The sequence below is a fragment of the Paenibacillus sp. EB106-04-04-XG159 genome, from assembly GCF_058791835.1.
This window is the reverse complement of record NZ_JBYTDY010000002.1, coordinates 208797-266467: the sequence shown is the minus strand read 5'-3', so window position 1 is coordinate 266467 and position 57671 is coordinate 208797. Positions and strand designations below refer to the sequence as shown.

The window sequence follows — 57671 nt, the reverse complement described above, 5'->3', positions numbered from 1 at the left end:
ACAACCATGCATTCTTTCTCAAGCTTGGCGTACTCACGCAGATGATTCGGAATGTTTATTCTACCTTGCTTATCCCACTCGCATTCTGATGCCCCAGAGAAGAAAAACCGGGTGAATGCGCGGGCATCTGCTTTCATCAGCGGCAAAGCCTGCAGCTTCTGTTCAAGCTTCTCCCATTGATCCATAGGATAAACGAACAAACACTGATCTAGTCCTCTTGTAATGACGAAAGTGGTGCCAAGACTGTCGCGAAGCTTAGCGGGAATGATTAAGCGACCTTTGTCATCGATGCTATGTTGATATTCGCCCATGAACATTCTCCACCACTCCCCTCTATTATTCCACCACAAGTCCCCACTTTCCACCACAATGCATAACATATTCGCCACTACAACAAAAAATCCTGCTATGCAAGCAGGATTTTTCGAAAATGCATATTTATTTATTGTTCCGTGCCTTTATGCTCATCGTCACGATCCGTTCGTTGCTCTGTTACAGTTTGTTGGGACTCCTGTTCATTTCGCTTCAAAGCTTCTAAGTTAAAGGCTTGATGTCGGTTGGTCTTAGCGCCTTGCCGGTTATGTCTATTCCTGCGAATGATGAGCCAGACTGGGATGGCTAGCAGCAGGATGACGATTAGGAAAGGTGCAAGTGCCACAATGATAAGGATTACCCCTTGGACGACCGCCAATAGCCCGTCAAGACTGTCTTTCAACGTACTGCTGATCTTCTCGCCGAACGTTGCTGTCAATATATCTTGCTTCGCTGCTTTAACGGTCTCGTACATCCTTAATTCGATCGTTGACATCTCGACGTTGTTATCCAGATACCTCATACGGCCGACAATCTGCTCAATAACCTCCTGCTCTGCAGCTAATTGATTGGACAACTCTAGAAGATCCTCCGTAGTAGTCGCTTTCTCCATGTACGAGAGCAATCGAGATTCATTCACACGACGCGCTTTCAGACGCGATTCCAGATCTACATATTCTTCGGTCACATCATTAGCCGAATAGCTTCGCTCGAAGCGCAGATGCTCCAGCTTGTTGATCTGATCCAGCACCGATTGAAAGCCTGAGGAAGGTACTTTGAATACAAATGTGCCTCCTCGTTCGTATTCCGATACTTGATCATTATATTGCAGCGTGTAGCCGCCGGCCAGATGCACGATGTCGTTAATTCGCTGCTTCGCTTCTTCATAGGCTTTAACTTCCATAACCAGATTCGCCTTATAGATGAGCTTGCGATTCATCTGCGTCGGAGCTTCTGCTATGCCGCCGCCAGCAGTCTGCCCGATCGCATTTCCATTCTGATCGCTCATTTCCATCTCGCTTTGCATTTCAGCTTTTGCTTCTTCCGAACGAGGCGGCATCGCCGCTGTGTTCTGAGCACCTGAGTCGCTGTTAGCTGCCTTCTCACTGCTGCTCCCAGCGCCGCAGCCGCTCAATAGCACCGTGATAAGAATTAGCGGACATACGATCTTAAACCATACATGATGTCTGCCTGCTCTTGGATGATTGATCTTGCTTCGCTCTTCTCTCTCTGTCAAATGCATCGCAACAACCCCCTAATCTAGTTCAGAATCAGACTGCATCGGATTCCATATTTTCTCAACGCAAAAAGGCATCGATATGTTGCTGCATACCGATGCCTTACACCAATTATTTATTAGATTAATGCTCCTGCCAGCTCGATAGATAGCGTTGCTGCTCTTCACTTAAAGCATCGATCGAAACACCAATCGACTCCAGCTTAAAGCGCGCTACCTGCTCATCCAGCTCATAAGGAACATTGATTACTTCCTTGCCAAGCTGTTCATAACGTTCATTTACATATTTCAACGCCATCGCCTGCAGAGCAAAGGTCATATCCATAATTTCCGCTGGATGACCATCTCCTGCCGCTAAGTTAACTAGTCGTCCTTCTGCCAGTAAATATAGGCTCCTGCCGTCTGTCAAGCGATACTCTTCAATGTTTCGTCTTACCGTACGAATGCTCGTTGAACGTGCTGCAAGCTCCGGCTTGTTAACTTCTACGTCAAAATGACCCGCATTAGCCAATATGGCGCCGTTCTTCATCACATCGTAGTGTTCGCCGCGAATCACGTCTTTATTGCCTGTTACCGTCACGAAGATGTCGCCTACCTTAGCCGCTTCGCTCATCGCAAGCACCGTGAAGCCATCCATATAGGCTTCCACTGCTCTGATCGCATCGATCTCGGTTACGACAACATGAGCGCCGAGTCCTTTTGCACGCATAGCTACACCTTTGCCGCACCAGCCGTAGCCGACAACAACGACGGTCTTGCCTGCCACAACGAGATTAGTCGTTCGGTTGATCCCATCCCATACAGACTGGCCAGTGCCATAGCGGTTATCGAACAAATATTTGCAATATGCATCGTTAACAGCCACCATCGGAAACTCTAGCTTGCCTTCCTTCTCCATCGCTTTCAAGCGCAGAATGCCAGTTGTCGTTTCCTCCGCTCCGCCGCGAATCCGTTCACGAAGATCCGGACGCTCGGAATGCAGGATGGAGATCAGATCTCCGCCATCGTCGATGATGAGATCCGGTTTCGTTTCCAGCGCTTTGATCAGCAGCTCCTTGTATTCCGCCGGCTCCGGATTATACTTGGCATATACGGTGATACCGTCCTCTACCAGTGCCGCGCACACATCATCCTGAGTGGAGAGCGGATTGCTGCCTGTGATCGTAACTTCTGCTCCACCGGCTTGCACAACCTTGGCAAGGTACGCAGTCTTCGCTTCCAGGTGGAGCGAGATCGTTACCTTCAAGCCTTTAAACGGCTGTTCCGCTTCGAACTGCTCACGGATACGATTTAATACCGGCATGTGAGCTTGAACCCAATCAATCTTTAAGTGACCCTCTGAAGCTAAACTCAAGTCACGAATAATGCTTTTGTTAATCGAAGTTGCTGTAGACGACATCTAACGATCCCTCCAAGTAGCTTATTCATAGACATAAGATCCAAGTTCTTCGAGCATGCGGCATATGCAATTTTAATTCGTATTTACAAAGAGACGATGCGATGCTCGCCCTTCCAAACAACAGGCGTCTCCAACAGCGGCGCAAACCACTCCTTGCCATATCGGCATTCATACATCAGCGGATTCAGCACGCGCTCTTGCGGGCGGTCCTGCGGCCATAGCGTCAGCTTCAGCCGTTCCCATTGACGCACTCCTGCTTCATGCTGCTTCGTGTGAGCATCCTTCGCGCGCTGGTGCAAATAATCGATCTGCTCCAGCACCTTCATATGATTCGTGTCACCCAGCTTAGCAACAGCAGGGAGAGCTTCTGTCAGCACGGCAAGCAGGTCGCGATATTGCTCATCAACACCTTTTCGCAGTGACTCAAACCGAGAATCAAGCTGTATCTCATCCTGCTCGGACAACCAGGCTTCACGCTTCTCATCATAACGGAAGCAGATATCTTCTTCCGTCACTTCATACTTATGAAGCAGCTTCTGCAAAGTACCCTCAACACAAGTAAAGCTCATGCGCGGCCACAGCATCGGCATCCGCATATCGAGCGCGCGGAACGATTGCTTCGTCTGCGCCCAGTACGCGATCTCGCCAGGTCCAAGCACTGTGCCGAGAACTGGAAATAGAAACTCCTGCATCAGCGGACGAGTCAACACATTATTGCTGAAGCGTTCAGGATGCTGCTCCAGCATGTCGAGGAGCTCCGCTTGCGTGAAGCTCACCCTGCCATGGCGGTCAGCGTATCTGTCGCCGTCGCGCAGCAGCAGCAAACGCTCTCCGTCCTCGACGAAGAACAGGTTCGCGCTGTTCTCCGCATGCTCGGCTTGAAGCGGATAGCCCGCAGCTAATACATTCGCTTCGCTCGTCTTAACTGCGAGCGCAAGCTCATCCTGCTGCTTGATCAGCAGCTCAAACATTGGGCGCTCGATGGCTCGCAGTTCAGGCATTGCTGAATCCAACAGAATGAGGCCGTGCTTGCCGAACAATTGTCCGAGCAGCTTAGCGCATGCATCCGTTAGTGTTGCGGCATCCTGGGATGCTGCGCGCAAACGTTCTATCATCTCAGGCTTGAACTCGGAATTAGGCAGAGCCTTATCCAGTTCCTCTATCACGCGCTCCCACTCCTCTTGCGGAATCGGCAGCATACTGATAGGCGAACGCTTATCACTGACAGCACCTAAGCGAATTCGATTCAATGCAGGCTCGTTTGTCAACACATAAGTATGATTAACCTCATCGAAATCATGATCTTCACCAGCAATCCAGAACACGGGAACTACTGGTCGGTTAGTCTTATTCTCGGCCTCACGCGCCATATTGATGATGGAGATCGCTTTGTAGATCATAAGCAGCGGTCCCATAAATAGGCCGCCTTGCTGACCCCCAACTACGACAAGCGCGTCAGGATCTAACAGGCGTCCAACCGCGGCAGTAGCGGCGGGATCGGGATTAACACGTTCCTGATATGCAGTTAGAATACGCACAAGCTCTGTGCGGTCAACACGAATAGACTTCGACTCTTGCAGCCAACGAAGTCGTTCATCCCAGTCCGAGATGGGGTCATACTCATATAGATTGCTAATAATCTGATTAGTGCCATCTATGTAATCCTTATAACATAAATTGGCTGTAGGAATCGTTAAAGTGGGCCATGATAACATAATAAAGCCGCCTCCTTCTAATGTCTTGATTGTACACAATGCGGCTCTTGCTAGTCAAAGCCATTTCCTATACTTGAGCGGTATAAACGATTACACCCATGATCACTAAAAATACGTAGGATACACTCAATAAAAAGAACGAGATACGCCAACTGGCGCGAAACAGCCTCGCGCGATTGACCTTTCCATGCTTGCGATACATCGCACGTCCAGCAAATCCAGCGAAGATCAGCATCATCAGAATAATTCCATACATACCTAAAGAAGAATGAAACAACAATTTAATCAAACTTGCTACGGATGCAATCAAGAACAATGTTGTCACATCCATGGCCAGCTTGAAACTAGTCTTCTTATTGCCCGTTAGATATGACGACAACAGCCATACTGCTGCGAACGGCACAAACGGCAGCAATGCTAATATACCGAATGAATGCGTTATCCAGCTCCACATCCCCTTATAGTCCGCTCCCTTCCTAAAAAGAGTGTTCAATCGGGTTTAAAGCTCTTATAAGCAAATAGAGTGAACGCTGTACAGGTACATCTACTCCATACAGGTCGGCTAGTTTCAACAGCTCGCCTGTTATTGCTTCGATCTCCGTCGGTCGCTGCTGCAGCACATCCGCCAGCATCGAAGAAGTATTATCAGCGGTCTTCTCGCACACTTGTATAATCGACTGCCAATGCTGTTCCTGCAATTGAATGCCAATTGCCGCATAGATGCATTCGACTTCCTCGTAGACCGCGCGCATAATCTGTACTCGTTCATCACCTGCTAACAGCTCTCCATTGCGAATACGAAGAATAGCTGTCAGCGGGTTAATAACCGCGTTGATAAGCAATTTCTGATAGACCATCTCTTCGATGTTGTTCGACACAAACGTTAGAATTCCTGCCTCGTTCAGCAGATTATTCCATTCTGCAATAGACTGGATTCCATCCTCCGTAAGCTCTTTTCCGCTTCCAATCCAGGTCGTCCCATTTCCTGTATGAGAGATTCGATTAGGCGCGACTCGTTTGGCCGCTTCTGTTGTCACAGCCGTCAGCACTTGCTTGTGCGGTATAACTGCGCTTAATCTTTCGACATGCCCAATTCCGTTCTGAAAGCATACTGCGGTTCGCTGAGCTGTCGCAGGCATCTGCTTGAGCAGCTCGAGCATCTCTCCCGTCCAATGCGTTTGCTTGACAAACAGCCCCAACTTGTCCACTTTGAAGTCGGACTTCCGTATGCGTTCTGGCGCTTCAATCAGTGGGTAGGCATGAACCTTATCATGGTGCAGCACACTGCCATCGAGCAGCTCAATAAACAACCCTTCTTCCCGAAGCATCCGCGCCTGCTGCTCTGTTCGCGTCCAGATTCGTACCGACTCTGATACACCTAAGATCTTCGATGCAAACAGCAGTCCCATCGCCCCAGCTCCTACAATATCCATCATCTCACCATTCACCTCTCGAACGTTGTCATTTAACTTATTGTATATCAGCTATTAGGTATTGCGTAACATAATCCGCAATATAGAACATATTCTTGATCCAAATTCATCCGACACCAAGCCAATTCCATACAAAAAAAGCGCCTTACAGAAAGATAGTCCTTCCGTAATACGCTTCTTCTCGAACTGGCTATTCAATTCTCTCCAAATTGCCGTTCGCGTCCATGCGAAACCGCGTTTTATTCTCATCCTCGTCATCCGTCAAGATCGCTAAGCGCCGAGCCCGGTCCATAATCTGAATGAGAGCCTTATAATCATCGTTTACTGTTCGATAATCCGTCTGCACCTCATTGACTTGCTTCGAAAGAATATCATTCTCCGCTTGTAAACGAGATAGCTGTTCATCCTTCTGATCGAGTTCCTTCTCCAACAGCTTGATCTGACGAGCCAAGTCTTGAAAGTTGTTCTTCCATGACCGCAGGAAGCGTAACACCATATCCATAGAAATGGATTCTTCTGATACATCCATCTTGATAGTGTCTTCCTGTTCAGTTAGAGCTATAGATGCAACTTGCGCTCCAACGGGCTGCTTCTTCATATAATTCCGCTTCTGCCGCTGCGCTTTCGCCAATTGGATCGCGGCTTCATATTTCTTACGAACGCAGCTGTTCCAACGGAACCCGCATGCAGCTGAGGTCCGTCCTATCTTCTCTCCTACTTCTTCGAATGCAGCTAATTGTGTTCCACCTTCACGGATATGCCGGAGTGTTACCTCCGCCAGAATCAAATCATCATCTGCAGTCCAAGCATCTTGTCTAATCGCTGTCATACGCGCCCTCCTAACGACATCCATATCATTATGACTCTCGGTAATAAACCGCTTACTCCATCCCTATGCTCATGGTAGAGTTCATAGAATCTATCGGATACTAAAATGTATATCCACTTTTTCTACGAAACATACGTACCTCTTGCAATACAATATCCATGACCTATGTCACAACTGATAACGTATACATAAATTGTTCTTAGATTCGACACATTTACAGTTTACACCAATTCGTATAGAGCTTATAATGTCATTAGCAAAATATGGATGGCCGTATCGAGAGGGGGATGAATCATGGCACGTATGTTTCGCGTACTCGGCTTCTGGACGCTGGTATTTGGTTTAATGGCCTTTGCCGGGGACTTAACTGAGATGGCATTACTGTTCTTCATGCAAACGGCGGTATTCGTATTGCTGGGCTATCTTAAACTGTCTGAACGTACATACATCTTAAGCTTTTGGGCGTATATGGTTATCTGCTTCGTCGGTTTCTCGTATTGGACCGTATTCGAGATGACTAACCCATATTAATCTGCCGCATATATGGATAAGGGGCTGCCGTCACAATGACGACAGCCCCTTGTCTATTTATTTGCTAAGTCGCAGCACCTTGAATCTCTCACTCATGTGATCCGACAACAGCAACTGTCGAATGGCACGATTACGCTTCGCGGCTTCACTAAAGGGATCGCGCGCATCGTGATTGCGGAGCTCATTCAGAAGCCCATTGTCCAGCAGATACTGCTGCTGGCTAATGAGCGGTTGAACCGTGCAGCCCGCCTCTATGAATGCGGCTTTATACACATCAAAGTCCACAAAGGATGTGATATCCTGTGTTCCAACGTTTATATAGGGATTATCATGCGCCTTATGGCGACAATAGCACATCAACGTGCCATTCATTCGATAGGGAGCCGTCAATTCCTCGCTTATATCTCCATAATCGATGTATACTCCCTCTACCTCTTGTAGTGCTGACCACATTTTCATAACCCAAGCTGCGCCTTCTATGTGAGCATCATATATTTGACCGTCATGCAGTTCAATTCGATGCTTCTCGATCCAGTTAATGACCTCCGCCTCCGCGGGCTTCCACACCTCAACAGGCGAATTCGAAGCTTCATTCCACCCGACATAAGCCATCTCGAGCATATCCCCTTGAAGGCGCACGCGTTCGACCGGCAAGGCATCCAGCAACTCGTTGGCGATGATAAATATCGGCTTCCCGCTATTAACCGCTGTGTCGAGAACGTCTTGTTCCTCCCAAGCCGCGACCGCGCCGCCATCAACCTCAATGCCCATTGAGTGAAGCAGATCTCGCGCCTGCTCCCGATGATAGGGACTCGTCTCTACCATTGCATAGCAGGAGGGACCCTCCTCCTGTGTACGCCATAGACTAATCAGCTGTGAAGCCAGCCTTCCTGTGCCAGCCCCCCACTCAACGACAGTTATTTCAGACAGCCGCCAGCCTCTTGCTCGACAGCGTTCATGAATGTCGTTCGCAATCATCTCGGACATGATAGAACCGATCTGCACACTCGTATAAAAATCCCCCTCACGACCAACCTTCAGACGATCCGCACGATAATATCCTAACTCTGGCTCATATAAGCAATTTGACATATAATTAGAAAATGGCATGAGATTGTCAGGGAAATGCGACAGTTGTTGCTTGATTCGATTCATAAGCTCGATTGAACTCATAGATTTCATCCTTTCACTCGAGATATGCGGCAATATCTGCAAAGTATCCTCATCGCTGCAGATAACCATTTTGACAGCTTGGTCATGTCTTAACTCCATCAGACATACGATGATATTGTGTTACGAAGGAACAGGGGGGGTTCTCGATGAACAAGAGTAAACGCACCTCAGCCGCCTTTATTCTTATTTGTGTCATTCTCTTTCTAGCAGCTTTGATTCCAACCGATTCATATGCTGAGCCCTTACAGCCGATTCCGTGGGACAGCAGCTTACAATCGGAAGAGCTTCAGAACTTACTGCAGCAGAGCTTGTCCATTCAAGAGCTGGATGCTGAAATATCTCGAATCTCGGCTAGGGCTGATGCGGCAGCCAAGAAACGAACCCAGCTTGATGCTGAGCTTGCTGTTCAGCAGGAACAGCTGGAAGAGAAGCAGGAGATGACCGGAAGGGCGCTGCGCAGCTACTATATGGGTGAGAAAGATCTAATTCTGAGAGCAGCGTTATCAGCTGACAGCTTGTCGGATATGTTTCGATTAATGGACTACTATATCTTTCTATTAGATAACGACAAGCGGACACTGGACGCATACAGCGACAATGTACGCAGCATCTCGAAGCTGCGAAAGGAGCAGCAACAGCTGGAACAAGAACTGACTCAGGTAAAAGAGCAGCTGTTAGATCAACGTGAGCGCCTGGTCAAACTTGAACAGGATCTCGATCATAGTGTCACGAACAGCAGCGATCCTGAGGCAATGCGCCAGTTGATTCAGGAGTTCAACGCATATTGGCAATCCGTCGGTTTGTTTGAAGTCAAGCATTATTTCAGTGCAATCGCGCAGGCGATGCAGAAGCTGCCAGAATTTATCACGAAGAACGGCAACCTCGTATCCAATGGTTTAAACTATACATTAACCATTAAGGATGAAGAACTCAATCAATTTTTGCAGTCACAGGATCCGATGTTTAAGGACTTCGCGTTCGTCTTTAAGCAAGACAGCATTGCGGCTGTCGGTAAAAGGGACGGCATTCAGGTATATGTGGAAGGACGGTATACGCTCGAATTCGAGCCTGAGCACGCGATTCGTTTCCACATCGACAAGCTGCAGTTCAACGGTTTGACGCTTTCTGAAGCGACGCGCAATCAGATGGCTGAGCAATTCGATCTCAGCTTCTATCCTCAGCAGCTCGTTAAATTTATCGAAGCGACTGAAGTAAAGCTAGAACCGGGCTTGCTCACTGTAGAGCTCCAAGTAAAGTTGTAATCACATAGAAGCTTCCATCTTCCCCTGAATAGGTGAAGGCGGAAGCTTCTATTTACGATACAGGTTCAAGCCACAGCTGATTCCACTCGTCAATAACCTGCTCTTCTGCGGCATATTCTTTAACCCACTGAAGCACACGACCTGACCATACTTTCAGCTCATTAGAACGAAGCAGCAATTCCCGCAGTCCCTCATGCCCTTTTACAAATATAGACGGCACCCGAGACGACATGAGCGGCCAAGCCTGCTCATACACCTCCCGATTAGCTGGCAGAAGTGCTACTGCATCCATCAAGTCCAATTGGATAGAGCTTTGCAGCATGTAGGAGATCCAACGTATCGCTTCACTCTCAAGCTCCGTATTAGCGGCTATGACATAGCTGCTGCTTCGCACCCACTGACTGTAAGGAGGTGTTATGGATTGCGGCTCCTCGATCACGAGTGAACTTTTCAGGTTCAACATCGCCTCAGAGTAAGGTACGACCGCAAATATAATGTCACCCTGCTCCAATCCATCCCACAGCTTGCTGCGTTCCACTTCCGCAAGCGGCTTAAATGCGGAACGGTAAGGCGACCATGCCGTAAACATCTGCTGCCACGGTATTACCTTCCTTTCCGCGTTCGGCTTCGTTACATTGGAGAACGTCTGAGGAGCTTCTATGTATTGCTCTTGCGGCAGGATGATGCCTAGACGCCACAACAGGGACAACAGCGCAAAAGGATCGTCCTCATACCAGGCGAACCATGTTTCTGGAGTCCATTGAGCCTTCTCTTCAGGTAACTCGCCTTCTTGTCCAAGCACAACTTCTTCTTTAGGCGCCGTTACTATTCCTTCTTCGTTATTCGCGCTCTTAACGTCAGAAGCACCGCCACCCAGCAGTTCCTGCCACTGAATCCAAGTTTGAGGCAAGCTGGCACGATCGCTATGCTCCTTCCATACCTTCTCGTTCCATACGAGGACATAGGGATCGATGTAAGCGGGTACTGCCCACGTAAAGCCGTTCCAGCGCGTATAGTCTGTCATCCAATCCGGTCCCGCTTCTAAGCCATTCATCGCCTGTTCATTAGGCAGAAGCCAGCCTCGAACCGCTAATGGCTTTACATCTTCACTATTCACTAACAGCACATCCGCATTTTGCTGCAGCTTAAATTGCTCTGCCAAGCTAGACTGCGTCCGTTGATTGTTGAGATTCCTCAATTCCACTTTGATTCCATAATCTTCTGTAAACATCTGAGATAGCCGTCGCATCTTCGTATATACGAGCGGAGATACGTTAACATCGACTCGAAGAGTCTTATTGTCATAGGCATGCTCCAGCTCCGGCATACGAGTCGGACCTTCAGTCTCATTAAGCACAGGTGTATTCGTAAACAATGTCGTACTCCTGAACTGTGAGATTAAGAGCAATGAGATGAGAATCATGATGACCGCAATGAGTGTATTTTTCGTACTTGGCATCAGATGCTCCTTCCGTACCGCGTATGAAGTGATAATCCTATATTACCATTGTATACCAATCTTGTCCTTCTCTTAACACAGATCTCTTCTAATCGACTTCACTGCGCTAAGATATAGACAGACGGGATTCAGTGACCTGACACATCACACTCGATACTCGATCACTTAGCACCTCATTATATGATAGCGATTACAATCGCGGTTGTACAGGTAGTTTCTTGCTCTGTAACTGGCTATTTCCCCGTTATCTCACCTTCCAAGCCGCACCGACTCTCAGTCTTGCTACTGTAAGACGGTTTTTACCTGTTATCTCGTCTCACGACCTGGATTCTCGCTCTGTAACTGGCTAATTCCCCGTTATCTTATTTACCGTAGGCACACTCATATAAATGAAAAACCTAACGAGGCTGAGTCAATATATCGAGTTTGGTGAAAATGTGAGATAAGCCATTATCCATTACCTCGTTGATTCCTGAATGTTCAAGACAGCCAACTAGAAGCCGATTCCACCCGTGCAGCAACCTCTATCAGGCGGCCACAACCAAACGAACACAGATAACGATTTCGACCTTAACAACGAACAAAAAAAGGGCCTTAACCAAGGCACCTTTGAGAAATGGAGTCCATATGATACACATATTCTCTATAGCTTCGCGACATTAATTCATTTGAAATATACTGCCCTCCAGCTACACGTTAATGAATGCTACAGCAAATCCGCCGCAAGTTGGGCCAGCTTCGAGCGTTCGCCCTTCTCTAATGTTACATGACCGCTTATAGTCTCCGACTTAAAGCGTTCAATCAAATAAGTGAGACCATTGCTCGCAGAATCCAAATACGGATGATCGATTTGCTCTGGGTCCCCCATCAGTACAATCTTGCTGCCTTCTCCAACACGAGACACGATCGTTTTGACCTCATGCTTCGATAAGTTTTGCGCCTCGTCAATGATGATAAACTGCCCCGGAATCGAACGTCCGCGAATATAAGTAAGAGCTTCCACCTGAATGCTGCCCATTCCAAGCAGAATCTTGTCAATGTCGCCCGCTTTCTTCGTATCAAACAAATACTCCAGATTGTCATAGATCGGTTGCATCCAAGGACGAAGCTTCTCTTCCTTCTCACCAGGCAAATATCCGATATCCTTCCCCATCGGCACAACCGGCCTTGCGATAAGCAGCTTTTTATACTTTCGCTCATCCTCTACCTTCATCAAGCCGGCAGCAAGAGCGAGCAGCGTCTTGCCCGTACCTGCTTTACCCGCTAAAGTAACTAATGGAATATCATCATTCAGCAGCAATTCTAGCGCCATACGCTGCTGTGCATTGCGCGCTGTAATCCCCCACACTGGATCATTGCTCAGAAATAATGGCTCAAGCTTAGCCATCTCTGCGTTTACCTTCAGCAGGGCTGATTTGCTCGTTCCCATCTCATCGCGCAGAATGACGAACTCATTGGGGTGGAACTTCATTTTCACAGCTAGATTCTTTATCTGCAAATAACGAAAAGTGTAGAACTCATCGATCACTGCGGGGTGCACATACGTAGTCACATGACCACTGTACAGCTCATCGCCAGAGCGAACCGTCAGATCGGATAAATAATCCTCCGTCAACAGTCCAAGCACATCCGCTTTCACACGTACGAGCACATCTTTGCTCACCAGTACCACTGACTTTGGATTCTCTTGCTCAGCCTGTTCAAGCATATAATTAAGTGCAACCGCTAAGATGCGGTTATCATTCGACATTTCACCAAACATTTCTTGAACCTTGACGAAGCTGCGATGATTCAACTCCACCATTAAAGTTCCACCGTCTGGTAAGGGGACGCCGCTATGCAAATGCCCTAACTCACGCAAGCCGTCTAATAACCTTGAGACTGTTCTTGAGTTGCGACCGATCTCATCCGCATTCCGCTTCTTCGAATCGATTTCCTCAAGCACAACTGCAGGAATTACGACCTCATGGTTACCAAAGGCAAACAGCGCGTTCGGATCGTGCAGAAGCACATTTGTATCCAATACAAATATTTTATTCATAGCTTCCCCTCCGCTTGAGCAGCACAGCTCATGGCACTCGATCTGCGACATATCTTGGGTGAACTAATCGCTTAACGCTAATCGTATTGAACGTCGCTCACATGTACTGTAGTGGCTATGCCGCATACTTGTTCTGTAGCTTGAAGTGATACAATTCATCATACATAAAGCCGAGAACCTTCTTATCCCTATTCATGATGAAAGGCAATTACGATCCCTTGATGAAGAGCGTGGAACGATCTGGTGAGCAACGTGCCTTATTTGAGCTGTCAGCAGAACAGAGACAAGCCTCAATAAGTACGAAAAGCCTAGCGGATCACCCGCTAGGCTTTCTTCAATGCAGCAAACACCTGTCTGTCCAGCTTGTCGGCTGCACGCTTATCATAAGTTTTCTCATATTCCGGATGCCCAGTCAGCCGCGCACCATAAAACATTGCATCGCGTACATGGTCAATGTGAATATCGAAGCAAGCAAGCTTTAACGGCACATCGCTAATCGGTTCCATCACGAGCTCACTGCGACCGTAGATCGCCGTCACCGTATTCAAGCCGAATACAGTAATAGACGTCTTCGGTTCCGCCTTCAGGTTCGCAACAAGGCGTGAGCGCATGTCAAGTGCAAATCGGATCGTATTCGAATCCTTCGCATAGACCCATGAAATGGCGCTCGTTGTAGGACCTCCCGCTTCCGCGTCAATAGTGTGCAGAAGTACAAATGTTTCTGTCTGCAGTTGAGTGAATAAAGCCTCGTTCAGAGCAGCATTGTAGTCGGACATCTTCTTACCTCCTATGACGGTTCAGCGATTCAACAGTTCAAGGACTTAATGTTATTGTATTATACCATGAGGAAAATATTGCATCCACTTGAACTAGCCTACAGTCATCAGTTTCCACTCTCGGAATTTTCGTCGGAATTCGTCGCTGTATTATCCTGCGCCGGCGATTTCAACGACTCGCCGTTCATAACCTTCTTCAGCGCCTGCTTCGCTTCTTCCAGCTTAGCCTCATCGACGTAAATATACGGACTTCTCCATTCTCCGTCAACGGAGATATAGTGAATGTCGTTCGGATTAATATCCATATACGTCATGATGGAACTGGTCATCTGATCTGGCGTCATATCGAGCTTAAAGTTGTCAGCCACTGCATCAATCATCTTCGTCACCTTTGGAACCGTACCCAGTGACTGCAAATTGCTTACCATCTCATGAAGCACAGCGTTCTGTCGAACATTGCGGTCAGCGTCTGTCGTTCCCTTCGTCATCGGACTGCAATTCGATTTGCGATAGCGAACGAAGTCCAGCGCCTGCTGGCCGTCCAGCTCCTGAAAGCCCGCTTTCAGATTGATGTTCGTACCGTCCGCAGTATCGCGGTAGCACATGTCCTGGTCAACATTTACCTCTACACCGCCGAGCGCATCAACAATATCGACGAATCCTTGGAAGTTAAGGACAGCAACATGGTCAAACTCCATGTCCAGGTATTCGCCTAACATCACTTTCATCTCATCTTCAGGCGAAGCGCTGTCCAATTTACCATGCTCCTGCAATTCAAAGAACTTAGGATAGAAATGATTCAGCTTATCTCCTTGATACCCAGGGAGCTCAAAGTATGTGTCACGCGGCAGTGAAACCAACACGGCTTCCTTCGTATCGGGATGTATGGCTCCAGCCATGATCACGTCAGTGCGTTTACCTGGCAATTCGGGTCGATAATCGATTCCTAGCAAAATGAAGGAGAAAGGTTCCTTGTTCGGTTGGAGCGCAGGAGTTACATCCTTCGTTTGATCGCCTGTAGACTGGACCGTTGATATATCATCTAATTTGTCATAGCCGTATTTCAGTATATAACCTGCATATGCGATGATTGCCAATAATACGATCAGCAGAACAGACAAGAGAACCTTCAACCATTTCGCCATCTTGCGTTTTGGTTGAAAGGTTCGCTTGCGCTGCCCATGCCGAGGTGGTAATGGTGTTTTAGAATTCATATCGGACCTCGCTTACTAGTTATATTTCGGATTCGATTCAATATCCTGCCATAATTGCTCAGCGTTAGTTCGGTCGAATCGGACTTCGGACAGTTCACCATCGGACAGATACGTTATTGTATATGTATCTTCATCGGTAAGAACGGCCTCAACGTTGGTAAGCGAATGATCTTCCTTCAAGATAGCTGCAAAAAAATCCAAAGTTTCCTTGGCGGCTCCATCTTCGGGTCGATGGCGAGCAACTACATCCATCTGCAACCAATTAAACAGCGCATCGCGAAGTTTCATCGTGTCTCCTCCCTGATCCTATACTTAGTCCTGCGCGCTATTCGCTCTTTTCTTCTTTCGCCGACCTTCGATAAAGTAGCGAATTCGAACCATGAACATAAGAGCGATAGCGACGCCAAGACTCTGTACGATCGGCAGCTTGTCGATCTGAAAAACGAGCAGCATGAAGGAGCCCAGTGCGATCATCAAGTAAATGATGATATCCTTCAAGATCGGAAGCTTTTGCGTACGAAACACTTTGTTAAAGACGAAGCTCACCATAGCAAAGATCAGCACATAACTGATCAAAGGGTGATCGGCTAACCACTGTTGCATATACATGCACTCCTTATGCAATGATGAATACACATGTGAAGAATTAGGCTAATGACTAGCCCAATTACCGCCGATTCACTCCGTTTATATGCCTGATGCCATTCTTACCGACAGTGTTGAAACGAATTCTTATTAGCAAACTGTAACAGGATGCTGAAGCGATTTACGATTCAGCAGATTTGCGTTGCTTCTCCGCACGTTCGCGTTCGCTCTTGTTCAGAACCTTCTTACGAAGACGAATCGACTCCGGCGTAATCTCACAGTATTCGTCATCGTTCAAATATTCCAGAGCTTGTTCCATCGACATCAAGCGCGGCGTCTTCATGCGCACCGTCTCATCCTTCGTCGCGGAACGAACGTTGGTAAGAGCTTTTTCCTTACATATGTTGACGACAATATCATTGTCGCGTGTATGCTCTCCCACGATCATACCTTCGTAGATCTCTGCACCCGGCTGAAGGAACAGAATACCGCGGTCTTCAACAGACATCATACCGTACAGAGTAGTCTTGCCTGTCTCTGTAGACACAAGAACGCCTTGGTGACGTCCGCCGACTTGACTGCCAGCATAAGGTCCATAATGATCGAACGCATGATTCAAGATACCGTAGCCGCGAGTCAATGTCAGGAACTGAGTGCGGTATCCGATCAAGCCGCGCGCAGGAATGATGAATTCCAGGCGAACTTGTCCGTTACCATGGTTAATCATGTTCTTCATTTCCGCTTTGCGAGCACCTAAGCTCTCCATAACAGAACCCATGCAATCCTCTGGAATATCAATGAGCAGGTTTTCCATCGGCTCCATGCGTTGACCGTCAATGACCTTAATGATAACTTCCGGCTTGGATACCTGTAGCTCGAAGCCTTCACGTCGCATATTCTCGATCAGAATCGTCAAGTGAAGCTCACCACGTCCGGATACGATGAATGCATCCGGGCTGTCTGTCTCGTCAACGCGCAAGGAAACGTCGGTTTCCAGCTCTTTGAATAGACGTTCACGAAGCTTGCGGGATGTAACCCATTTACCTTCACGGCCTGCAAATGGACTGTTGTTGACTAGGAAAGTCATCTGCAGCGTTGGCTCATCAATATGAAGAACTGGCAGTGCCTCCGGATTAGCCGGATCAGCAATTGTTTCACCGATGTTAATATCCTTAATACCGGCAATCGCAATAATGTCGCCTGCGCCAGCTTGTTCTTGCTCAATTCGCTTCAAGCCCTTGAAGCCGAACAGCTTCTCGATGCGCGCTTGCTTCTTCTTGCCTTCACGGTCGATAACCGTTACGACCTGACCTTGATTGATCGTTCCGCGGTTAATACGGCCGATCGCAATTCGCCCAAGATACTCATTATAGTCCAGTAACGTAACGAGGAATTGCAGCGCCGCTTCCGGATCTTCAGTTGGAGCGGGAATCTTCTCAATTATCGTTTCATACAGCGCCTGCATGTTGTCACCTAGATGCTCCGGATCGAGACCTGAGATTCCGTTGAGGCCAGATGCATATACTACAGGGAATTCCAACTGCTCATCATTCGCGTCAAGCTCAATGAACAGGTCGAGCACTTCATCAATAACTTCCGAAGGACGGGCATTTGGACGGTCAATCTTATTCACGACGACAATAGGTGTAAGGTTGCTTTCCAGCGCTTTGCGAAGAACGAATTTCGTTTGGGGCATACAGCCTTCGAATGCGTCAACTACGAGAAGAACGCCGTCAACCATCTTCATGATTCGTTCCACTTCTCCGCCGAAGTCAGCATGTCCAGGTGTATCTACAATGTTAATGAAATGATCTTTATACGCAATTGCCGTATTTTTTGCCAGGATTGTAATACCGCGCTCACGCTCCAGGTCGTTGGAGTCCATCGCACGCTCCTGAACAGCTTCGTTCTCACGGAATGTACCAGATTGTTGGAGCAGCTTGTCTACCAGGGTTGTTTTCCCATGGTCGACGTGGGCAATAATTGCGATATTACGAATTTTATCTCGTTGATGCATACTAGTGATCTTCCCTTTCTACTTCTAAGACTAAAAAATGGTTGGGATTAAATAATCCCCTATCTCCGCCAAAGTCCAAACCGACCTCCGAACACTAATGCCAAGCCCATCAAGATAAGCACAATTGCGATGACATATACACCGATGCCGATAAAGACCATCAACATCAGCATAATGACTCCCAAAGCGCCTAACCCCATAGCTAATAGCCAAGCGCCGCGAGGCGCGTAAGGATCAAGTTGACAGTATCCAAACAAACCGAACGATAAACCGATCAGCAGAAACGGCCACAAATAGCCAAACAAATCCCAACTGATCCAATGGCTGATCATAAACAGCACACCGTACACTAATAACGCGCCAGCAGGAACGAACGCGATAGGCGGCAGTATCCGAGCTCTAACCAGGAAGAACAGCAGGATACCGCCTAAGAATACAAACAGAGGCCACATCGTTCCGCCTAGGAATGCGAAAAACCCCCATTTTCCTAACAAAATGAACAAACCTGCTGCCAAAATAACGAGACCGATGATCGGTTCTTTTTTGGACATGACACAATCACCTCTTACATCCGTATAGCGGGCGGAATAGATGAAGGACATAGTACGACGATTATCGCGCCCATTTTATCTTTACTAGTTTATATGAAATTACATAAAAATACTACCTTCAACACAAAAAACTTCCTTGCAAGCCCGGATATCCGAACATTGGCAGGAAGCAGCCCGATTATATACAGGATCAGGACTTACGGATTCGGTTCAGGTTCATTCGGGTTGCGCTTGAGCCAGAAACCGAGCACGAGTACAACAACTGCCATCAACCATGGAAGCAAATGATCAATGGAGCTCCACAGTCGCGGCAGCCATAGAATCAGCCTGCTGTCACCGGCAATCATTTCACCTGATGTGTATCCGAGAATTGCAGCTCCGCCGTAAATAAGCAGGGGATATTTCTGCAGCCATCCGCTAATAATCGTGCTGCCCCATAAAATAATAGGTATGCTTAATGCGATGCCGATCACCAAATAAGGAAAATGTCCCTTTGAAATAGCGGCAATCGCCAATACGTTGTCCAAACTCATGACCACATCTGCAATTAGAATCGTCTTGATCGCATTGAGAAGCGATGAGTTCGTCTCTTGCCGTCCAAGGTGCGCGCCGCTGTTTCCCAGCAATTGTACAGCGATGACGAACAGCATGATGCCGCCTGCTGCCTGGAGCAAGGGAATAGCCATCAGCCACATGGCTGCTACTGTAAGTACAATACGCAATATGATTGCCCCTCCAGCGCCAATCCATACAGCTTGCTTGCGCGCCTTACCCGATAAATGCTGCGTTGACATAGCAATGACAACAGCGTTGTCTCCGCTCAAGACAACATTAATAACGAGAATTTCAAACAGTAACCATAACGATTCCACAGCTCGTCCCCCCTTATGTAACAGATTTATGTTCCATAAGGGCGAGGTATGACGAACCATTTTGTGCTAAGCGAGCAAATTATTTAGAACCAATCGTTATCATCTGTATCCGAGCTCGCCGCGGTCGGTTCGGACGAACTGGTTGAAGCTGAAGCTGCAGCTGCAGCAAAGTCCGCTCTCGCCGCATTTCGCTCTGACTCCGTATTATGCTTCGTATCAGTTGATTTCTCCGCAGCGAGAGCTGCTCGCCCGCCAGCGTACAGCGTAATCGTATCAGAGCCTGCCACCGCTGCCTCAATCATTTCATCCAATTCAAGTATAGATGCTTCGATTCGCTCGAGTACATGAATATTCGGATTCGTCGATGGTGATTTCGGCACAAATAAAGTGCAGCAATCTTCATATGGCAATATCGAAGTCTCGAACGTTCCAATGTCCTGAGCAATACGGATAATTTCTTCCTTATCCATCGTGACAAGCGGACGAAGCAGCGGAATGTCGGTTACTCGCCCGATCGCATTCATACTGCCAAGCGTCTGACTCGCCACTTGACCTAGGCTGTCCCCGGTTACAAGCGCAAGCGCCTTCTGCTTCTCCGCCAGCTTGGTAGAGATTCTTAGCATCGCTCGTCGCATCAGGGTGATGAGCACATTCTCATGTCCCGCTTGATGGAGCCGTGTCTGAATCTCGGTAAACGACACCATATGCACGCGCATACGCCCGCTGTAATTCGCCAGGATCTGAGCCAGATCCATAACCTTCTGCTGTGCTCGCTCGCTTGTGAACGGATAGCTGTGGAAGTGGATCGCCTCAACATCCAATCCTTTGCGCAGCGCTTGGTAGCCTGCTACCGGGCTGTCAATTCCGCCGGATAAGAGCAGCATCCCTTTACCATTCGATGCAAGCGGGAATCCGCCAGCAGCAGGAATAACCTCATGGTAAAGATAAGTGCTCTCTTCTCGAATCTCAACGCGAAGATTCAGCTGCGGATGCTTCACCTTGACAGTTAGTTGACTGAATTGGCGAAGAATTGGAGCGCCTACCAGATGATTCATCTCCTGCGAGGAGTGCGGGAACTTCTTCCACGCCCGACGCGCTGTAACCTTGAATGTCGTTCCCGGCTGCGGATCGTATTCCTGCACTAGCTGCATCGCCGTTTCCAGAATGGCTTCCATTTCAGACGGCGCCTGTTTAACTGGACTTACGGATACGATGCCAAACACATGCCGCAGCAGATTGATCATCTCCTGATATGGTTCCCCATTCAGCTTGACGTACAATCTGCCGTATTCGCGAATGATCTCCGCCTTCGCATAAGGCTTTAATACCGCCTGTACATGCTGGTATGCCGCTTTTTCAAAGCGGTTCCGATTCCGGCCTTTGATCGTAATCTCGCCAAAGCGAAGCAATATCATATCGTACTCGATCATAATACGGTTAACCCTGCCTTTCTACAAGCCATAACATTCCTTGTCGCCATATAATTGCCGCCTATTTCGCGGTCGCACAAACTTATAACTATTCAATAGCTGCAGTTGCTACTTAGCGAGCGGCTGCAGCTGCTGAATCACCTGCTTAAGCGATTGGCCCATTCGATCCATATCCTCTTCAGCCATCGTATGGGATAGGCTGATGCGAAGCCCGCTCGATGATCTTCGATCATCTCCCGTCATAGCCAGCAGCACTCGGCTTGGCTTATTCAGCTTGGAAGAACAAGCGGATTGAGTTGAAATAACAACTCCCAGCTTCTCCAATGCATGTACCACGACTTCCGGCTTCATTCCTGGAAACGATAGGTTGATGATATGCGGAGCGCACATTTCACCTGTCGGACTATTCACGACTAGACAAGGAATCGCCTGAATATGCTCAAGCAATCGAGACTGCATGCCAGCCAGCTTATTGGCATTAGCCACTTGGCCTTCGACTGCGAGACGTATCGATTTCGCCAGAGCAACGATGCCCGGCACATTTAGTGTACCAGGGCGCAGCCCCTGCTCTTGCGACCCGCCGTACATCAATGGCAGCATCGGTGCTTTGCCGCGTCGTACGAGCACGCCTGTACCTTTTGGGCCGCCAATCTTATGACCGGACAAGGAATATAAGTGTACGTTCCAACGCTGAAGGTCAACAGGAAGCTTGCCCAGCCCCTGCACTCCGTCCACATGAAATGTCAGTCGCGGGTGCTGCTTCACAATCTCGCCCAATTGTTCAATCGGCTGCACCGATCCAGTTTCGTTATTGACGTGCATAACACTTACCAGCACTGTCTCTGGGCGAATCGCTTGAGCTACTGCCTCAGGCTGCACTCTGCCGTCCGCATCAACCGGCATGAAGGTCACTTGAGCACCTTCACGTTCCAGCTGCTCATAACAGGCATTGACTGATGCGTGTTCCACCTGGGATACGATAGCATGAACTTTCTTCCCGGATTGCATGGCAGCTCTAACCGTGCCTAGTATCGCAAGATTGTTGCTCTCTGTCGCTCCAGATGTAAACAATATATCGTTCGGCTCGGTTTCCAGAGCCCGTCCAACCACTTCTCGCGCCCGCTTGACAAGCTGTTCCGCTTGTCCACCCATCTCATGGATTGAAGAGGGATTCGCATAGATCTGCTCCATTACCTCAGTCATCGTTCGAATGACGTCTGGATGAAGCGGAGTCGAAGCGCAGTGATCCGCATAAATAGTTGAATGATTCATAAGAGGTCCATTATCCTCCTTCCCTTACTGCCGCTCATAACAAACTGCCGTGAACGACCTTTAACTGAAAAAAAGATCAAAACAGCGGAAGCTGTTTGCCTCCATTGTTGATCCTGTTCGCCAACGTCATAACCCTTTTATTCTACACGTTTTCTTAGCAAATCGCTATCGTTTATTTCTTTATTTCAAACAAAGAAGGGGAACCGTCATGTCATACGGTACTCCCCCACTTGTTCCTTAAGTATAACCAATTATAAAACAACTGATTGATCCTATACGCTCATATGACAACGGATAGCAATCGGATCGTAAACGCCGCAACTCCTATCACAATAGCTGCTAAGCCTGCCGCCCGATCTCCTTGGACATAAACCATAGCGCCAAGTACAGCGCTGGTTGGGCCCATGATAATCGGAGCGAGAAACAGCGATCCGATGGCAAATACTACAGCAAGTATTGCTAAACCAGAAACAGGCTTTACTTGCTCTTCCTTCTCCACTTCCGCAGTACGAGGATACGTTGACGCTGGCGCTGTCAATTCATAAGCTGCTTCCATTTCATACTGACGATTAGCTTCTGGACGAGTGCGATGACGTTTATTCCGTCGACCATTAGGTGATTTGGGCTGTGACATAGATGTTAACACCCCGCGAGTTACTTTTTCGGCACAAAAGTTTGACAGCAGGTAACAGAAGATGTAGATGCTACATCTTGGTGCAGGTTTCCAAGTTCGCCAGCGAATTCTTCACGCATTATTTTGGTTGCGTGCTGGTCAATCTCAATCTGAATCGAATTGGCTTGACAGTAATTCCCTTCTCCCCAAAAGTTACAGTTTGCCACACTGCAGCGTACAGTTGGTTTATCAGACATCCGTAATCACCTCCGATATCAGGATGTCCTCAACCTGACGACTATACTCCAACCAAGTGATGGCAGAAATAAATAAGGGATGCTCCTATTCATATTTCATGAATAGTACATCCCTTGATGGTTACCTCTGACCCAGCATCTTGTGCTGAGTTAAGTATTCACTTTCATAATAAGCAAGCTCATCTCGAAGTTCCTCGTATACTTTTGTAATCTCGATGATAATGCTTCTAGCTTGCGCAACAGGCTTCTTGCGAAAACGAATCGCATCCTGTCCCGTGTATGCATAGCGGCCGTCTTCAGAATAGCACTCATTCTTAGGATAGAAGAAAGCGTTCACACAATTATGATATACATCGTATAAGCTGCGCTCTGCATGTTTCGTATCAAAGTTAGCGCGGCGGAGAACAACCCCTAATTTCTCGTCACACACTTCGGAGAATACAAGCAGATGACGCAGATCTGTTAGGAACCCTTTATAGAAGCTAACTGTCTCTTCATCCGACTGATCTCCAACCAGCTTAGTTAGCGAATAATCATTCAAGAATGATTCCAATTTCACAATTGCAAACCTTAATTTTTCTCTAGACATTTCACATAACTGCTTAACATTGACTGCTGGCATGCACGGCTCCCCCTTAAACGATTCCATTCGTTTACTCAACGGTAACGCGGTGTGGCTACATTAATAACATACATCCTATCATAAAACATGTGGAAAAAGTATACCTTGACAACCATTGTTTTCCCCCAATTATCAAGCTGTATAAAATAACTCGAGCTTCACAACATACCTATTAGAGCTTGTTATTGCAATAACGGCGTTATTATGGAGGGATACACATGCGTGGAGGAACGATCGTTGGAATTACCGTGCTCTGCATTGGAATCGTTGCAAATCCGATGTTAACCGCTTGCGGGAATACCGCAAACAAACCACCGACGAACAATACAGTCCAATCTGTCTCAGAAGAACGTAATTCAAAGCAGCATGTGCTGCAGCAGGATGTACTGACGACTCAGAAAATCTTTGCGCACGATACAGAGAACGATATGAAGTCAGCCGTCCTGGCATGGCAATATGACAATGGGAAGCAATTAGAAAAGAAACTTAAGCAATTTGTAGCGGAACATCCACACTTTGAATATGTGAAGCTGGTCAATAAAGCGAATAACCAAACCGTTTCTTCTGGGAAAATAGCTCATGATATGAACAATGAGTCTGGAAAGAAGCTTGAAGGCTATCTAAAGACAGCTCAAGCTCATTTAGATCAGCAACAGCCCTACCGTTCACCTGAAATTGTAGCAGATGGCAAGCGGCATGCGGTGCTGACTTGGCCAGACAGCCGAATCAACGGCGGTATTATCGCGATCGTTAACGGAAATATCGTTAAAAATGTCGAAGCGCACCAGCAGCGTAATCTACGGCTTGTTCCTTACCCGCGGGAAGACAAATATCGTGTAGAATCTGTGAATAGCAATACCATGAAGGACGTTAAAGTTAAGAATGGGGAAGATAACCAAGGGACGAGCCACTATCACAAGTTTGAGGTCGTCGTTCGTTTTCGTAAACCTCTAAGTGATGCTGACTTGAATAAGATCAAGAATGATATTCAGTGTACTGATGTACGCAAATCTGGATATACTTACGTCTTCAGATCGAAGTCGCTGGACTCAGCCAGACTCGAACAATACTTCAGTCAGTACGACCCGTTATATATTGAACCGCACTATCTGTATATGACAAATGACGAGAAGCGTCCGGATGGAACACCAACAAGTCTTAATGCACCTACCATTAGTCCAAAGTCTCAGACTCCACCTTCAGACACTGTTCGAGCAGCCGGTGATTCTGATCCTAATGATGTGCTCTACAAGCCGTATCAGTGGGAGCTTCCGCTGATCAAGACGAACGCAGGTTGGAATATATCGAAAGGCAATAACGATGTCATTATCGCAGTCGTCGATACAGGCGTCGACGTGAACCATAAGGATCTTAAGGGCAAGCTGCTCAAAGGCTTTAATGTAATCAATCCTGGACAGCCTCCGAATGACGATGTCGGACACGGCACACATGTTGCTGGAACTATCGGCGCTCATGTGAATAATCTCGAGGGTATCGCTGGCATGACATGGTACAGCCCCATCATGCCGATTAAAGTACTGGATAATACGGGAGCAGGATCATCCTATGCCGTCGCTGAAGGGATAATCTATGCCGCAGACCATGGCGCTAAAGTTATCAACATGAGCTTAGGCAACTACGCACAGAGCGCATTTCTGCAGGATGCAGTTCAATATGCATTTGACAAGGATGTCGTGATTGTTGCTGCTACTGGCAATGACAACACCTCACAGCCAGGTTATCCAGCGGCATACCCGCAAGTGTTCGCTGTCTCTGCGACAGATAAGGATCTATCTAAAGCATCGTATTCCAATTATGGGGACTATGTCGATGTCGTCGCTCCCGGCACGAATATTGCCAGCACATACCCGAGCAATCAGTATGCGGCGCTGTCCGGCACTTCGATGGCGAGCCCTCATGTAGCAGCATTAGCGGCGCTCATTCGCTCGGTTAACCCGTCGCTTCACAACACCGAAGTGTATGACATTATGCGCCAAAGCGTACAGGATCTTGGTACACCAGGCAAAGATATGTATTATGGATTCGGTCAGATCAATGTTGAGCAAGCTTTGAATCTTGCCAAGCAGGGAACGGAAGCGCAGTCCAATGAGAAGAGGTTCATGAGGCTCCGACCAGATTCTTTTTTCGACTTCAATCGCAAGGCTGAATAGGCTGTGTGAAATATAAAATGCATGCAAAAAAGCCCCGTCGAGATCGCTCTCGATAGGGGCTGTTATGCGTTGTTCGACCATTGCTGATGCAATGATAATGTTGCTAGCGTTGGAAAGTCTGCCATAAGCCGGGTTCTGTACTGATCGTGGTAAACGGGTGCAACCCTCCCACTACGAAGTGACAATCATCTATCTACGCGCCGCATTACTGCGGAGCTCCAGCGACCAACCCAGACGCGCCTCAGGCGAAGGTTGCCCTCAAGGGGCGTGCGTCTCATTAGGTCTTGCTCCAGATGGGGTTTACCAGGAACGAAGTCACCAGCGTTCCTCGTGGTCTCTTACACCACGGTTCCACCCTTACCTGTGCCGCAAAGCGGCCATCGGCGGTCCATTTCTGTGGCACTATCCTTCAACTTGCGTTGACTGGACGTTATCCAGCATCCTGCCTTATGGAGCCCGGACTTTCCTCTCGCGGCTCGAAGGCCGCCAGCGATTGTCTGTCAAACTTTCCTTCAACATTCGTAAGTATACTAGGTTATACGAATAAACTCAACACTCAACATTTACATAAATTGAAACACTTCGGTAGAGATGCCTGATGCATGAAAGCGAGTCTTCGTTCCTTGCTTCTCTGCAACGGCCTGCAGCCGGTCTGCAACATCGGCCTTAATCAGCTTCTCCGCGTTATGCCCAGGGTCGATAATGCACAGACCCGCAGCGAGCGCATCATGCGCCGTATGATAGTCGATATCGCCCGTAATGAGCACATCAGCGCCATGGAACAGCGCATGCTTCACATATCGCGATCCCGAGCCGCCCAGCACAGCTGCTTTATTAATGGCGCGGTGCAGCGGACCTACAACCCGCACACGGGGAACGTTGAAGCGTTCCTTGACCAGCTCCGCCATGTCTCCCAGTGTTAGAGGCTGCTCAAGCTTGCCTACGCGTCCTAAGCCGTAAGTCTGACCTTCCTTGTCAACCGGATACAAGTCGTATGCGACTTCCTCATACGGATGCGCCTTCAGCATCGCCCGAATGACTCGGCTCTTGATCGACTGCGGAACGATAGTCTCGAAGCGAACTTCTTCGACCTCCTCCATCTTACCTGTTGCGCCGATATACGGATTAGAGCCTTCCAGCGGCTTGAACGTGCCTGTGCCTTCCCCGATAAAGCTGCAATGACTGTAATCGCCGATTGCGCCTGCTCCGATATCTAGAATCGCTGTGCGAACCTGCTCCAGATGGGACATCGGAATATAAACAACCAGCTTCTGCAGGCGATCTTCATGGAGCTTCTCCAGCACTTTAATATCCTTCAGCCCGAGAGCATTCGCCATTAGATCGTTCATACCGCCCTCTGCCACGTCATAATTCGTGTGGCTGATGTACACTGCGATATCGTGTTTGATTAATCGTTCGTACAAGCGCCCAGCAGGCGTATCCGTCTGCAGATCCTTCAACGGACGGAAAATGATCGCATGATGAGCTATAATCAGCTTCGCGCCGATCCGAATCGCCTCATCTACAACCTCTTCTGTTACATCCAGAGCGATTAATACATGCTCAAGGTCTTTGCGCAATGTGCCTAACTGCAAGCCAATCCGATCGTCCGGCACAGCCAGCGACTTCGGCGCAAGCTGCTCCATCCATTGGATTATTGTTGCTCCTTTTGCCAACATCTTAAGATCCCCTCCAATGTCGCTCTATGCTTCTCGAATTGACGACGGCGTACCTCCACTTCTTCCGCTTCCGCCTTCGCCATCGTCTGAATAATCTTTTCCTGCTTCTGTAATTCGCCTTCCCACTTCCGCAGGAATACGTCATCTGGCGCTTGAGTCAAGAACGGACCCATCAGCAGTAGCCACTGCTCATCGAGTATGATGCCGCAGTCAAGATGACGCGGCTTATACATAGCAGCGTACGCTTCAGCCGCCGCAGCAGCTTCTATATGGTCTGCGACCAGCACCTCGTAGATCTTGCCGTCTTCCTCCAGAATCGTCTCATACACGAGCAGCCACTCGTGTTCTCGCAGCCATCTACGAACAAGATCTTCTCCGACATTCGGCTGCAGCACGAGTCTGGTCACGCCTGTCAGCTTCTCAGGCGCGGCGTTCAGGATCGAGACCATCAGACTGCCGCCCATTCCGGCAATCGTTATGCAATCAACCTCGCCTTGCTCTATTACGGCAAGTCCGTCACCCAATCTGACCTGAACGATCTTCTCAAGCGCATAAGTTTGAACTTGGCGCTCAGCAGCTTCATAAGGTCCTCGGTTCACTTCACCTGCTACCGCATATGTAACAAGACCTGACTTCGCCAAATACGCGGGCAGCAGCGCGTGGTCCGAGCCGATATCCGCCATCCGGCAGCCGTTAGGCACAAGATCAGCGATTTGTTGTAGTCGTCTTGATAGCTTAATTATCACTTAGCACTTCACCTACTGTTTCCGAAATAATTGCATGTCACGTTAGATGAGGAAGGCATAACGAACTCAATCCGTTTGATAAACAACATATCATGCATCATTGATCCAATAAAGATTCATGGTCCAATTATTTGCATTGCTGCTTCAAAAGCGGTAAAATGAATCGCAACAACACAATTAAAGAATCAAAATAAGGAAATTCTGATACATGCAGTAACGATTATTCACCTTATACCTCATATGCAGCTCATATAGTACAAACTGATTATCATTATACTCATTATTCCTCTTATTCCTCAGTTCATGTCTAATCCTTATGATGCTGCCACTCTATTCGGAATCTAATTGTAATTCAACTGGAATCAACTAGGATTCAGACATGCGTCAAAAGGAAGAACAGACCTTGCTGCGCGCAGAACATGCTGCACAGAAGGCCTGTCAGAAGCTTTATTTATTCAAGGAAGTCTTTCAAGCGTTTGCTGCGGCTAGGATGACGCAGCTTGCGAAGCGCCTTCGCTTCGATCTGACGAATCCGTTCGCGTGTAACGCCGAACACTTTGCCTACCTCTTCCAAGGTGCGAGTACGTCCATCGTCTAAGCCGAAGCGTAATCGAAGCACGTTCTCCTCACGTTCCGTAAGGGTATCAAGAACATCCTCAAGCTGTTCCTTAAGCAATTCGTACGCTGCCGCGTCCGCTGGAGCCAATGCTTCTTGATCCTCGATGAAATCGCCAAGATGGGAATCATCTTCTTCGCCGATCGGTGTTTCGAGAGATACTGGTTCTTGCGCAATCTTCATAATCTCCCGAACCTTCTCTACGCTAAGCTCCATCTCCGCCGCAATTTCTTCTGGTGCTGGCTCACGTCCAAGCTCCTGCAGCAACTGCCGGGATACACGAATCAATTTATTAATGGTTTCTACCATATGAACCGGAATACGAATCGTACGCGCTTGGTCTGCGATCGCGCGTGTTATCGCCTGACGAATCCACCATGTCGCATAAGTACTAAACTTAAAGCCTTTGCTATGGTCAAACTTCTCAACTGCTTTAATAAGTCCCATGTTGCCTTCTTGAATCAGATCCAAGAAGAGCATACCGCGTCCGACATAGCGCTTAGCAATGCTGACAACGAGTCGAAGGTTTGCTTCAGTCAAGCGTTTCTTCGCTTCCTCATCTTCATTCATAATCCGCTTCGCAAGTTCAATCTCCTCTTCAGCGGACAAGAGCGGCACACGCCCAATTTCCTTCAAGTACATACGAACCGGGTCATTAATCTTGATGCCAGGTGGCAGCGACAAGTCATCATCAAAACGGAAATCATCCTGCTCTTCCTGATCTCGATCTTGATTAGCTCGGCCTCCCATATCGTCTTCATTCTCGTTGACGATCTCAATTCCGTTGTCGTTCAGCTGTTCGTAGAACTCGTCCATTTGATCCGGATCTTGTTCGAAAGTCGATAATTTCTCAGTAATCTCTTTGTAGCTGAGAGTTCCTCGTTTCTTCCCAATTTCAATCAACTGATCTTTTACAAGGTCAAGAGCAGCTTCAGCTTCTAGTCCTGTATGTTGATCATTTGCCATATTCCGACTCCCTCCTCCCTAGACGATCCGTCCGCTAACGCTTCAGTTGCAGCTCTAGGGCAATAATATCTTGTGCAATCTGTGCAGCACGCAGAACATCACCGGCACGCTCAGCTTGCACCATTTCTTCTTTCTTGCATTCGATTTCGCGCTGTTTCGGTACTTTCTTGATCTGATTGATGTAATCTTCCAACAGTTCAGTATCGTAACGCAGGGGGACTTCTGCTAACGATATCGAAGCAGCAGTTTGCTCTAGTCGATCATCGTGAAGTGTCGCGAGAAACCGACTGAAGTCAGGTTCCTTCCCTTGCGCGTAATATGCATATAGATAAGCGGCAATAGCCGCATGATCATCTACATTAAATTTCTCACCTAAATGCTGCTCTACATAAACAGCCACTTGAGCGTCCTGGAACATAAGCGCTAGTAAGCTGCGTTCGGCATACACATACGCAGGTCTCAACACAGGCGGAGAAATGCTTGGTTTATCATTCCTAACATTATTCCACCAATTGTCTTGATTATCCCCCGCAGGCTGCTTTTTTTGCAGTTTCTGACGCACATCGAAGCATTCCTGCTTCAATGTCTCTAACGACAATTCAAGCTGCTGCGCGAGCTCCCTCAGGTGCATCTCCCGCTCGGCAGGAGACGAAATCGGTGCAATGATACGCATGGCCTCATCCAAGAAACGCCGCTTCCCATCATCTTCTAGCAGTATATGATTGCGTCGAAGAGTTAGTAGCTGGAATTTAACAGGTGATACAGCAGCAGCCGAAATAATGTGCTTAAACCGCTCAGCGCCGTTCAATTTAATGAAATCATCTGGATCCAGCTTGTCAGGAAGCATCGCTATTGAGACGTGCAAACCTGCTTCTTCAAGCATAGGTATCACTTTCAACGTCGAAGCTTGTCCGGCATCATCGCCGTCGTAGCATACTACGACGTGATCGGTATAACGTTTCAATTGAAGCACATGCTCTTGCGTTAGCGCGGTTCCCATCGTAGCTGCCGTATTGTGAACTTCCGCATCCCATGCTTGGATCACATCCGCGTAGCCTTCAAATAACACAATCTTGCCTGTTCGCTTAATATGCGGTCTTGCATGATGAAGATTGTAAAGCAGCTTAGACTTGTTAAACAGCATCGTCTCTGGAGAGTTCAAATACTTAGGCTGTCCATCTCCCATAACTCGTCCGCCAAAGCCGACTACCTTACCATGGCGATCCCAGATCGGAAACATAACGCGATCACGGAACCGATCCACATACCCATCCTGCTGGTGCTTGGCTGATATTAACCCGCCTTGTTCCATAAGCTGCAGCGGGAAGTCCCGCTTAGACAGCAGCTGAACGAGCGTGTCCCACTGCGGCGGCGCATATCCAATCTGAAATTGTTCAATCAGCTTGTCATGGATGCCCCGTCCCCTCAAGTAGGCAAGCGCCTCTTGGCCGTGCACTGTATTCATCAATATATATTGATACAGCTTGGCAGCCAGCTCATGCGCTTGAGTGAGTTGGTCGCGGGCAATGCTCTTCGGACTTCGTTCCAGTGTATGCGTACCGAATTGAAACGGCAAGTTTGCCTGTTCCGCTAATTGTTTGACCGCTTCTGGAAACGAATAACCTTCAATTCCCATAACAAAATGAATAACATTACCGCTTGCTTTGCAGCCGTAGCAATGATAGATCTGCTTCTCGGGCGTCACGGTGAAGGAAGGTGACTTCTCAGAATGAAATGGGCACAGCCCCTTTAAATATTTCCCTTGCTTCGTAAGATGAACATACTTGCCGACAACATCGACGATGTCGTTCGCCTTCAGCACCTCATCAATAAACACATCAGGTATTGGTCCATTTCCGTTCATAACCTTACCACCTTCATCCGAGCACGTAATACTATTTCGCTATGTTGCAACATTCTCCTGCTCCGAGCGCAAAAGTTTTGTCAGTTTATGTTGGAAATGTAATCGATCATCAAGAGACATCGCCTTCGGACCCTTAGTACGCTGGCCGGAGCGGCGAGCTTTACCAGCTAAATGGCGCTGTGTCAGCAGCTCATCCATGTTCTCGGCTGAATATTGTGAGCCGCGAGGGCTTAACACCTTTGCTCCGCGAGGCAGACATAGCGCGGCCAAACCATAATCGTTCGTCACGACTACGTCGCCTGACCGCGCTGCATTTGCAATATACATATCCGCTGCTTGAAACCCTTGATCTACGTACACGGTTTGTACTCGATCTGGCAAAGATTGCTCATCTTTGACATATGCCGCGTATGATGCGACAAACAGCACATCTGCTCCAACATCTTCTGCAACACGCAGGATCTCGTTCTTAACCGGACATGCATCGGCATCCACTACAACTCGAACGTTGTTAATAAACGATCATTCCTCTTTCATAGCGCAGCAGCTTCTTCTGCAGCGATCAATCAAATATAGAGTGTATAAACACCGTTAATATTATATACGCTGTTTTCATTTAAATTCCTGCTATCACATGAAAGGTTTTCATTCGCTTATTATCAAACCTTGTCACTTACGATCAGAAAAAGCGCGGAACGTGTCGAAGTTGACTGGCATCAACCTTTGACGGTCACATTCCGCGGCATCATCTTTCCGTTTATCTGAATAGTTAACGGCAGAAATTCTCTTCGCTTAAGCCCATACGAGCTTTGCAAAATCAGCGAATCGATTCAGATCGGCAGCAATGTGCTTCAGCATCGCTAAGCGATTGCGCTTCACGGACTCATCCTTCGCCATTACCATGACATGATCAAAGTACGCTGTAATGGGCTCCTGCAAGCTGCTCAGTGCAGCAAGCGCGGCTGTTGAATCTGCGGCAGCTTCATATTGTTTATGCGCTTCTTGCCAGCTGGCATATAATGCGCCCTCTTCCGCTTGCTCAAACAGTTTATCTTCAACTTCCGCATCTTCTGCCTTCGAAGCCAGATTACAAACACGATTGAATGCTTCAACAACTGGTTTAAATGCTTCATCACGCACTGCGCTCATCAAGGCCGCACCGCGATTAATCGTATCCGGCACGTCGTTATAGCCTGCAGCCATTACCGCGTCTACCACATCATAGCGAACTTGCTCGGACAGTACATTTTTCACGCGCAAGCCGAAAAAGTCATACAGGTCTTTACGTATGTCACTGCGATCGCGTTTCAACAATCCAGATTGTTCTAAGACGTCAAGCGCAATATCGAACATACGATTCAATGTGAGCGGAAGCTTGCGCTCCAGCAGAAGCTGTACAATACCCGTAGCTTGACGGCGCAGCGCGTAAGGGTCTTGTGAGCCTGTCGGAATGATGCCGATCGCAAAGCATCCGGACAAGGTATCAAGCTTGTCAGCCATGCTTATTAATGCGCCAACCGTCGTTTCCGGAGCTGGATCACCGGCAAAGCGCGGCTTGTAGTGCTCGTTGATCGCGCGTGCGACAGTTGGATGCTCTCCAAGCTTCAACGCATAATCTTCACCCATCATGCCTTGCAGCTCTGGGAACTCGTATACCATCTGTGTTACGAGGTCAAACTTGCAGATCGCTGCCGCACGTTTCACTTGCTCAGCTGTTTCGGAATCCGCTTGAACAGCGTCGGCAAGACGGCTGCTAATCGAAACGATCCGGCGCACCTTATCACCGAGTGTACCCAGCTCTTCTTGGAACACGATATTGTCTAACTTATTGACGCAATCTTGAATAAGGAGTTTCTGATCTTCCTCGTAGAAAAATTTGGCATCCGACAAACGCGCGCGCAATACCTTTTCATTACCCTTCGCGACGATGTCGAGACCTTTCGCATCACCGTTGCGCACCGTTACGAAGAACGGCAGCAATTGTCCTTCACCATTCAGCACAGGGAAGTAACGCTGATGCTCGCGCATCGATGTGATCAGCACATCCTGTGGAATATTCAAGAAAGACTCATCGAACGTTCCAAACAGAACCGTCGGGTACTCAACGAGGAACAGAACCTCTTCCAGAAGATCTTCTTTAACCGCAATCGTCCATTCTTTATCCGCAGCAAGCTGCTCGATCTGCTTCACGATCAGTGCCTCGCGCTCGCTTACGTCAACCAGTACATGCTGCTCGCGCAATTTCTCTACATATTGGGACGCTTCTTCTATTGTCGTTTCCGCTCCGAGGAAACGATGACCGCGAGTCACGTTGCCAGCTTTCACACCTGTAAATTCAATAGGTACGATATCCGAGCCGAATAGCGCGACAACCCAACGAATAGGGCGAACAAAGCGCATGTCGTTTGCGCCCCAGCGCATATTTTTAGGAAATGTCATCGCATGAACGATAGACTGCATTCCCTCAGCAAGCACTTCAGCTGTATCGGTACCAATGCTGCTCTTATTGGCATAAACGTACTCAACGCCGTTTAATTCCTTAAAGAAGAATTGATCAGGTTCAACGCCTTGACTGCGGGCAAAGCCGAGCGCAGCCTTCGTCCATTGTCCTTTCTCATCCAGAGCGATCTTGCGAGCAGGACCTTTAACTTCCTCATGAATGTCGGTTTGCTTCTCTGCGGCCTGCTTCACGTATACGGCAAGTCGGCGCGGAGTTCCGTATGTTGTTATGCCTTCATGTGCGATGCGAGCCGCCTCCAGCCAACGCTCCATGCGGTCTTGCAATTGCTCCATCGCTTGGCGCATGAATCGGGAAGGTACTTCTTCCAGTCCAAGTTCCAATAAAATATTCTTAGGCATCGTGTTCCTCCCCTTTCTTCATGAGCGGGAATCCGAGCTTCTCACGCTCTTCGTAATACGTCGTTGCGACTTGACGCGCCAGATTGCGGACGCGAGTAATGAAGCCTGTGCGCTCTGTGACACTGATCGCGCCGCGCGCATCCAACAGATTGAACGCGTGGGAGCATTTCAGCACATAATCATACGCAGGGAACACGAGGTGAGCTTCCATGGCGCGGTTAGCCTCTTGTTCGTATGTGTTGAACAGTTGGAACAGCATAGCTGCGTCACTGATTTCAAACGTATATTTGGAATGCTCGAATTCTGGCTGATGGAACACGTCACCATAAGTGATGCCTTCTACCCATTCCAGATCGAACACATTCTCTTTATCTTGAATGTAGGAAGCAAGACGCTCCAAGCCGTAAGTGATCTCAACAGCGACTGGATTAGCGTCAATGCCGCCGACCTGCTGGAAGTATGTGAATTGGGTAACTTCCATGCCGTCCAACCAAACTTCCCAGCCGAGTCCCCATGCTCCAAGTGTTGGCGACTCCCAGTTATCTTCTACGAACCGAATATCGTGTACGCTAGGGTCAATTCCGAGACGCTTCAAGCTATCCAGGTACAATTCTTGAATGTTATCTGGAGACGGCTTCATAATAACTTGGAATTGATGATGCTGATACAGTCGGTTCGGGTTCTCCCCATAACGGCCATCGCCTGGTCGGCGAGATGGCTCTACATAAGCAACATTCCACGGCTCTGGACCGATTGAACGGAGAAATGTCATCGGGTTCATCGTGCCGGCACCTTTCTCCACGTCATACGGCTGCACGATAATGCAGTTTTGTTCAGCCCAGAAATTTTGCAAAGTCAGTATCATTTGTTGAAAATTCATGCGCCTAATCACTCCTTCTTTCGACATATAGTGAGGCTCCAGCGCTTTGAACGAACTGTGCGTTGCACGCAAAAAACTCTCGTCCTTACGCCTGTTGCCAGACGTAGGGACGAGAGCTGTATTCTCCCGCGGTTCCACCCTACTTGATCGCGAGTCCACCTTAGAAAGCGTTAAAGCTTTCATATCAGCGGTCGCCAATCCTCTTTCAAAGTCAAGCTGCTCCGAAGCGCCCTTTCATTCATCCGTCCGTTCGGGCTCACACTATCCCCGAATCGCTAGGTTCGAACCTGGAGGAACTACTTTCTTCATCATAGCAACATTATTAATAATGATATAACCTGTATCTTAGCAAAACAGAATTTATTCGTCAAGCTCCCCGTCAGTATCAACATCATTCTGTGGTTGACGCTGCTCACGCGGATGCTGTTCAGCCGCTGCTAGATCGTATTTTTCCATCTGCTCAATAAAGTTCAATGACTTGCATCTTACTCCGACATGGGTATCCATATATCCACGCATGCATTGCCGCAATTGCAGCTTCGTTGCAGGCTTCAAGGTAATGCTCCCGAGTCGGCGCATATCTGTCTTCAAGAACATCGAGATCAGCTTCAATATCGGCATGGATGAGGTGTATTTCATATGCTCTTTAGGCAGGCATGCAGCGCAAATGGCGCCCCCAAGGCGCCAACCGAAAGCTGCGAGCCGATCCTCGCGCTCGCATATCACACACCGATTCACTACCGGGGCAACACCGACGGACTGACAGAGCTTCATCTCAAATAAATGCGTCGTTACCTGCTCATCCTTGCCATCTGCTAACGCTCGAAGATAGGCAAGAAGCTGTTCAAACATATACCCTCCAGCTTCTTCATCCTGCAGCCCTCTATCAACCAGCTCGACAGCATATGAGGCGTAAGCAGTCAAATGCAGCTGTTCACGCAAGGAGTGGAAAGACTCCATAATCTCGCAAGCGTTCAACGTTCCGATATGTCCCATACCGCGAAAATACACATATTCACCGTAAGTAAACAGTTGGGTGGCCGCAGCATGGCGGCTGCGCACCTTTTTGGCTCCTCGAACGAGCACGCCCACTTTGCCGTGGGTTTTGGTGCATAAGGTAATGATTTTGTTGCCTTCCCCATAATCCATGCTGCGAATAACGATTCCCTCTACCCGATATAACACCATTGCCCTCCCATATGGCAAGCCACTTTATCATTCCAGTGCTTGTTCAGGCGGTTCTGCTTGCTCCATCTCCATCTCATTCTGAACGTCACGGAGCTGACCTATATGCTTATATAGCAAATAAGCATCCACATCCCCTGTCTTAGCAAACACATTCCACGAGAAATCACGCATTCGTTAATCCCCCTATCCTGAAATGACTCTGACTCATCATTAGGTTGCTCCTAAAGAGCGGGATTATGAGATGCAATTATTGGTCATCCTCGGCAAATGTGCACCTTACCGCTTATTTATCACTGCGGAAGCCAAGGTCGCGCAGCACGCGATCCTGATTGCGCCAATCCTTCTTCACTTTCACCCATAGCTCCATAAACGTCTTGGAGCCGAGCAGCGTTTCGATGTCTTTGCGCGCCAGCTTGCCGATCTCCTTCAGCAGCGCGCCCTGCTTGCCGATCACGATGCCTTTCTGTGAATCGCGTTCTACGAAGATGACCGCTGAGATATACACGACACCATTGTCCTGAACTTTCATGTCTTCTATCGTAACAGCAATCGAATGTGGAATTTCCTCACGCGTCAGGTGAAGAATCTTCTCTCTAATCAGCTCCGCGACAACGAACTGCTCTGGGTGATCGGTGATCTGATCATCTGGATAATATTGCGGGCCTGCAGGCAGATATCCTGTAAGCACCTGAAGCAAACGCTCCACATTATTCCCCTGCAGCGCTGATATCGGGACGATCTCAGCAAAGTCATGCAGTTCGCTGTAGGTCTGAATCATTGCAGGCAGCTGATCCGGATGGATCTGATCAATCTTATTCATCACCAGAATGACCGGTGTGCGGATCTGCTTCAACTGTTCGATGACGTATTTATCTCCGCCGCCAAGACCTGCAGCTACATCAACGAGGAAGAGAATCGCTTCCACTTCATTCAATGTGTTCAAGGCAACTGTATTCATATAATCGCCTAGCTTAGACTGGCGTTTATGAATACCCGGCGTATCCAAAAATACGATCTGTGAATCGGCTGTAGTATATACACCATGAATCTTATTGCGCGTCGTTTGCGGTTTGTCGGACATAATAGCGATCTTCTGTCCAATAACATGGTTCATTAATGTCGACTTACCGACATTCGGGCGTCCGATAATGGCTACGAAACCGGACTTAAACGTATTATCCTTGCGATCTATCAACATACTTCTGTTACTCCTCTGTAAATGATCATTATTGGTTGTGTTTCCATTCTACCACATTCATAAAAGCTAGGCTTGTATTCTACGGAGCCTGAGCATCGCGTTAAGACGTCGAAACGGCGCCAATCCGATAAATGGATTCCGGTGGCGCCGCTAATCATTACATTCAGTTGTTCATTTCCGCTTGCCGTGACGGCGAGCTGTCCAAGCTTACAACATCGAACGCTCCTGGAAGCAGATCAGCCACTTTCATGACCAATACTTCACCATTCATATTCCCCATGATCACGGGCATGTCATGAGAACATAGTTCCACGAGCACCTGTCTGCATACGCCGCATGGAGAGATCGGGCCAGATGTATCGCCCATTACTGCAATTGCCTTGAAGCTTCGAGGCTCACAGCCATCTGCTATTGCGCGAAATAATGCTGTCCGCTCTGCGCAATTTGTCGGTCCATATGCAGCATTTTCCACATTGCAGCCATAATGAATATGTCCTTCCGCATCTAGCAGCGCTGCGCCAACTTTAAAGTGCGAGTAAGGGGTGTAAGCTTTTTCGCGTGCGCGCTTCGCTTCTTCCAGCAGTTGATGATGATCCATCTGACAACCGACCTCCTAGTAAAGTATGACATCCAATTCGAATTGCTGCTTACCAACCAATTAGTCCGCGTGTCATAGCTAGAATGGGTTCAGCAAATATGACAATGCCGACTACTAACGCGAATATCGCTACGATAAGCACAGCACCGGCAGCAGTGTCTTTGGCTGCTTTCGCAAGCGGATTCCATTCCGGCATCACGAGATCAACAACCGACTCGACGGCTGTGTTCATCAACTCAGCCGCCATAACAAGCGCGATACACAGACCGAGCCACATCCAATCTGACCGCCCGATATCTACTGCTATACCAAGTAAACAGGCGAACAATGCGATGGCAAGGTGTACTCTCATGTTACGCTGTGTACGCAGTGCATATGCAATACCTTCGAATGCTGCTTGAAACGTATTCAGCCATGAACGCTTCGTTGAAAGCTTCGACGGCCCGTTCATTTATCGGGACAGTCCTATCTTGGCAAGTACCGCTTCCTGCTTATCCATCATCTCACGTTCGCTAGCGTCGTCTTGATGATCGTATCCAAGCAGGTGAAGGAATCCGTGAACGAATAAGAAGCCAATCTCCCGTTCGATAGAATGTCCGTATTCCTCGGCTTGCTGCTGGGCTTTCTCGGTTGAGATAATAATATCGCCGAGCATATCGCAGATAGAGTCCAATTCGGATTCTTCTTCCACTTCATACAGGATGTCCAGTTCCTCATCTGTCGATTCATTCAAGGCGAATGACAGTACATCTGTCGGACGATCGATGCCGCGATAATCACGGTTCAATTCATGGATACGCTCATCATCCACGAATGTCAACGCAACCTCGCCTCGCTCAATCTGTTCCATAGCAGCAGCTTCCTGCAGGATAGCCTCCAGCTTCACGATCAGATCATCACTAATCTGAAACTTGTCCTGCTCATCGTTCCACTCCAATATCATAGTCATCACAATTACTCCTCATTATGCTTGTCCGAATCCTTTGGATTCTCCGCATCCGAGCTTATATCCACCGGTGCTTGCGGCTGTTCCTTAGCTTTCAGCTGATCAGGGTATTCAATTCGCGAATGGAATATGCCCATCACGGTTTCTTTCAACGAATGAGCTACGAGATCCAGCTCACGAATCGTCAAATCGCATTCATTAAATTGATTGTCATCCAACCGATCTTTAATAATCTTCGAGATGATCGACTCAATCTGCTCTACTGTCGGATGGCGAAGCGAGCGAACAGCAGCTTCCACGGAGTCAGCAATGCCTACCACAGCAGCTTCCTTCGACTGCGCCTTCGGTCCAGGATAACGGAAATCGTCCTCCGTGAAATCCGGCTCTACGCCTTCCTCTTCTGCCTTCTTCAGAGACTTGTAATAGAAGAACTTCAGGAATGTCGTGCCGTGATGCTGCTCCGCAATATCCCGAATCGGCTTCGGCAGCTTGTAGTCCTTCAACATCTCCGCACCATCACGAGCATGCGCCACAATAATCGAAGTACTGAGCTTTGGATCAATAAAGTCATGCGGATTGTCCATATTGGTCTGATTCTCGATAAAATAGCTTGGTCGTTTCGTCTTGCCTATATCGTGATAGAAAGCCCCTACTCGGCATAGCAGGCCGTTAGCTCCGATAGCTTCGGCTGCTTGTTCAGCCAGATTGCCGACCATCACACTATGATGATAAGTGCCTGGCGTCTCCGTCAGCAGCTTTCGCAGCAGCGGATGGTTCGGATTGGACAGCTCTACCAGCTTCAAGGCCGATAGAATGCCGAAAGTGATTTCAAAGAATGGCATGAGTCCAAGAACAAGCACCGCTGTCAATAGCCCGCTTCCAAACGCCAATGCCGCAGCGAGCATGACATCACGGTTGTTCAACGGATCACCGTTCAGCATAGCCAGAACAACAACTGCAAGACTGCCAAAAATACTGATCATGATGCCTGCTTTCAAGATAGTTGAGCGCTGGCTGGCTCGATGAATAGCAAATATTGCGGCATATGAAGTTACTAGTGTGATAAAGAGAAATTCATAGCTGAACAATTCACCCTGTTCACCATTTAGGATGATGCTGGACAGAACTCCGAACACTATCGCGCTCACATAAGCAAGCGGCAAATCAATTAAGAGTGTAACCAGCATGATTCCCAGTGCGAATGGTGTGACATAGCCAAGGAATAAGTTAGTGTCTACCTGTGCAAACGATATAATGCGCAGCGCGAGCACTTGGATCACAAAGATTAGAAAGAGCATCAACAATTGCGCATTATTATACTTAAAATGTGTCGTGCTGCTTTGCCGCATAAACATAAATAACGCGACGGAGAACATCGCTGACAAAAGCAGCAGACCAAATTGCGGCCACAGATTAACTTCCGTCTTAAGAAGCTTGTTCTCTTTCAAAAGATCATATATGTCCTGAGTGATGACTTCACCTTTAGCGACAATGACCTCATTCGGTTTAATAAATACTTGCGGCGTATTCTCTCGCGCTTGAACCTTAGCGAGCTTCGTCGCTTCTTCGTCATAGAACTTATTTGGCGTTACTGCAAGCCGCACCAACTCGAGAACTACCTCTCGGGAGTTGCGATCTGTCAGCGTGCTCGTATTGACTAGTTCTGCAGCCTTAGCTCGCGGAACGTCTGCATCCGCAATCGAATCGCTCATCAGCTTGCTGACGATGTCTTTAGCGACAGGCCTCATCGCATCGATATCTTCCTTCGTCAGCCGTGCCATCTTGATGTACGTTTCCTCAGGAATTCGATACATCTGTTCTTCAATTCGTTTAGACATCTCTGTCAGCAGGCTTGAAGAATATGTACCATTGTTGCGGCTAGTCACCATAAAGGCATCCACATAGTCCGTAAACATCTGTGGTATAACGCGTCGATAAAGATCCACTTTTTCCGATAGTGAGAATTCTTTATCGAGATTCAAGTTCTCAATTCGATTGAACATATCATCCAGCATGCGTTCGTTCTTCATGTTGATGATCGGATATACGGGAGCAACGCTTTCAGCGGCTTTTTCCTGCGCTTCCAAATAAGCTTTCTTGTCAGCGATTTGCTCAGTAGCGACGATATCTTTATCGCTTTTTTGATTAACAACAATATCATATTTCTCTGGCAGCACATTCGGAGCTAAGCCGAAATAAAACAAAATGGTTAACATTACAAACAAAATGGCTCGGACGCCAATACTGTATTTCCATCCCGCCATATTAACTGGACTCGTTTTGAGTCTGCTGCCGCTTTGATGCGTTTTGAGCATAGAGAACAACCCTCTCTATCCTTGGTTTTCGCTTTCCTTCTGGTAAGCAACGATGATCTTCTGTACTAAGGAATGACGAACGACATCCTGCTCGGCAAAGTGAACCATACCGATCTCATTAATCTCTTGTAAAATGCGTTCAGCATTAACCAGCCCAGAGTTCTTGCCTCTTGGCAAGTCAATCTGTGTCACATCACCAGTAATGACCATCTTGGAGCCGAAGCCCAATCGAGTCAAAAACATCTTCATCTGCTCTGGTGTAGTGTTCTGCGCCTCATCCAATATGATAAACGCATCATCAAGCGTGCGCCCGCGCATATAAGCGAGCGGCGCAATCTCGATCAGTCCGCGCTCAAGCGCTTTAGCCGTCTGATCCTGTCCCATTACATCGTACAAAGCGTCATATAAAGGGCGAAGGTACGGATCTACCTTCTCCTGCAAATCACCTGGCAGGAAGCCTAAGTTCTCTCCTGCTTCAACTGCTGGGCGCGTCAGAATGATGCGCTTGACTTGTCCTTCCTTAAGTGCGGTTACTGCGAGAACGACCGCCAGATACGTCTTGCCTGTTCCTGCCGGGCCGATACCGAACACGATATCACGCTTCTTAATCGTGGATACATAATGACGTTGACCGATCGTTTTCACTCGTATCGGCTTGCCGCGGAATGTAAAGGCGATTTCTCCTTTAAATAAATCAAGAAGTTCCTCGGTCTTCCATTCGTCAGCCAAGTCAAGCGCATACACAATATCACGCTCGGAAAGCAAAATATTGTTTTTAATGAGCTGGAGCAGCACTTCAAACAGCTGCTTCATTCGTTCTGTTTCTTCCATTCCCCCCGCAATGACAATCTCCGCTTCGCGGGAAGTCACTTGTGCGGAAGTACGACTCTGAATCAAGCGCAGGAATCGATCCTGCGGACCGAATAGCGCCAATCCTTCGGCAGCGTTCTGTAATGCAAGCTTAATCGTCTGTTGTTGCAACAAAAACCTCAGTCTCCTTGCCTTAAGTCTATGACGTGCGGATTATGACTTGCTCCTCCGCGATGGATTGCTCCACCTCAAACAGCACTTTTAACTTCACTTTACCATTGTCCGTACTTTGATGCAAAATCTTTTCCAACTTTATATCGGCATCTTTACCATATTTCGCTTTAATATCGACACGAGCTTGCTCAAGTCCGACCCGTGCAGCATCGGCCTCACTGCGTTCTTCTGCCACAAATTGAACTTCCAAAATTTTTTCATTTATCCAACTTAAGGGTATTGACAACCATTTCCACTTCGCAGGTGATAGTTCCTCAATTATCTCGTAGTATTCATATTCAATATCACCGAAGCCCGATAGCTGCAAGCGGCGGTCACCGGTCTGAACGTATCCTCGCTCCTTCGTCTCACCCGTGTATACCTTCTGCTTGCTTATTAACGGAACGGTTATCTCATATTCATGCCATACCAGACCGCGCACAGTGCCTTTGGCGGCAACCAGCTTCAAATTCTCATCCGTTCCAACATTGCCGGAGATCAGAACAGTCCCTTTGCTTACCTTCGTATTCACACGCACCTTCGCTTTGCCCTGTTCGGCGATGATTTGGGTGACGACAGCATCAACCTTCGCAACCAAGTGACGAGGGTTATGCATATCCCTTTCTGGCGGAATGGTGGACTCCACGACGTGAATGACGATCTTCGTCCCTTGTTTGGTCACACCTACCCACGAAGTGTTGTCTAGGCGCTTCTGAACGCCCTTAGAGAGCGAGTTCATATCCTTCAATCGAAATGACCATTGGAAGGGAAAGACGCCTTCCTGACGCGCCGCAGCAAGCACCTGCTCCTCGGATATCCGATCGGTGCCTCTCACATCTATTGTCCACACGAGAGATGACAGCATGTACAATCCAAGTGCAAATAAAAATAAGCCCGCAACGAAAAATGATCGCTTGCGGATCAGCTTCATCGAGTAAGGCATTCCATGCCGTTCTTCAACATGCATACGACAGCCTGTCTCTTTTAAGAGCGGACGCAACCGCCGCGCATCTGGCAAGAGCATATAGAAACGCAGTTCACCCTCTACGCTGCGCGCTACATTCCATATCACTATATGTTTCGCAATTAAGGCATTGATTAAACGTTCTGCATTCGCGCCGCGAATCTGAATACGAATATACCCAAGCCATTTTGCTGTAATCGGTGCTTTCATTTTGGCCGCTCCTCCATTCCATATAGCTTGACCTCAGCGATCTCGCCTTCAATAAACACTTCCTCCGTCCATATGCCGCGAATGATCAAGTTGCGGCCAAGTACTTCAAGCTCACCTGCTGCAAGCGAGAGTCTCATCCGTTCCTGAGAAAAATGTACGATTCCACGATGGTTTTCTACGAACAGCTGCTGATTGCCGATCATCGTAAAACGAGGAACGTCCAGCACCATATCCTGCGGCAGCTCGAACACTTGTGCCGTCCATTGGCGCAGCTTGCGGGTAAAACGGCTCATGTGCTCAAAGCCCCCTTCCTGTACTTTACACTCTATGCACTGAAAGGGAGGAATATGAAGCAGAACGGCAGTGAAGAACGCAGGTCAAGAGGAATAGAGGACGTTTCTAAACAAAAAAACTCCTGTTCTCAGACTCGCACCAGGCGAACCGAAGAACAGGAGCTATTGTACGTTTATAAGGACTTAGCGTTTGCCATAAGGCCGTTTCGCCCGAGGGGGACCGAAAATTTCTGCCCAGACGATGCCTATTCGTGCTTCCTTGGCTGATACATCCATGGAGCCTTCCTTTGCTCCGCCGATCTCACCAGCAGAGATCTGGGCGAACGCATTATGCGCGGAGGCTTCAATATTGGTTATGTTCTTTACAGCTTGGGATAAATTCGAGCGAGATCTCGAAGCCCAATCAGGATCTCCCTCCACATGTCTGTAGGAGCGGTTATCGTCGCTGTAGTATGGCGTCTTGGATTGATCCATATGCGTCGTATAAACAGGCTGATGAACGCTCTCTAGTTGATCTGAAGGATCTTGTTCCTCCTGTATCGTTTCTTCATCTCGGTGACTGGTGTTGCTAGACGATGTACCACCGCCAAAGCTCGGCATGCCAGCCCTTTTCTTCTTCTTACCACTTAACATAGAGATGAGAAAAGAAACGATGAGGATGATGATAAATGGATTTTTGGTCAAAAAGTCAATTAATTCATCCATAGCTTATCGCCTAGCCTTCAGTTTTAGAGTCGCCACCCTTGCCGATTGAACCGCGCATTTGAGTATCCGCCTCAATATTTTTCAAGTTCATATAATCCATCACGCCAAGCTTGCCGCTGCGAAGCGCTTCTGCCATTGCTAGTGGAACTTGAGATTCGGATTCTACAACGCGAGCGCGCATCTCGATAACTTTCGCTTTCATCTCTTGCTCTTGAGCGACCGCCATTGCGCGGCGTTCTTCCGCTTTCGCCTGAGCGATGCGCTTATCCGCTTCCGCTTGTTCGGTTTGCAGGTTAGCACCGATGTTCTTGCCTACATCTACGTCCGCAATATCGATGGACAAGATCTCAAACGCTGTACCAGCATCAAGACCTTTACCTAATACCGTACGCGAAATACGGTCTGGGTTCTCCAATACATCCTTATGCATCTCGGACGAACCGACAGTCGTAACGATACCTTCACCTACACGAGCGATGATTGTCTCTTCGCCGGCACCGCCGACGAGGCGATCGATGTTAGCGCGGACCGTTACACGAGCACGTACGCGAACTTCGATACCGTTCTTCGCCATAGCGGCTACGATTGGCGTTTCAATCACTCGCGGGTTAACGCTCATCTGAACAGCTTGCAATACATCGCGGCCTGCGAGATCGATTGCTGCTGCGCGTTCAAATTCAAGATTAATGTTCGCGCGCTGCGCAGCGATCAAAGCATTAACGACACGATCGACATTACCGCCGGCCAAGTAATGGCTTTCCAACTGATTAAGATTGAGACCGAGACCAGCCTTAGTCGCTTTAATAAGCGGATTAACGATTCGGCTAGGCGTTACACGACGCAAGCGCATTGCTACCAGAGTAATAATACCGACGCGCACACCTGAAGCGATAGCGCTGATCCAGAGCATAACCGGGAAGAAGCTGAAAAATACGCTCAGCACAATAACAACAACTACCCCGATAAGCAACATTGGGATTAAGGATTCACTCATTTTTACGTTTACCTCCATTATCTCTATAATATCTATTTCCCATCCTTGCTAGAAGGAAGAAGGGACCATGTAGGGCAAGCATAAATCTATAGTGTGTATTCGCGTACAACCACCCGAACACCTTCCACTTGAATCACTTCGACGGACTTTCCTTCTTCAATGAACGTGCCGTCGGTCACGACATCAACTCTGCGGACACCGAATTTCGCGGTTCCAGCAGGACGCAGCGTTGTGAGTGCGACTCCCACTTGACCAAGCAGCGACGTTTCATTCTCATGTGAAACATAACCTGATTCAGTCGTTAATTTATCGCTTAGAATAAACTTATTCCATACGCCTCGATGCTTGAATACGCGCGCAACCACGATAACAACTACCGCAGCCGACACAACCGCAATACCGAGAGACATCAGGACATTGCTCGTATCATACGCCGCTCTAACAACGCCAGCAAGAAGTCCTACAGAACCAAGTATACCTAATATTCCGAAGCTTGGCACAAATAGTTCCAGCACCAGCATGATCAGTCCGAGAACAAACAGCACGATCGCTTCAACTCCCGCAAGACCCGCGATATAAGCACCGAAGAAGTATAATGCGAAGCTCAGTGCTCCTAATATTCCGGGAACTCCAAATCCAGGCACAATCAATTCAATCGCTATTCCTGCGATACCGATAATGAGCAGAATAGTAGTTACGATCGGATTCGTTAAGAAGGTTGCCAGCTTCTCCGATCCTTGCTTCTCAATCGTCGTTACGTCGGCCTGGTCCATCTTAAGCTGTTTCAGCAAATCGTCTAACGAAGCAGCCTCATATTCAGCGTAGCCCGCTTTCAAGGCTTGTTTCGTATTAATGGACAGCACTTCACCAGACTTCTTCGTCATGTTCAAGGATGGCAGTTTGATTTCTGACTTAACATCAACCATCGCGCGTGCAATTTCCTCATCACGACCATTCTTGCTCGCCGCGCCCTCCATCTTGCTGATCCAAGTCGCATTCAGCTTCGGGTCATCGACCAGCTCATGATTTCCATCCACAATCGCGGCCGCTCCCATCGCGCTGCTTGGCGTCATTGCGATCTCATCTGCGTTCAGCGCTAAGTAGCTGCCTGCGGATGCCGCAAGTCCATTTACATACATAACTGTGTGCAGCGGGCTATTAGAGATTAATTCCCCAATATCAAACGCGCTGTCCAAGCGACCGCCAGGTGTGTTTAATTCGATAATGACCATCTCCGGCGAGAGCGCTTCCGCCTCCTCTAACGCACGGGACAAAAACGTATACATAACGGGGTCAACCGTTCCATCAATCGGTATAACGACTACAGAAGGCTTAACTGCCTTCGATTCCGCCTTAGCTTGCGGCAGCATTCCAGAGAATATCTGCACGCTAAGCAGCAATAGTACGAGTGCTGCTAATGATCGTCGTATAAATCGCGCATTTATTTTCATCACACCATGACACCCTCCCAATTTTCACCCTTACTAGTGACAATTATAATCGTATGGAATAAATACGTATATAGGGTCTATTCGTTTCATAACTCTTCCAAGGAATAAAAAAACACCCCTTGGAATCAAGGAGTGTTTCTTATTCGTCGAATGTAAGATTCGTTTATTGCAGATTCTGCTGCACGATCGCATTGACAAGTTTGCCTTCTGCGCGCCCTTTAACCTTAGGCATGAGGGCTCCCATAACTTTGCCCATATCGGCTTTCGAAGTTGCACCGGCCTCTTGGATGGTCTCTCGTACAATTGCTATAATTTCCTCTTCGGAAAGCTGAGTGGGAAGGTATACAGACAATATGTCAATTTCATGTTTCAAGTTATCTACAAGGTCGAATCGGCTTGCATTCTCGAACTCAAGGAGGGCATCTTTCCGCTGTTTGATTTCACGACCCAGAATCTCAAGGACTTCATCGTCATTCAAAGTTCTCTTAACATCTATCTCAACATTCTTGATCGCCGAACGTACCATTCGGATGGTGGAAAGCTTGAACTTGTCTTGACTTTTCATCGCTTGCTTCATATCTTCGTTCAATCGTTGGCTAAGATCCATTGTTGCTTATCCTCCTAAAACTTTCTCTTGCGAGCAGCCTCGGACTTTTTCTTGCGCTTGACGCTTGGCTTCTCGTAGTGCTTACGCTTTTTAACTTCAGCCAATACGCCATCCTTAGCGATGGAGCGCTTAAAGCGACGAAGAGCAGCATCGATTGTCTCATTTTTGCGAACTTTCGTTTCAGACACCAGTTATCCCTCCCTCCGACCAGACCGTCCAAGAACAAAAACACGGTTCATCAAACTACATTATATGTGAAGAGGAAATGCAGTGTCAACCTAACAGAATTAAACTGTTAACATTTACATATTTTACGATCATGATTGATTTCCTCGTTCTACGTAATGATTAGGCTTTGGGGCCAATAAGCTGTCCAAGCGATTCGCCGCCGAGCAGATGATAATGAATGTGGAAAACGAGCTGACCGCTGTCCTTGCCGCAGTTATTGATTAGTCTGTATCCTGTATCAGCGATCCCCAGCTCCTTCGCAATCTGCTGCGCGGCTTGATGAATGCTGCCGATCAGGCGCAGATCGTCAACAGCTACATCGTTCATCGTTGGAATGTGCTTCTTAGGAATGATCACAATATGTACCGGCGCTTGCGGCGCGATATCATGAAACGCCACAACCTCATCGTTTTCGAACACTTTTTTAGAAGGAATCGTCCCTTCGACTATTTTGCAAAATATACAATCCATCCTACACTGCCTCCTTAAACTATAAACATACAATCTCTATGTATCCGTATCATATCGAAATTAAACGCATCCGTCCAATACTCATGAGGCTTCAAGCTGTAACCATACGATTGGACTGCGGTCAAGACCGACGCATTAAGCGGAAATGGTACAAGCCGCGATTCATGAATTGTTCGCGGCTTGTTGAATCGATGTGTTTAATACCAAGGCAGACGCGATAGTGCTATTAGAATGGCCAACGGGAACACAAGTCGATTAAATGGTCTGTGATGGCCTTGATGGCCGTGAAAACCCTGATGACCCTGATGACTGAAACCGCGATTGTAAGCATAATAAGGTGATCTACTGTAATGCATCCCGTATGGACTTCCTTGGAAGCCTCCATAATAGGAGCGATTCGAGCAGCCGCACGGCATAGTCCATGTCATATGATCGGATGGGTATCCCGACATAGTTGATCCCCAGTTGGGTACTGCCAGATGAACATTTTCATCGTCCACATCTGTAATGATCCCCATAAAGCTCATGTTGTCATTGGTCGTAAGTTGAACGAACTGGTTCATATGCTTCTTGCATAGCTCGTGCATGGAGTGCTGACCATTGTCACCGCTCGCGGACGGCTGCTTGCTTAAGGGCATTGTCGATCCGGCTTTCGAAGCCATATCGTTTGGATTAGCCGACATCATCTGGGGGGTAAGCGACGGTGATGTTGTCATCCCGCCCATATTATAATTTTCCATAGCTGCCTCCTTAAATGCGCAAAACGAATAATATAGTGCATGATATTCGCCTAATGCCTAAAGAGTTACAGAAACATTCATTGCTGCGCGGTTACAGGGGCTTAGAGCTGTTTGCACTCTGTAACGCTGAAGACCGTTTGATCGTACCGTGATCAAGGCTGGAATTTTGCGCAAAAAAAAGACACCTCGTATCCCGCATACCACGGGCAGCGCTCCATGCGCTGTGAACGTATTGATCGAACAAATCAATGATGAGCATATCCTCATCCGCTTGCGCAATCAATACGGTCACCGAGATGTCAAACATAAGATGTCGGCTGTCTGTATTATAACAGTGTGATGAAACTGTTACTGTGATGTAATTCACACCACTAAAACAATATGCTTCTGACATACATATGCCCTCAATCAAGCAGACTGCAATATCCCTGCTGCTGATAGAGGACACTTCTAAATCTGATTATGCGGATTCAATCGTAAGAATGGAACCCTTGCCAGCCTGTTCAGCAGGCTGTACAACCAGCTTGCGCGGCAATCGCGCCCGCAATTCAGGGACGTGACTAATTACACCGACAGCAAGACGGTCGGAATGAAGCTTCTCCAGCGCGGTTACAACTGTATCCAACAGCTCTGGATCAAGTGTGCCGAACCCTTCGTCAAGGAAGAAGAATTCCAATGGATACATGCCGCGCAGTTGGATCTGGGCAGATAGGGCAAGCGCAAGCGCTAAAGAAGTTAAGAAGGTCTCACCGCCTGACAACGTTGAAACAGGTCGTCTAATACCGCCATTACCGTCGTCACGAATGACGAAGCCTCCTCCGGAATCCACTTCCAATGCATAGCGCTGCTTTGTCAACTCCTTTAGACGCACAGATGCAGCTCGACTAACCTGCAGCAGCTGTTCCTCCGCTATATACTCCACGAATGTATTGCCTCTAAACACACTTTGCAGCTGCTGCAATCGGCTGTGCAGAAGCTGCTTCTCATGACGCCTTAACTCCAGCTCCATCCAGCGAGCATGCTTGCCGCGGAGCTGCTCCGCATCTCGTTCTGCTTTCACGCGTATTGTGAAGCTCGTCTCATCATCCTGTATGCAGCGAGCGCGCTCAGCAGATACTTCCTCCCAGGCTTCATTCGACACGCTGCGCTCCTGCAGCAAGCTGTCCAGCCTGCGTACCTGCGCCTGCAGCTCCGCACGGCGCTCATGGTAGCTCGCAATCGCTTCCTCCATGATGCGCCGAGCTTCCTCCGTCATGCGCGCAGCCTGCGCTTCCTCGATGTGTTGGAAGCTGCTGGCCTGCAGCTTCACATGCAATTGCTCCGCTGCCAGCGTGTGCCGCTCCATTGCGGAGGCATGCGCTTGTTGTGCCAACGCATGGGCCTGTGCCGCTTCAATAGCAGCAAGGCGCGCTGTTTCAGCAGCGAGAGCCGACTTCTCTGCTGCGGTGCGCACTGCATCCAGCTCTTGAGCAGTACGGCTGTACTGTTCTGCAAGCGGTCCATCCGGAAGCAGAGGAGCTAAACGCTTCTGAAGGTCGTTCAGCAGCCTTACAAGCCCCTTCAGATCCGCCTCGCGCTGCAGCTTAAGCTTCTCAGCCTCACGCTTCTGTTCATCTCGACGTTTGAACTGTTCTTGGGTATCCTCCACATACTTAACACCGCGCTCCAATCGCTCGCGGTATTCCTCTGCTTCGCGATCCATACGAAGCCACTGCTCACGCAGCGCTCCCATCTCCTCGGGGCGCCATTGTGGATATTGTTCACGATAATCAACCGCTAGTTGTCGGCAATTCGCTTGTTGCTCCGCTAACCGTGATACAACCTCTTCATGAGATTTCTTCTGTGCATAGCATCGGGAAGCAGCTTGCTGCATCGTCCAACCATTCTGCTCCAGCTCGCGCTCCATCAGTTCCTTCTGTGAAAGAAGCGCATCCGAATGTTCCATAAGCTGTCTCCATGCATCCTGCACATTGCTGAAGCATTGCTCCGTCTGTTGCAGAATATGCTCCGCGCGGCTGCAGAGCCGTTCCGCGCCAAGCTCAATCGTATGCTCATCTTCAGCAATCTGACGCATCTCCGTAATAACCGCATCTGTTATAGTACAAGGCTTCACCGTGCAATTGTCTGCTGTCACAGACTCCGCCGAGAGCTCTTCGGAAAGCATCTGGTTAAAGCCCTCGCTCAAACCGGAAGCAAGCTGTTCATAGGCACCCTCGATCATAAAGCTGCGCATGCGATTCTCCGCTTCCCGAAGCCGATATAACAATTCTTGCTTCGAGCGACCGCTTCTTTCACGATAAGCATGGATATCGCTTCGTACGCCGCGCAGCTCTTCACGTAGCCCTGACCATCGCTCCAGCTGAGCTTCCAGTAAATGAGCCCATTCTCCGTAACGAGCCTCCTTAGCCTTAGCCTCAGCCTCCATATGCTCGGCCTCTTCCGATCCACTCGTTCCAGCACCGTGTACGACTGAACCGCAAACCGGGCATGGCTCACCCTCGTGAAGGGTGTCTGCCAGCTCAGAAGCAAGCGCTAGCTTCGTCAACGCGCGATGCCGCTGCGACGTCCAAGACATGCTTGCTTCAACGCCTTCAGCAAGCGATTCCACGCACGCATCCAGCTTCGTCCAATCCTGTTCAGCGCCAGAAAGCTCACTTCGCCAGCTTGGTATGCTCCGCCCCCAAGCTAGCAGCGAATGCAGCGAATCGCGCAGCTCCGTTTCAGCGGCGTTCAACAGCTGTGACTGCTGGAGCTGATCAGCCTCGAGCTTATGCAGCAAGCCCTGCTGCTCCTGCAGGCGCTCGCTCGCAAGCCAAGCCGCTTGTGAGCTTTCGCGCTCAGCGAGCGGTCGCTCCACGCCCTTCAGCAGTTGCTTAAGCTCCGCCTGCCGCTGCGCGGCCTTCTCCAGCAGCTGCGTCATACGCTGCAGCTCCAGATCCGCAGCCTGCAGCGCTTGCTCCGCTTGCAATCGCTCTGCTTCGCACCGATCGGCATCGCCCTGCTGCTGCTCCGCTTCGCGCTGCCACTCCATCGCCTGCTTCAACCGCTCGAGGCGGTTCAGCAGCTCGGGCTCGCGCTGCTCCCGCGCTTGCACAGCCGCTGCAGCCGCCTCCGCTGCAGCCGCCGCGCGTGCCTCCGCCTGCTCGCGGCCTTCCGCCGCGCTGGCGAAGCGCGTCTGCGCGGCCTCACGCGCATCGACCGACGTGCGCGCCTCAAGCATCAGCGGCTGCAGCAGCTCGGCTTCAGCCGCCATGCGCAGCTGCTGCTCGCTCGCCTGCACGCTGGCCGCCTCGCTCGCGAGCACTGTCAGCTTCGCGTCCACTGCCGCGCGCTCGCTCTGCCATGCGCGCAGCTCCGCGAGCTCCTTATAGCGCGCTTCCGCCGCTTCCTTTGCCGCGCGCGCGGCTTCATGGCGCAGCCGAGCCGCTTGCAGCTCCTGCTCCGCCTGCGCAAGCGCCTCAGCGGAAGCGTCTCCGAGACCCTGCTGCTCCGCCTGGCAGGTGTTTACCTCCGCTTCCGCCTCCTTCGCTCGGCGCGTCAGCTTCGCCATGAGCTCGTCGCCGTATCGCTCAAGCGAGAACAGCCGCTGCAGCATTTGCCGCCGATCGCTCCCCTTGAGAGACAGGAATTCTGCGAATTTCCCCTGTGGCAGCACTACCGCGCGAGTAAAGTCATCCATCTTCAAGCCGATATGGTGCTCTACCAGGCGCGTGACATCGGACAGCTTGTCCGCAAGCACGCGCTCTCCTTCATCATCAATTTCAATGAAGCGGCTCACCGAGTTGCTGATATTGACATCTCCTGTGCGCTTGAAACGGCGCTCCACCCGAAACGTCCGCGACCCTTGAGCTCCGTTCAATCGAAATGTAAACGAGACCGTCAATTGGTTCTCCGCTTGGTTCATAATGCCCTGTGTGCCGTTCTGCGCTCGTTCGACCTTTCCATACAACGCCAAAGTAATCGCATCCAGAATCGTAGACTTCCCGCTCCCGGTAGGTCCGAATATCCCGAACAGTCCGGTTTCACACAGCTTATCGAAGTCAATCACCTGCTCCTCGCGATAGCTCTGCAGGCCGGACAGTGTCAATTCAATCGGTTTCATTCGTTCCCCTCCTCAGTCGCATACTCTTCTTGGCCGGCGAGTTCCAAAAACAGCTCCACGAGCGCGTCATCCGGCACAGCTCCGCCCGTCTGCCGCTCGTAGAACCGGCGGAACAGCTCCTCCACCGGAAGCTCGGAGCGTCGTTCCGCTTCGGCTGCAATCTCCTGCATATCGGGATAGATCGGGCGGATGTTAATGATGCCTGGATGAGCTCTGCGCAAATGCTGGATCTGATCCAGCGTCATCGCCTCCTGCAGATGAATGCTTACATCTATCCAGGCTTCACGGTCGCGGCCTTCATCCAGCCAGCGGCACAGTTCCTCATAGCCGCCTTTGGCTTTCCAGTTCACCAATGGCTTGCCTGAATGCAGATACAGTTCTTTCGGATCTGCCGCTTCACCCGGCGCCAAGTCCAGCAGCGTGACCGACTTCGCTTGTCCGGCCTCTGAGAAGCTGTAGGCCAGCGGCGAGCCGCTGTAGCGTACGGGAACCTCCGCCTTAACATATTGCGGGCGGTGAAGATGACCAAGCGCTACATACTGTGCGCCTAGTCCTCCAGCACCGGCCACGTTGAATGCGTTCGGGTGCACGGTATAGGCTCCTCCAACCTGAATCGGTCGTTCCGACTCGCTCTCTTTACCTCCCAGTACATAGAGATGACTCATCATGAGATTGACCGTATTCTTGTTAAATGCCTGTGCCTGCATCGCAAGCAGCTCACCGACTCGCGCACTATATGCGGAACGAATCTGTTCTTCATCATTATCCTTCGAGAGCAGCTCCTGAAGGCGGGCTTCGGATGGATATGGAAGCGCGGCGATAACCGCTTGTTCTCCTGTTCTGGCAATCCGTACCGTTACCGCCTGCTCAGAAGGCTGCCCTACAAGATAGATGCCTTGATGGCGCAGCAGCGGTCCAGAAGCTGTCAATCGATCCGGATGATCGTGATTGCCGGAAATAATGACGATCGGACGTGTTCCTCCCTTGGACAAGCGTTCGATCGTGTCATAGAACAACGCCTCAGCCGCTGCAGGCGGATTCACTGTATCGTATATGTCGCCGGCAATAAGCAGCATATCAATCCCCTCAGCATCCGCCATCAGCACAAGCTCCTCCGCAAACGCCGCCTGCTCCTCCAAGCGGCTGCGTCCCTCCAGCGTTCTTCCAAAATGCCAATCCGCCGTATGCAAGATCCGCATATAATCCCCCCTTGAACTGCTTCAAATCGATACTCCATTCAAATTCCTGGTCTTGCCATTACTTCTACTTCAATTTTCGATACAACCCGCGCATTTATCCAATCTAACTAATCAAGTCCCGCAACTTACACGTTTCCTGCCGATTCCACTTACATTCTAGGTCAACACCGTCGCCTCTCTAGAATCGAAGAAATACAGCACCTTCTTGTCCACCGTGCGGCCGATAATCCGCTCAATCGCTCGCGCGTAAAAGTCCAACTGGAACCGATAATGCTCTGCCAGAGCTCCGGTTCCACCCCGATGCTTAAGTACCTTGTCTGTCTTATAGTCCAGCAGAATCAATTCTCCGCCCGACTCAAACAAACAGTCTATGACACCCTGTACCAGTACAGTTTCATGCTCAAGTATCCCTGCTTCATCCTTCGCCGCAAATGTCGGCGTCGCCACATATCTCAACTGCTCCCCGCTATCGGACAAGGCTTGGCTCATTTCAATCGAATATGCATCAGCCGCCGTCAAACCGTAGCTAAACGGCAATTCTCTCTGAACAGAATCGGCTTGCAGAAGCTGCTGACCTACTGGGTGTATGAAGAAATTCATGATCGCTTCCACATCGATCGCCTCTGCTTGCGCCTCCGTTATAAGCTGACGCTCCAGCATAAGGACGAGAGTATCCCGTACTGTATCTACATTCAGACCTGCGTTTAGCGGCAGATGCTGCATGACCAGATGGTACGCGGTTCCCCGTTCCGCAGGTGTAAGACGCTTGTCCTCCATGAATTTAGGTCTTCTCAGATGCAGCGTATACCCATCGCGATTAGCTTCCCTTGTATCCTGGTTTAACTTCAATTTCATATCAACATCCGATTCCGAAGAGCTGACCCACGATACCGACACAGTATCATCCTGCTGATACAGACGCTTCATCTCCGTTACCGATGTCTTAGCAGGCAGCATCTCTGCGATTCGATACGGGTTGCGCCACGACAGCCGCTTATCCAACTGCTCGGCGTACTTTGCAGGCTCACCCTCATCAACAGCTTCCAGCCGCAGCAGATGCTGCAGTCTCTCTGCCTTATCGCCAAACATCTCCGATTCCTGACTGTCATCTAGACGAACGGACAGCACAGAAGCAGGCATTAAGCTTAACGTCCACTCCGCCGTTTCATCCAGCAGTGCAGAGCCGTTCCGATCCGGCAAGCCCGCATAGCGCCGCAGCGCGCCAGCAGCCGGATGCCTAATGACAGCAGGTCCGATCCAATCCAGATAGGAGCGAGCCCTCGCAATCATATAATCAGGCAGCAGAAGCTCTTCAAGATCGAGCGCCTCCCCCCAAGTATTAATTGCTTTCTCCGCATCGCTGACTGTACCGACGAGAATCATTTTCTCCTTAGGACGTGTCACAGCCACATACAGCACCCGCAATTCCTCTGCCAGCAACTCCAGCCTCATCTGTCTGCGAATCGCCAGATTCGCCAGCGTTGGATACGCCACTCTCGCTTCTTCATCTACATACCGCGGACCGAACCCCAGCTGCTTGTGCATCAGAAACGGAGCTGTCAGGTCCTGCTGGTTGAACTTCTTCGCAAGCCCCGCCACAAATACGACTGGGAACTCCAACCCCTTGCTCTTGTGTATGGTCATGATGCGTACAACATCTTCTTGTTCACCCAACGCGCGAGCGGTTCCCAGATCGCCGCCTGTTTCTCGCATTCGGTCGATAAAGCGCAGAAACCGGAACAGCCCTCTTATCGAAGAGGATTCGTATTGTCGAGCACGATCATACAATGCCCGTAGATTCGCCTGACGCTGCAAGCCTCCTGCCAAGCCGCCGACCCATTCGTAATAGCCTGTTTCCCGATAAATGCTCCAGATCAAATCAGACAGGCAGCCCTGTCTGGCCTCGTCCCGCCATCGTTCCAAGCTGTCCAGAAAGGTGCTGATCTTGGAGCGCGACTGCTCACTCAGCAGCTGATCTTCGCCTTCAAGAGAGCTTGTCACATTCGTGCCCGCAGCTGCCTCAACCAGCGCATCGTAATACGGCTTACCCTTATCAGCTAGTCGAATGACTGCCAGCTCTTCGGCCGTCAGACCCACAACAGGCGATCGCAGCACGCCCGCCAGCGGAATATCCTGATATGGATTGTCAATGACTCGCAGCAAGGACACGATGACTTCAACCTCTGTTGCCTGAAAATATCCTGTACTAAACTCCGCATACGCCGGTATACCCTCCAAACGCAGCTCCTCCACCATTAGAGGCGCCCACGCTTGCGTGGCCCGCAGCAGGATCACGATATCGCGATAAGTGGCTGGCCGCATCTGCTTCAGCTTGCCATCGAATACAAGATATGGAGCCTCTCCTTCATCGCCAAGCAATCTGCGAATGCGTGCCGCAATCGCTCTCGCCTCCAGACGGGCGGTTTCGAGCTCAACAGCATCGACCATATTAGAGCTCTCAGTCGACTCCTCCGTTTCCTCGTCTGCTTCGGCTTCATTGGATGGTTCGGAGCCCTTGCCTTTTTCAAGGAGGATGAGCTCTGTCGCCGCACTCTGTCGTACTCCTTCACGCTCAGGCAGCTCTGGATAATATTCAGCGCCGAATTGCAGCTCTGCTTCCCGGTCATATTCCAGCTCCGAGACATTCTTATTCATTAGCTGACGGAACAGCATGTTAACCGCATCCACCACCTCGATACGGCTGCGGAAGTTGCGCGCCAGATCCACCCGTATGCCTTGTTCTTTGCTCCGAGGCGAATAGGCGTAATATTTAGCTAAGAATAAACCAGGTTCAGCCAAGCGGAATCGATATATACTCTGCTTCACATCGCCTACCATGAACCGATTGCCTCTGCCTTCTCTCGCAATCAGATCAACTATCGCTTCCTGCACCATATTCGTATCCTGATATTCGTCCAGCAATATTTCCACGAACTGATCCTGGTACTGCAAGGCGGCATCCGAAGGGAGCGGATGCTCCGGACTCGATTCCGGATCTCGCAGAATACGCAAGCAATAGTGCTCTAGATCGGAGAAATCCAGTAAGCCCTTGCTTCGC

The 57671-nt window shown here is 49.0% G+C and carries 52 protein-coding genes and 1 other RNA gene (2 of these 53 cut by a window edge); 3 read left to right on the top strand and 50 right to left on the bottom strand.

From position 1 onward, the window contains the following. From mraZ to AC3WTP_RS03360, 7 genes are all read right to left on the bottom strand, one after another. A protein-coding gene (gene mraZ / locus AC3WTP_RS03390) for a division/cell wall cluster transcriptional repressor MraZ (protein ID WP_458568685.1) crosses the window boundary here: on the bottom strand, positions 1-317 show its 5' portion. It extends 115 nt beyond the left edge of the window; only the first 317 of its 432 coding nucleotides appear in the window; its start codon is at positions 315-317; its stop codon lies off the left edge, out of view. Positions 318-442: 125 nt separating this feature from the next. After that, positions 443-1555, bottom strand: a complete 1113-nt coding sequence (locus AC3WTP_RS03385; RefSeq protein ID WP_492393166.1) for a DUF4349 domain-containing protein — start codon at positions 1553-1555, stop codon at positions 443-445. A gap of 118 nt (positions 1556-1673) precedes the next feature. Beyond that, the gene (locus AC3WTP_RS03380; protein WP_492393165.1) at positions 1674-2948 is read right to left on the bottom strand and encodes an adenosylhomocysteinase; all 1275 of its coding nucleotides are present in this window, start codon (positions 2946-2948) and stop codon (positions 1674-1676) included. 83 nt (positions 2949-3031) lie between these two features. Beyond that, positions 3032-4663, bottom strand: a complete 1632-nt coding sequence (gene bshC, locus AC3WTP_RS03375; protein ID WP_492393164.1) for a bacillithiol biosynthesis cysteine-adding enzyme BshC — start codon at positions 4661-4663, stop codon at positions 3032-3034. Positions 4664-4730: 67 nt separating this feature from the next. Further along, positions 4731-5117: a DUF3397 domain-containing protein gene (locus AC3WTP_RS03370; protein WP_492393163.1), complete on the bottom strand. Its 387-nt coding sequence runs from the start codon at positions 5115-5117 to the stop codon at positions 4731-4733. 22 nt (positions 5118-5139) lie between these two features. Then, the gene (locus AC3WTP_RS03365) at positions 5140-6099 is read right to left on the bottom strand and encodes a ketopantoate reductase family protein (protein WP_492393162.1); all 960 of its coding nucleotides are present in this window, start codon (positions 6097-6099) and stop codon (positions 5140-5142) included. A gap of 187 nt (positions 6100-6286) precedes the next feature. Next, positions 6287-6925 (bottom strand): RsfA family transcriptional regulator, encoded by a 639-nt coding sequence (locus AC3WTP_RS03360; protein ID WP_492393161.1) that lies wholly within the window; start codon positions 6923-6925, stop codon positions 6287-6289. Between the two features lie 294 nt (positions 6926-7219). Here AC3WTP_RS03360 and AC3WTP_RS03355 point away from each other — a divergent pair, with 294 nt between their 5' ends. Next, a complete protein-coding gene (locus AC3WTP_RS03355) occupies positions 7220-7456 on the top strand; it encodes a DUF2626 domain-containing protein (RefSeq protein WP_458568678.1) in 237 nt (78 codons plus the stop codon). Positions 7457-7513: 57 nt separating this feature from the next. Here the strand turns inward: AC3WTP_RS03355 and AC3WTP_RS03350 are convergent, their stop codons facing one another. After that, on the bottom strand, positions 7514-8629 hold the full coding sequence (locus AC3WTP_RS03350) for a class I SAM-dependent methyltransferase (RefSeq protein ID WP_492393160.1): 1116 nt from the start codon (positions 8627-8629) through the stop codon (positions 7514-7516). Positions 8630-8775: 146 nt separating this feature from the next. Here AC3WTP_RS03350 and AC3WTP_RS03345 point away from each other — a divergent pair, with 146 nt between their 5' ends. Next, positions 8776-9891, top strand: coding sequence for a hypothetical protein (locus AC3WTP_RS03345; RefSeq protein WP_492393159.1), 1116 nt, complete (start codon positions 8776-8778; stop codon positions 9889-9891). Between the two features lie 52 nt (positions 9892-9943). Here AC3WTP_RS03345 and AC3WTP_RS03340 read toward each other — a convergent pair whose 3' ends face one another. The 14 genes from AC3WTP_RS03340 to AC3WTP_RS03275 all read right to left on the bottom strand — a co-directional run bounded on the left by AC3WTP_RS03340 (position 9944) and on the right by AC3WTP_RS03275 (position 23600). After that, entirely contained in the window at positions 9944-11350 is a 1407-nt protein-coding gene (locus tag AC3WTP_RS03340; RefSeq protein WP_492393158.1) for an extracellular solute-binding protein, read from the bottom strand. Positions 11351-12056: 706 nt separating this feature from the next. After that, positions 12057-13391, bottom strand: coding sequence for a PhoH family protein (locus tag AC3WTP_RS03335; protein ID WP_492393157.1), 1335 nt, complete (start codon positions 13389-13391; stop codon positions 12057-12059). Positions 13392-13714: 323 nt separating this feature from the next. After that, positions 13715-14167, bottom strand: a complete 453-nt coding sequence (locus AC3WTP_RS03330) for a pyridoxamine 5'-phosphate oxidase family protein (RefSeq protein ID WP_492393156.1) — start codon at positions 14165-14167, stop codon at positions 13715-13717. Positions 14168-14274: 107 nt separating this feature from the next. Continuing rightward, positions 14275-15381, bottom strand: a complete 1107-nt coding sequence (locus AC3WTP_RS03325; protein WP_492393155.1) for an LCP family protein — start codon at positions 15379-15381, stop codon at positions 14275-14277. A gap of 15 nt (positions 15382-15396) precedes the next feature. After that, positions 15397-15669 carry a hypothetical protein gene (locus AC3WTP_RS03320; protein ID WP_492393154.1) on the bottom strand — a complete coding sequence of 91 codons (273 nt, stop codon included), beginning with the start codon at positions 15667-15669 and terminating at the stop codon, positions 15397-15399. Between the two features lie 24 nt (positions 15670-15693). Further along, positions 15694-15984 carry a YlaH-like family protein gene (locus AC3WTP_RS03315; protein ID WP_492393153.1) on the bottom strand — a complete coding sequence of 97 codons (291 nt, stop codon included), beginning with the start codon at positions 15982-15984 and terminating at the stop codon, positions 15694-15696. Positions 15985-16147: 163 nt separating this feature from the next. Continuing rightward, positions 16148-17983 carry a translational GTPase TypA gene (typA, locus tag AC3WTP_RS03310; RefSeq protein ID WP_492393152.1) on the bottom strand — a complete coding sequence of 612 codons (1836 nt, stop codon included), beginning with the start codon at positions 17981-17983 and terminating at the stop codon, positions 16148-16150. Between the two features lie 59 nt (positions 17984-18042). Then, on the bottom strand, positions 18043-18534 hold the full coding sequence (locus AC3WTP_RS03305; protein WP_492393151.1) for a glutamate synthase: 492 nt from the start codon (positions 18532-18534) through the stop codon (positions 18043-18045). A gap of 197 nt (positions 18535-18731) precedes the next feature. Further along, complete coding sequence (locus AC3WTP_RS03300; RefSeq protein ID WP_492393150.1) at positions 18732-19406, bottom strand: TerC family protein; 675 nt, start codon at positions 19404-19406, stop codon at positions 18732-18734. Between the two features lie 83 nt (positions 19407-19489). Next, positions 19490-20833: a tRNA uracil 4-sulfurtransferase ThiI gene (gene thiI / locus AC3WTP_RS03295; RefSeq protein WP_492393334.1), complete on the bottom strand. Its 1344-nt coding sequence runs from the start codon at positions 20831-20833 to the stop codon at positions 19490-19492. A gap of 111 nt (positions 20834-20944) precedes the next feature. Further along, positions 20945-22108 (bottom strand): cysteine desulfurase family protein, encoded by a 1164-nt coding sequence (locus AC3WTP_RS03290; RefSeq protein ID WP_492393149.1) that lies wholly within the window; start codon positions 22106-22108, stop codon positions 20945-20947. A gap of 280 nt (positions 22109-22388) precedes the next feature. Then, the gene (locus AC3WTP_RS03285) at positions 22389-22742 is read right to left on the bottom strand and encodes a hypothetical protein (protein WP_492393148.1); all 354 of its coding nucleotides are present in this window, start codon (positions 22740-22742) and stop codon (positions 22389-22391) included. Between the two features lie 20 nt (positions 22743-22762). Next, positions 22763-22978 carry a DUF1540 domain-containing protein gene (locus AC3WTP_RS03280; protein ID WP_492393147.1) on the bottom strand — a complete coding sequence of 72 codons (216 nt, stop codon included), beginning with the start codon at positions 22976-22978 and terminating at the stop codon, positions 22763-22765. 121 nt (positions 22979-23099) lie between these two features. Next, positions 23100-23600, bottom strand: a complete 501-nt coding sequence (locus AC3WTP_RS03275) for a DUF3907 family protein (RefSeq protein ID WP_492393146.1) — start codon at positions 23598-23600, stop codon at positions 23100-23102. 218 nt (positions 23601-23818) lie between these two features. Between AC3WTP_RS03275 and AC3WTP_RS03270 the strand changes: the two genes are divergently transcribed. Then, on the top strand, positions 23819-25771 hold the full coding sequence (locus AC3WTP_RS03270; protein WP_492393145.1) for a S8 family peptidase: 1953 nt from the start codon (positions 23819-23821) through the stop codon (positions 25769-25771). Positions 25772-25880: 109 nt separating this feature from the next. Here the strand turns inward: AC3WTP_RS03270 and rnpB are convergent. The 28 genes from rnpB to addA all read right to left on the bottom strand — a co-directional run. Continuing rightward, an RNA gene (rnpB, locus tag AC3WTP_RS03265) (RNase P RNA component class A) lies at positions 25881-26280 on the bottom strand. Between the two features lie 54 nt (positions 26281-26334). Continuing rightward, a complete protein-coding gene (locus AC3WTP_RS03260; RefSeq protein WP_492393144.1) occupies positions 26335-27450 on the bottom strand; it encodes a Nif3-like dinuclear metal center hexameric protein in 1116 nt (371 codons plus the stop codon). Beyond that, positions 27426-28196 carry a tRNA (adenine(22)-N(1))-methyltransferase gene (locus AC3WTP_RS03255; protein WP_492393143.1) on the bottom strand — a complete coding sequence of 257 codons (771 nt, stop codon included), beginning with the start codon at positions 28194-28196 and terminating at the stop codon, positions 27426-27428. The genes AC3WTP_RS03260 and AC3WTP_RS03255 overlap by 25 nt, the downstream gene beginning before the upstream one ends. Before the next feature lie 451 nt (positions 28197-28647). Beyond that, positions 28648-29778, bottom strand: a complete 1131-nt coding sequence (rpoD, locus tag AC3WTP_RS03250) for an RNA polymerase sigma factor RpoD (RefSeq protein WP_492393142.1) — start codon at positions 29776-29778, stop codon at positions 28648-28650. Between the two features lie 34 nt (positions 29779-29812). Continuing rightward, complete coding sequence (dnaG, locus tag AC3WTP_RS03245; protein WP_492393141.1) at positions 29813-31642, bottom strand: DNA primase; 1830 nt, start codon at positions 31640-31642, stop codon at positions 29813-29815. A 39-nt stretch (positions 31643-31681) separates the two neighbouring features. Beyond that, positions 31682-32137, bottom strand: coding sequence for a YaiI/YqxD family protein (locus AC3WTP_RS03240; RefSeq protein WP_492393140.1), 456 nt, complete (start codon positions 32135-32137; stop codon positions 31682-31684). Positions 32138-32434: 297 nt separating this feature from the next. After that, positions 32435-34501 (bottom strand): glycine--tRNA ligase subunit beta, encoded by a 2067-nt coding sequence (gene glyS / locus AC3WTP_RS03235; RefSeq protein WP_492393139.1) that lies wholly within the window; start codon positions 34499-34501, stop codon positions 32435-32437. Further along, on the bottom strand, positions 34494-35381 hold the full coding sequence (gene glyQ / locus AC3WTP_RS03230; protein WP_492393138.1) for a glycine--tRNA ligase subunit alpha: 888 nt from the start codon (positions 35379-35381) through the stop codon (positions 34494-34496). Before glyQ ends, glyS begins: the two co-directional genes overlap by 8 nt. A 360-nt stretch (positions 35382-35741) precedes the next feature. Further along, the gene (gene recO, locus AC3WTP_RS03225; protein ID WP_492393333.1) at positions 35742-36566 is read right to left on the bottom strand and encodes a DNA repair protein RecO; all 825 of its coding nucleotides are present in this window, start codon (positions 36564-36566) and stop codon (positions 35742-35744) included. 30 nt (positions 36567-36596) lie between these two features. Continuing rightward, entirely contained in the window at positions 36597-36740 is a 144-nt protein-coding gene (locus AC3WTP_RS03220) for a YqzL family protein (protein WP_492393137.1), read from the bottom strand. 112 nt (positions 36741-36852) lie between these two features. Next, complete coding sequence (gene era / locus AC3WTP_RS03215; protein ID WP_492393136.1) at positions 36853-37767, bottom strand: GTPase Era; 915 nt, start codon at positions 37765-37767, stop codon at positions 36853-36855. Positions 37768-37930: 163 nt separating this feature from the next. Further along, positions 37931-38365 carry a cytidine deaminase gene (gene cdd / locus AC3WTP_RS03210; protein WP_492393135.1) on the bottom strand — a complete coding sequence of 145 codons (435 nt, stop codon included), beginning with the start codon at positions 38363-38365 and terminating at the stop codon, positions 37931-37933. Between the two features lie 49 nt (positions 38366-38414). Continuing rightward, positions 38415-38816, bottom strand: a complete 402-nt coding sequence (locus tag AC3WTP_RS03205; protein ID WP_492393134.1) for a diacylglycerol kinase family protein — start codon at positions 38814-38816, stop codon at positions 38415-38417. Beyond that, complete coding sequence (ybeY, locus tag AC3WTP_RS03200; protein WP_492393133.1) at positions 38817-39314, bottom strand: rRNA maturation RNase YbeY; 498 nt, start codon at positions 39312-39314, stop codon at positions 38817-38819. 5 nt (positions 39315-39319) lie between these two features. Beyond that, positions 39320-41626, bottom strand: a complete 2307-nt coding sequence (locus AC3WTP_RS03195; protein ID WP_492393132.1) for an HD family phosphohydrolase — start codon at positions 41624-41626, stop codon at positions 39320-39322. 15 nt (positions 41627-41641) lie between these two features. Beyond that, entirely contained in the window at positions 41642-42610 is a 969-nt protein-coding gene (locus tag AC3WTP_RS03190; RefSeq protein ID WP_492393131.1) for a PhoH family protein, read from the bottom strand. Between the two features lie 25 nt (positions 42611-42635). After that, the gene (yqfD, locus tag AC3WTP_RS03185) at positions 42636-43823 is read right to left on the bottom strand and encodes a sporulation protein YqfD (RefSeq protein ID WP_492393130.1); all 1188 of its coding nucleotides are present in this window, start codon (positions 43821-43823) and stop codon (positions 42636-42638) included. Then, positions 43820-44116 (bottom strand): sporulation protein YqfC, encoded by a 297-nt coding sequence (gene yqfC, locus AC3WTP_RS03180; RefSeq protein WP_492393129.1) that lies wholly within the window; start codon positions 44114-44116, stop codon positions 43820-43822. Before yqfC ends, yqfD begins: the two co-directional genes overlap by 4 nt. A 183-nt stretch (positions 44117-44299) precedes the next feature. Beyond that, positions 44300-44821, bottom strand: a complete 522-nt coding sequence (locus AC3WTP_RS03175) for a YqfB family membrane protein (protein ID WP_492393128.1) — start codon at positions 44819-44821, stop codon at positions 44300-44302. 10 nt (positions 44822-44831) lie between these two features. Beyond that, on the bottom strand, positions 44832-45815 hold the full coding sequence (floA, locus tag AC3WTP_RS03170) for a flotillin-like protein FloA (RefSeq protein WP_492393127.1): 984 nt from the start codon (positions 45813-45815) through the stop codon (positions 44832-44834). A gap of 86 nt (positions 45816-45901) precedes the next feature. Continuing rightward, a complete protein-coding gene (locus tag AC3WTP_RS03165; RefSeq protein WP_492393332.1) occupies positions 45902-47266 on the bottom strand; it encodes an NfeD family protein in 1365 nt (454 codons plus the stop codon). A gap of 163 nt (positions 47267-47429) precedes the next feature. Beyond that, positions 47430-47873 carry a GatB/YqeY domain-containing protein gene (locus tag AC3WTP_RS03160; RefSeq protein WP_492393126.1) on the bottom strand — a complete coding sequence of 148 codons (444 nt, stop codon included), beginning with the start codon at positions 47871-47873 and terminating at the stop codon, positions 47430-47432. Positions 47874-47887: 14 nt separating this feature from the next. Continuing rightward, the gene (gene rpsU / locus AC3WTP_RS03155) at positions 47888-48061 is read right to left on the bottom strand and encodes a 30S ribosomal protein S21 (RefSeq protein WP_005547957.1); all 174 of its coding nucleotides are present in this window, start codon (positions 48059-48061) and stop codon (positions 47888-47890) included. Positions 48062-48221: 160 nt separating this feature from the next. After that, on the bottom strand, positions 48222-48572 hold the full coding sequence (locus AC3WTP_RS03150) for a histidine triad nucleotide-binding protein (RefSeq protein ID WP_492393125.1): 351 nt from the start codon (positions 48570-48572) through the stop codon (positions 48222-48224). A gap of 197 nt (positions 48573-48769) precedes the next feature. Beyond that, a complete protein-coding gene (locus tag AC3WTP_RS03145; protein ID WP_492393124.1) occupies positions 48770-49312 on the bottom strand; it encodes a hypothetical protein in 543 nt (180 codons plus the stop codon). Positions 49313-49772: 460 nt separating this feature from the next. Next, complete coding sequence (locus AC3WTP_RS03140; protein WP_492393123.1) at positions 49773-53414, bottom strand: AAA family ATPase; 3642 nt, start codon at positions 53412-53414, stop codon at positions 49773-49775. Next, on the bottom strand, positions 53411-54613 hold the full coding sequence (locus AC3WTP_RS03135) for an exonuclease SbcCD subunit D (RefSeq protein ID WP_492393122.1): 1203 nt from the start codon (positions 54611-54613) through the stop codon (positions 53411-53413). The genes AC3WTP_RS03140 and AC3WTP_RS03135 overlap by 4 nt, the downstream gene beginning before the upstream one ends. A gap of 156 nt (positions 54614-54769) precedes the next feature. Further along, positions 54770-57671 carry the 3' portion of a helicase-exonuclease AddAB subunit AddA gene (gene addA / locus AC3WTP_RS03130; RefSeq protein ID WP_492393121.1) on the bottom strand. The gene runs 1187 nt beyond the window's last position, so 2902 of the gene's 4089 nt are visible here — the last part of the coding sequence; the start codon falls outside the window, past its right edge; the stop codon is at positions 54770-54772.

Bases quoted from the DNA above. Each gene is read 5' to 3' on its own strand.
- AC3WTP_RS03385 (WP_492393166.1), bottom strand. From the start codon at position 1,555: ATGCATTTGACAGAGAGAGAAGAGCGAAGCAAGATCAATCATCCAAGA.
- AC3WTP_RS03380 (WP_492393165.1), bottom strand. From the start codon at position 2,948: ATGTCGTCTACAGCAACTTCGATTAACAAAAGCATTATTCGTGACTTG.
- bshC (WP_492393164.1), bottom strand. From the start codon at position 4,663: ATGTTATCATGGCCCACTTTAACGATTCCTACAGCCAATTTATGTTAT.
- AC3WTP_RS03370 (WP_492393163.1), bottom strand. From the start codon at position 5,117: ATGTGGAGCTGGATAACGCATTCATTCGGTATATTAGCATTGCTGCCG.
- AC3WTP_RS03365 (WP_492393162.1), bottom strand. From the start codon at position 6,099: ATGATGGATATTGTAGGAGCTGGGGCGATGGGACTGCTGTTTGCATCG.
- AC3WTP_RS03360 (WP_492393161.1), bottom strand. From the start codon at position 6,925: ATGACAGCGATTAGACAAGATGCTTGGACTGCAGATGATGATTTGATT.
- AC3WTP_RS03355 (WP_458568678.1), top strand. From the start codon at position 7,220: ATGGCACGTATGTTTCGCGTACTCGGCTTCTGGACGCTGGTATTTGGT.
- AC3WTP_RS03350 (WP_492393160.1), bottom strand. From the start codon at position 8,629: ATGAGTTCAATCGAGCTTATGAATCGAATCAAGCAACAACTGTCGCAT.
- AC3WTP_RS03345 (WP_492393159.1), top strand. From the start codon at position 8,776: ATGAACAAGAGTAAACGCACCTCAGCCGCCTTTATTCTTATTTGTGTC.
- AC3WTP_RS03340 (WP_492393158.1), bottom strand. From the start codon at position 11,350: ATGCCAAGTACGAAAAATACACTCATTGCGGTCATCATGATTCTCATC.
- AC3WTP_RS03335 (WP_492393157.1), bottom strand. From the start codon at position 13,391: ATGAATAAAATATTTGTATTGGATACAAATGTGCTTCTGCACGATCCG.
- AC3WTP_RS03330 (WP_492393156.1), bottom strand. From the start codon at position 14,167: ATGTCCGACTACAATGCTGCTCTGAACGAGGCTTTATTCACTCAACTG.
- AC3WTP_RS03325 (WP_492393155.1), bottom strand. From the start codon at position 15,381: ATGAATTCTAAAACACCATTACCACCTCGGCATGGGCAGCGCAAGCGA.
- AC3WTP_RS03320 (WP_492393154.1), bottom strand. From the start codon at position 15,669: ATGAAACTTCGCGATGCGCTGTTTAATTGGTTGCAGATGGATGTAGTT.
- AC3WTP_RS03315 (WP_492393153.1), bottom strand. From the start codon at position 15,984: ATGCAACAGTGGTTAGCCGATCACCCTTTGATCAGTTATGTGCTGATC.
- typA (WP_492393152.1), bottom strand. From the start codon at position 17,983: ATGCATCAACGAGATAAAATTCGTAATATCGCAATTATTGCCCACGTC.
- AC3WTP_RS03305 (WP_492393151.1), bottom strand. From the start codon at position 18,534: ATGTCCAAAAAAGAACCGATCATCGGTCTCGTTATTTTGGCAGCAGGT.
- AC3WTP_RS03290 (WP_492393149.1), bottom strand. From the start codon at position 22,108: ATGAATCATTCAACTATTTATGCGGATCACTGCGCTTCGACTCCGCTT.
- AC3WTP_RS03285 (WP_492393148.1), bottom strand. From the start codon at position 22,742: ATGTCACAGCCCAAATCACCTAATGGTCGACGGAATAAACGTCATCGC.
- AC3WTP_RS03280 (WP_492393147.1), bottom strand. From the start codon at position 22,978: ATGTCTGATAAACCAACTGTACGCTGCAGTGTGGCAAACTGTAACTTT.
- AC3WTP_RS03275 (WP_492393146.1), bottom strand. From the start codon at position 23,600: ATGCCAGCAGTCAATGTTAAGCAGTTATGTGAAATGTCTAGAGAAAAA.
- AC3WTP_RS03270 (WP_492393145.1), top strand. From the start codon at position 23,819: ATGCGTGGAGGAACGATCGTTGGAATTACCGTGCTCTGCATTGGAATC.
- AC3WTP_RS03260 (WP_492393144.1), bottom strand. From the start codon at position 27,450: ATGTTGGCAAAAGGAGCAACAATAATCCAATGGATGGAGCAGCTTGCG.
- rpoD (WP_492393142.1), bottom strand. From the start codon at position 29,778: ATGGCAAATGATCAACATACAGGACTAGAAGCTGAAGCTGCTCTTGAC.
- dnaG (WP_492393141.1), bottom strand. From the start codon at position 31,642: ATGAACGGAAATGGACCAATACCTGATGTGTTTATTGATGAGGTGCTG.
- glyS (WP_492393139.1), bottom strand. From the start codon at position 34,501: ATGCCTAAGAATATTTTATTGGAACTTGGACTGGAAGAAGTACCTTCC.
- glyQ (WP_492393138.1), bottom strand. From the start codon at position 35,381: ATGAATTTTCAACAAATGATACTGACTTTGCAAAATTTCTGGGCTGAA.
- AC3WTP_RS03220 (WP_492393137.1), bottom strand. From the start codon at position 36,740: ATGCGTGATTTCTCGTGGAATGTGTTTGCTAAGACAGGGGATGTGGAT.
- era (WP_492393136.1), bottom strand. From the start codon at position 37,767: ATGTTGATAGATCGCAAGGATAATACGTTTAAGTCCGGTTTCGTAGCC.
- cdd (WP_492393135.1), bottom strand. From the start codon at position 38,365: ATGGATCATCATCAACTGCTGGAAGAAGCGAAGCGCGCACGCGAAAAA.
- AC3WTP_RS03205 (WP_492393134.1), bottom strand. From the start codon at position 38,816: ATGAACGGGCCGTCGAAGCTTTCAACGAAGCGTTCATGGCTGAATACG.
- ybeY (WP_492393133.1), bottom strand. From the start codon at position 39,314: ATGACTATGATATTGGAGTGGAACGATGAGCAGGACAAGTTTCAGATT.
- AC3WTP_RS03195 (WP_492393132.1), bottom strand. From the start codon at position 41,626: ATGCTCAAAACGCATCAAAGCGGCAGCAGACTCAAAACGAGTCCAGTT.
- yqfD (WP_492393130.1), bottom strand. From the start codon at position 43,823: ATGAAAGCACCGATTACAGCAAAATGGCTTGGGTATATTCGTATTCAG.
- yqfC (WP_492393129.1), bottom strand. From the start codon at position 44,116: ATGAGCCGTTTTACCCGCAAGCTGCGCCAATGGACGGCACAAGTGTTC.
- AC3WTP_RS03175 (WP_492393128.1), bottom strand. From the start codon at position 44,821: ATGGATGAATTAATTGACTTTTTGACCAAAAATCCATTTATCATCATC.
- floA (WP_492393127.1), bottom strand. From the start codon at position 45,815: ATGAGTGAATCCTTAATCCCAATGTTGCTTATCGGGGTAGTTGTTGTT.
- AC3WTP_RS03165 (WP_492393332.1), bottom strand. From the start codon at position 47,266: ATGAAAATAAATGCGCGATTTATACGACGATCATTAGCAGCACTCGTA.
- AC3WTP_RS03160 (WP_492393126.1), bottom strand. From the start codon at position 47,873: ATGGATCTTAGCCAACGATTGAACGAAGATATGAAGCAAGCGATGAAA.
- AC3WTP_RS03150 (WP_492393125.1), bottom strand. From the start codon at position 48,572: ATGGATTGTATATTTTGCAAAATAGTCGAAGGGACGATTCCTTCTAAA.
- AC3WTP_RS03145 (WP_492393124.1), bottom strand. From the start codon at position 49,312: ATGGAAAATTATAATATGGGCGGGATGACAACATCACCGTCGCTTACC.
- AC3WTP_RS03140 (WP_492393123.1), bottom strand. From the start codon at position 53,414: ATGAAACCGATTGAATTGACACTGTCCGGCCTGCAGAGCTATCGCGAG.
- AC3WTP_RS03135 (WP_492393122.1), bottom strand. From the start codon at position 54,613: ATGCGGATCTTGCATACGGCGGATTGGCATTTTGGAAGAACGCTGGAG.